Genomic DNA, 51,353 nt, shown 5'->3' with positions numbered 1-51,353 from the left:
TGGTCGCTTGCGCGCAAGCACGTTGAAAAATGGGGCGCAAGCCCAAGATCGGCTGCTGGCCGACTGTAGTCGGTCGCGCTGGCAGCGCGAAGTGGCCCAGTTCGGTCCTACGGTTCGGTTGATGGTGCTGCAGCATCCGTCTGCGTCAGCATTGCGAGATGCCGTGGGGCCTGCCGGCACGATGGCGCTTCCATATCACGCTGTCCGCAAGATAGTGGTGAAAGTTCAGGGTGAAGTGTGCAATGAGGACCGTCGGAAGCCCAAGCCAGAGGAGGCTTTCTCCGATGTGACTGGCGGCCACGAAGAGGGCTGCGCCGCAAATCGCGCATCCGATAAAGAAGGCCGCCGGCGGCCTCAGCTTCTTGAGCAGCGATTTGCCGTGTGCCGGAGCAGTGTCCGATGCCTCGCTGCTTACGCTGTCCGCCCCAACGCCGGGCTGCCGCTGGCGATAGACAAATACCAGGTACTGGATGTTGTGCCAGACGTTGACCACCAGCCAGCCCACGGTGATGTCGCTGATCCAGACATAACCAACCAGCGAGATCACCAGATGGGAAAGCACGAAGGTGTTGAAAGGCGCATCCGCCTGCGGCTCTCGCCTGGCGTAGCCCAGGCACACCAACCAGCACAGCGAACCGGCAATGGCCGCGATGCCTGCCGCAAGGGCCAGCTCCTGGGGCACGGGTGGCAGCCAGATGGGGTAGCCCAGGAAGCTGCGGGGTGCCTGCGCGCCGCGGTGCAGGTATCCCCACGCAGGAAGCAGATAGATCAGCAGATAGGGCAGGTTGCGGAATGGCACCTGGAGCCGACGGTCGTGGCGTCTCGCGATGCCATAGCTCTGGCGGGCGACATGAAAGGTCTGAAGCGCGAAATACAGGGCGAACAGTCCGGTCGCTTCATATGCGAGCGCAAGGACCGTCAATCCCGCCAGAACCAGGATGGGGGCGACGACGATCAAGGCCCATCGCAGGCGAGTGTGCGACGACATCGAGCCGATGCGCGTGTACGTCGCGACGATATGGGGATTGGCCAGCAGCCATATATCGACGTAAAGCACGGCCAGCATCATGGGGGTGGACCACGAGGCGAGTGCTCCAGCCGCGAGCGCCGCGAACAGGTTGCCGAAGATTAGCCAATGCTCTCTGCACACCCTGGCCATCGTGACGCTCCCTGACGCCGGCTCTGCGCGAGCTGTCATGTCACGACAGGCAGAGTGGGCGCGGGCGGAGGCGACCCCAGTGGGGCTCGTTTGGGCGGAACCGAGAACACGGAGCGAGGCCGCAGATGGCGCTCGAGCTCGGTCCGCATGTTGTCGTATGCGGCATTCCGCGCGGCCGTGAACCTCGATTCGAGAGTCGCGCGGCTCAGGACCCCGGACAAGCCCGACGGAGGAAGCGGCTGGTACGGGTCGTAGTTCTCGGTGACCTCGCACGGGTGGCATCGCCCGTCTTCGTCGTACTGGTTGTACAGCCTGATCTGGTAAACCACGCCGCCTTCCTTAGCTGGATCCACAGGGAAGCTGAAGGTCAGCGCGAGTTCGGATGCTCTTGACGAGACATCGTCCTCAACGGGTACAAAGCCGGCACTCCGATAGGCGCGGACGATGCTTTCCTTGAGGTCGGATACGCTGATCCCGACGAAGGAGTTGCCGAACAGGTTCTGCTCACCTTCCCACCGCCGCTTGTAGTTAAAGCCGAACGAAGGGGCGAGATGCTCGCGCCCGGCGGACTCGATCGTCGCGTACGCCTTGTCGATCGCCGGGACGAGTCGTGCGCTCAGGTCGTACTGGGCCATCCATGGCAGCGCCTTGATCTCCTGCCCATTGCTGACTTCGGCAAACCTCAGGAAACAGGGACTGCACTTCTTCCGGCCATCGAGCAATTCATCTGCGGACACGAGAAGCACCGCCGGCCGCGTCTTCGCATCGACATCGAGCTTGAACTTGAAGACCGTCGACTTATTTTTCTGCTCATCCACAGCGACGAACGAGAAGCCCGATTTCTGGAAAGCCTGACGCACCATCGACCTGAACTCCGGGGCACCGATGCCCTGATAGGCAGCGACGGGGAACGTGGGCCTTCCGACCTTGTCGCTCAAATCCAGAACGCTGCGTTGCGGCTGAGCCTGGAGCCGGACCTGTGGTTGCGCTGGGAGCTGGGGCTGTGGTTGAGCGAAGGCGCCCAGTCCCGCCAGCAGGAAGCCGCCGGCCGCGCAGGCCCTTCGAATGCCAGAAGTAATCGTCATCATGCGTGCTTCCTGTCAACGCGTCGGTGTTCGCGAAATTTCAACTTAAGAAGGGGGCCAGCTTGATCAGAGCCTGCGCGCTGAACTCGACGTATGCGTGATCCTCATCGCAACCGCCAGAGCTCAATTGCAACAGTGGCGCACCGGTCACAGAAAGCCGAAAGCGGGCCCTCGACATTTCAACGGGTCAACGCTCGATGGCAGTGTGGGTCAGTCAAGCGCGAAAACCCACAATTTTGAGTATTTTGAAGAGATGCTCACGACCAGCGCTGCCTTGAAGGACCCGATCGAATGAATGTACCCTGTGAGGCCCGACAGCGATCACGCCGGTGTTGTGAACTTCATCACGCAGAGGTCGCCTCGACCGAGGCAACACGTGCCAAGCGCCACGCGGGCCACGGCACCCAACTCGGCAACGGGTTCAAATGACCGCTTCTGGCCGACCGTAGCCCCACGCACGACCGGCACACAAGGCCCTGAGCGGTCATCGGACCAGCTCCGAAGCAGCCGTTCATCGGAACGAGCAAAGCGTGTGGCCGGACTTTGCCACACGCATGGAGATGCTCGGGCCACGTCGCGACTAAGCAGTGACCCAAGTTACCTCGAGAATGAAGGAATACAGGCCTGGCACTGGCCACCGCCTCCCCTCGAATTGGCGGCTGTGCTTCACCCACGACGGCGCGAGTGAAAACACTCCAGTCTGTGAGAAAGCCTTTTCACGGAGCGCCAACGCGGCGTCACAAATCTCGCGGTGAAGGGTGACAAACCTATCGTTCATCCCGGGGCGCATTGGATGGGTCTCAAGCGCCACTCGGCCTGCGTGGTAGTCCACGTCCCATGCATGAAAGATTGATTGGAATTCGACAACACGACGGAGCAGCGCATCATCAATGGGAACGATGTCGAAAAGCCCGCGACGGGCGTCCAGATCCTTGCGAAGCCAGAAGTAGTGCGGGACGCCCCTGAAGTCGGCGACCCCTTCCTCCGGCAGGTCCGTTTCGCCGTTGTAGTCGAAGTAGCTGTAGACCTGTTCGCTCATCCGTGCCTCACTGTTCGTTCGTTTGTACGGGCCACAGGCAAAGTATCGCCAGCGCAGACAAGTCTCAGCGCTGTACGCTCCCCGCAGCGAAATAATCAGGAGGCTGCAGGCTGGGGGCCATTCGCGGAGGGGGCACCCGGTGTCCTGCGCACACGCCCTGAACAGCAGCGCCCTGAACGACAACACCAAGCACAACCGCCCTCACCCAGACGAGCGCGCCAGCGTCGCCAATTTCTTCTTCGCACTCTGCAAGAACCCGCCCCTCTCGGCGGGCAATCGAGCCTTCGTATCCCCGAGCGAAATGATCTCGATGGCGTGGCCCTCCGCCAGCTTCGGCGCGAGCGGATCGCGCGGCGCGAGGCTGTTGAACCTGGCGTTCGAGATGACATGCATCTTCAGATGCCGATGGATGGTCTTCGACAGCTTCTGGCACGCCGCCGTCATGGCCGCTTCATCGGGCATCAACTGGCCGTGCACCACCAGCAGCTCCAGCGTGCCGTCCTTGTCCTCTTGCAGGATGAACGCGCGCACCACCGAATCCTTGAACTTGCTGCGCAGCATCGAGCGCACCGGTTCGGCGGCGGCGAACGACTTCAGCGCGATGCTGCGCAGTTCGTCGTGAAAGACGAACGCGCGGTCGACCGAGACGGTCTCGGCTTCGTCCGCCTTCGGCTTGTGCTGCTTCAGGATGCCGCTGCCGACCAGATGCGCCAACGTGCGCGCCACATCGTCAGGCTCCATTTTTGAGCGCTGGGCCAGCTCGCTGGAAGAAAACTGCTGGTCGGGCGCCGCGTAGGCGACCTTCAGGATCTTTTGCACCTCGGGCGCAAAAAGGAAATCGGCGGCACTCATGGGTTCCAGGCTCCGAACAAGGGGATCGCATTATCGGGACTCGCGGCGCCCTGGGTACGCCTTTGTCCGCGACGTTTTCGGGACGAATTCCGTAGCGGCGCATGGCGCAGGCCTACAGCGGTGCGCGACGCCCGTCGTTCAGATCGGCTCAACACGCACAAGGAGCTTCAGCCATGGGCCACGCACACACGATCGAACGACTCCGGCCAGCGCGGACCACCCCGCCCGATGCCGGCTCGAAGCGGTACTGGGCGCCTTGCCTGGCAGTGGCGCTGGTGGCGATGTCCCTGTTCTACGTGACCTTGAAAGACCTGGTGCACGAGAGCGCGGCGCGTGCATCGACCTTGACGCACGCGGCGACGCGCTCGTTCGTGGAACCGGCCCTGCCGACGCTCCATCAGGCGCCGCTGGCGAGTGCAGCCATCCAAAGCCCGGCTCGGGCCTCCGCGCAGCCGCCCGCCAAGGCCAGGCCCAGGTCCGACTCCAGCTTCGTCGAGGTGCACAAGTGCATCACGCCCGAGGGCGGCGCCGCCTATTCCGACGGGCCCTGCCCCGACGGCGCCAGCGCCAGCACGCTGCGGCTGCCGCGCGACCTGCACGCGACCGCGAGCCTGTGAGCGAGCGGCTCAGGCCGCCTTCAGGAACACGTCGTGGTCAGGCGCGAAGTTCGCGTGCAGCGGCAGCATCGCACCGCCCAGCGCGCAGGCCTGTGCCCCGACCCTGCCGCCGTGCAGTTGCGGCGGCCACAGGCCCTCCCAGTTGCACAGCGCCATCGCGGTGCGGGTCTGCTCGAGCAACGCCTGCAGCAGCGCGCGTGACATGGAGCCGTCCATCACCACGTCGGACAGGTCGAGCACGGCCGTGCTGCTCACGATGGCGTGCGCCAGCGCCAGCGACGCGCCATGCAGCCAGGCCTGCGTCGCGGCGGCAAACGGCGGCTGCAGCGCGCGGTCGTCATAAGCCGCGGTCGCGTCCAGCCCCTGGCTCTGCAGGCGCTGCTCCAGCTCCCACAGCGAGGCCTCGGCAACCACCTGCGGCGGCGCACCGTCACCTTGGCCGCCCTGCCCGCGCTGCCCGGCCTTCAGCGGCTGCGTCGGCAGCGAAGCCAGCGCACCCGCGTTGCCGTGCGCGCCGCGTGCAGGTGCGAGTTGATGACCAGCCCGCCGCCCACGAAGGTGTCGACGAAGATGTAGAGAAAGCTCTTGAGGTCGTGCCCCCGCCCGCCGACCAGCTCGGCCACGCAGGCGGCCACCGTGTCGCGCGCAAAGCTCACGGGCACGTCGGTGCGCGCGCGCACCTCGGCCAGCAGGTCCATCTGGTTCCAGCGATCGGCCTGTGCCTTCGACAACCCCAGCGTGCGATGCCAGCCGCCGAGCTGGAACGGCGCGGCCAGGCCGGCGCCCACGTTGCGCGCCGCGATCGGGCCCAGCCCGTCGCGCAGCCTGTGGATGTGCTTGGCAATGGCGGGCAGCAGCGCGTCGGCATCGGGGAAGTCGTAGCTGATCGCATGCCGCTCGCGCACCTGCGCGGTGAAGTCGATCAAGAGCCACTCGGCGCCGCGCCGCCCGACCTTGATGCCGATGGCAAAGGCCCCGTCGGGGTTCAGCGCCAGCGGCACCGACGGCTGCCCGATGCGCCCGCGCACGCGGCTCTGCTTGACGATGAGCCCGTCTTCCTCGAGCCGCGCGGTGATCAGGCCGATGGTCTGCGCGCTGAGCCCGGTCAGCCGCGCGAGGTCGGCCTTGGGCAGGCTGGTGTGAACGCGCAGCGCCTGCAGCACCGTGCGTTCGTTGAACTGGCGCATGCCGACCTGGTTGGAGCCGCGAGGCCGCAGCAGGTCGGGCGTGCGCGCGGCGGTGTCCGCATCAGGCATGCGCCTCCGCGGGCAACTGGTCGGCGGTCATGGCGCCGGTCATCACCGCGACCGTGTCGCTCATGCTGATCTTCTTCGGATCGAGCACGGCCGCGCGCCGACCCAGGCGCGCCACGTGGATGCGGTCGGCCACCTCGAACACGTGCGGCATGTTGTGGCTGATGAGCACCACGGGCAGGCCGCGGTCGCGCACGCGGCGGATCAGCTCCAGCACCATGTTGCCCTCCTTCACGCCGAGCGCGGCGGTGGGCTCGTCCATGATGACCACGTGCCGCGCGAAGGCCGCGCTGCGCGCCACGGCCACGCACTGGCGCTGGCCGCCCGAGAGCGTTTCGACGGCCTGCGTCATCGACTGGATGCCGACCTTCAGGTCGGCCATGCGCGCGGCGCTTTCGCTCAGCATCTTTTTCTTGTCGAGCATGCGCAGCACGTTGCCCAGGAAGCCGGGGCGGCGCAACTCGCGGCCGAGAAAAAGGTTTTCGTAGATGGTCATGGCCGGGGCCACCGCGAGGTCTTGATACACCGTCTCGATGCCCGCGCGGCGCGCGTCCAGCGGGTTGCGAAAGTGCACCGGCTTGCCGTCGAGCAGGATCTCGCCCTGGTCGGGCACCACAGCGCCCGACAGCGCCTTGATGAGCGACGACTTGCCCGCGCCGTTGTCGCCGATCACCGCGAGGATTTCTCCCTCGCGCAGCTCGAAGTCGACACCGTCGAGCGCCGTCACCTGGCCGTAGCGCTTGACCAGGCCCTTGGCTTGCATCACGATTTTTCCGGGGTTGGCAGCGGTGGTCATCAGCGAGCTCCCCGGCGCGAAAGTTGGTCGGCGGCCACGGCAAGAATCACGAGCACGCCCGTCACCAGCACCTGGTAGATCGACGACACGCCCATCAGCGTGAGCCCGTTGCGGAACACGCCCACGATGAGCACGCCGATCAGCGAACCCAGCACGATGCCGCGCCCGCCAAACAGGCTGGTGCCGCCGAGCACCACGGCCGTGATGGCGTCGAGGTTTTCGGTCTGCCCCGCATTCGGGTCCCCCACGCCGGTGCGCGCCACCGACAGCAGCGACGCAATGCCGTACAGCACGCCCGCCGCCACGTACACGCCCAGCAGCACGCGCTGCGTCGGAATGCCGACCAGCCGCGTGGCCTCGGCGTTGTTGCCCACCGCGTAGATGTGGCGCCCCGCGCCCGTCTCGCGCAGCACGAACCACGCCAGCCCGTAGAGCGCCACCATCAGCACCGAGCCCCACGCCACCTCGCGCTGCCGATGTTGAAGGTGGTGCCCAGGCCCGTGAGGCCGCCGGGCAGGTCGGTGATGGTCTGCGACGACGAATACAGCTGCGTGATCGCGAAGGCGATGTTCAGCGTGCCCAGCGTCACGATGAAAGGCGGCAGCTTGATGCGCGTGACCAGCAGCCCGTTGAGCAGCCCGAACAGCGTGGTCACGCCGATGCCGCACAAGATGGCCAGCGGCGCCGGCATGCCCAGCTCGGTGGCGAACTTGCTCATGATGATGCCGCCCAGCGCCATCACCATGCCGCACGACAGGTCGATGCCCGCCGTGAGAATGATCAGCGTCTGGCCGATGGCGATCACGCCGACCACCATCACCTGCTGAAGAATCAGCGAGAGGTTGCCGCCGGTCAGGAACCGGTCCGACTGGGTCGCAAAGAAGATGCACGCGCCAAGCAGGGCCAGCCACGGCCCCAGGGCGCCCCACGGGATGTGGTGCGTTGCGGATTTCGCCATCGAAGTACTCCCTGCTGTTTATCGAGGTATGTCCAGGGGCGGTTGGTTTACTTCTTGCCCCAGCACAGCTCGGCGCCGGTCTTGGTGTCCTTGCTGTCGACGCCCGCCACGCTCTTGCCGGCAATCAGCGTCACGCCGGTGTCGACATAGCCCGAGGCCTTCTTGCCGGTCTTGGCGAACTCCACGCCCGCGGCCACGCCCATGGCAGCCATCTTCAGCGGGTACTGCTGCGAGGTCGCGGCAATGATGCCGGCATTGGTGTCCTTGATGCCCTGGCAGCCGCCGTCGACCGACACGATCATCACGCCCTTCTCCTTGCCCGCGCGCTTGAGGGCGGTGTAGGCACCGGCCGCGGCGGGCTCGTTGATGGTGTAGACCAGGTTCACTTCGGGCGCCTTCTGCAGGCAGTTTTCCATCACGGTCTGCGCCTTGGCCTGGTCGCCGAAGCTGTCGGCCATGCACACGATTTCGGGCGCCTTCGACAACTCGTTCGACTTGGCGTCGTTGGCCGCAAGGCCGAAGCCCTTCATGAAGCCGTTGTGGCGCTGCGCGCCCACGGGGTGGCCCGGCAGCAGGTCGAGCGCGACGATCTTGGGCGTCTTGCCGGCCATCGCGGCCTTGGCGTATTCGCCGATCAGCACGCCGGCCGTGTAGTTGTTGGTGGCGAAGAGCGCGTCGGTCGCGTCCGGCGGATCGGCCGGGCTGTCGAGCGCGATCACCATCACGCCCTTGTCGCGCGCCTTCTTGATGGCCGGCACGATGGCCTTGGCATCGCTGGGCGTGATGAGGATGGTCTTGGCGCCGGCCGCGATCATGTTTTCCATGGCCGTGATCTGACCCGCGTTGTCGCCGTCGGCCTTGCCCGCGCCGGACAGCAGCTTGGCGCCGAGCTTCTTGGCCTCTTCCTGCGCGCCTTCCTTCATCTTGACGAAGAAGGGGTTGGTTTCGGTCTTGGTGACCAGGCCGATGACGGGCTGCGGGTCGGCGGCGAAGGCAGCCGATGCAGCCAGCGACATGGCGGCCAGGGCCAGGATGGAACGCGACGAACGGAACATGGATGTGTCTCCTAGGCAGGCGGGGGCGCCTGTGTCTTTGTTGAACCGGAAGCACACCCGAGGGATCGGGCCGGGCTCCGGACGCGACGCAACTATGTTTCAGCGAGCCGACTAAATCAAGTACCTTTAGTTATCGAAAACCCGGAGGTCCGGGGCGGCGGGCGCATCAGCGTGCGAAGAACTTGTCGAGGATCCGGCCGGTGGCTTTTTCAATTGCCAATGTGAATTCAGGAAGGTCCGGCGAGGCAGCTCTCAATCCTTTCGGCTTATTGATCGCAGTGATGGAAAAGTGGTAATTACCGGACTCTTCCGTCAAATGGATTTCGTATTTTTCAATGGCCGCGCCGGCGCTTTCCAGGTGCGCAAAGCAATTGGCCTGAAAAGTAGGCCAATGGTGCTCAGCCCCTCCACAAGCCACAACAGAAACCGTATTTTTTCACAATTGCTTGCCATTATTGATTTATCGTGAACGCGTAAATAACAAACAAACAAGAGGAACCCCCAGCGATGGATGGCTTGATCGGAATCCTGAGAACCCAACCCGAAATCGCGCTCTTCCTCGTGCTCTCCATCGGTTATGCCGTCGGCCAGATCCGCTTCGGCCCCATCCAGCTCGGCGGCATCTGCGGCACGCTGATCGCCGCGCTGGTCGTCGGCCAACTCGGCATCAAGCTCGACGACAGCGTGAAGAACGTGTTCTTCATGCTGTTCATCTTCGCGCTCGGCTATGCGGGCGGGCCGCAGTTCTTTGCCAACCTCGATGCCAAGGGCCTGCGGCTCGGGCTGCTGTGCCTCGTCGAGGTGGTCGTGGTGCTCGCGCTGGTGCTGGCGGCCACCCTTTTTCTCTCGCTCGACCAGGGCACCGCCGCGGGCCTGATGGCCGGCGCGGCCACCGAGTCGGCCGTGGTGGGCACGGCCACCGACGCGATCTCCAAGCTCGCCCTGCCCCTGGCGGACATCCAGCAGCTGCAGGCCAACGTGGTCACGGCCTACTCCATCACCTACGTGTTCGGGCTGATCGCGATCGTGGTCGCCACGAGCCAGATCTTTCCGCTGCTGCTGCGCGTTGACCTGCGCGCCGAAGCCGACAAGCTCTGGAAGACGATGGGCGGCGGCGGTGACGACACCGAGTCGGCCAGCGCCGTGCCCGAGATGGTCGGCCGCGTGTTCCTCGTCACGGTGGGCCGGGGCCGCAGCGTCGGCGAGCTCACGGCCATGTTCGGCGGACACGCCAGCATCGAGCGCGTGATGCGGCGCGGGCAGAGCCTGAAGGTGGAGCCCACCTTGCGGCTGCAGGCCTTCGACCAGGTGCTGGCCATCGGCAAGCGCAGCGTGCTGGTGAACGTGGCCGAGCTGCTGGGCCGCGAGTTCGCCAACACCACGGCCTTCGACGCCGTGGTCGAGACCACCGAAGTGGTGGTCAACCGGCGCGAATGGTTCGACCGCGAACTGCACGAGCTGGGCGCGCCGCTGCCGGCCGGCGTGCAGATCGTCGGCCTGGCGCGCGACGGCAACGCCATGCCGCTGCTGCACGACGTGAAGCTGCAACGCGGCGACGTGCTCAAGCTCTACGGGCCGGTGATCGATGTGTCGCGCGCGCTGCCGCTGATCGGCGACCGCGTCGTCGAATCGACGCACAGCAACATCAGCTACGCGGCCATGGGCATCCTGCTGGGCGTGTTCATCGGCGGCTTCAGCGCAAAGATCGGCGGCATTCCGTTCTCGCTCGGCACGGGCGGCGGCGCGCTGCTCACGGGGCTGGCCTTCGGCTGGTACCAGTCGAAGAACCCGCACCGGCTGAGCGTGCCGCCCGAAGCCTGGCGCTCATGAAGGACCTGGGCCTGGCCACCTTCATCGCGTGCGTCGGGCTGGCCTCGGGGCCGCAGGCGCTGGCGCTCATCCAGAAGTTCGGCATTGCGCTGCCGCTGGTGGGCGTGGCCATCGCGGTGGTGCCGGCCAGCATCTCGCTGTTCGTGGGCCACCGGCTGCTGAAGCTGGAGGCGCCCGTGCTGCTCGGCGCCATTGCCGGGCAGCAGTGCAGCACGCCCGCGCTCAGCGCGGTGCAGAACGCGGCGGGCAATGCCACGCCGCTGCTGGGCTACACGATCACTTATGCGATTTCGAACGTGGTGCTGCCCTTGATGGGCCCGCTCATCGTGGCCCTGGCCGGGCTGGTGGCGCACGCCGCGAAATGAATCTGGATTGCTTCGAGAAACCGAAAGGACGTTGACCCATGGAATGGCTACATGAACTCTTCAAGAAATCGCCCGAGATGGCGCTCTTTCTGTCGCTGGCGGTCGGCTACTGGATAGGCAAGATCAAGTTCGGCAAGTTCCAGCTGGGCGGCGTGGCCGGCTCACTGCTGGTGGCCGTGCTGGTCAGCCAGGTCGGCGTGCAGGTGGACGGCGGCGTGAAGGCCGTGCTGTTCGCGCTCTTCATCTACGCGGTGGGTTTCGAGAGCGGGCCGCAGTTCTTCAGCTCGCTGGGCAAGCAGTCGATCAAGGAGATCATCCTGGCCGCGGTGATGGCGGCCACCGGCCTTGCAACGGTGGTGGTCATGGCCAAGCTGTTCGGGCTCGACAAGGGGCTGGCGGCGGGCGTGGCGGCGGGCGGGCTCACGCAGTCGGCCATCATCGGCACGGCGGGCGATGCCATCGGCAAGCTCGGGCTCGCCGCGGCCGAGACGGCGCGGCTGCAGGGCAACGTGGCCATCGGCTATGCGGTGACTTATGTGTTCGGCTCGTTCGGCGCGATCATCGTGTGCGTCAACATCCTGCCCAAGCTCATGGGCCGCACGATTCGCGACGACGCCATCGCAGCCGAGACCGCCATGCAGGCCGGCGTGAAGGTGCTGGGCCCCGACCAGCAAGAAGCGGCGCCCTCGCTGGTCGGCCGCATCTACGAGCTGACGGGCGACCCCAAGCGCACGGTGGCCGACATCGAGAACGCCAACCCGGCGACCACCATCACCATCGAGCGCGTGAAGCGCGACGGCAAGTTCGTCGAGGTGAGCCCCGAGCTGGTGCTGCGCCAGGGCGACATCGTGCTGGCCGTCGGCCGGCGCGACGCGGTGGTGGCCAGCGCGCCGCTGCTGGGCAAGGAGGTCTACGCGGTCGACGGCATGGAGCTCACCATGCAAAAGCGCGAGATCGTGCTGACCAACAAGCAATTCGACGGCAAGACCGTCGACGAGATCCGCAAGGGCACCGCCGGCGGCGTGCGCCACGGCATCTTCGTGGTGCAGCTCAGCCGCATGGGCAAGGTGCTGCCGATGCGGCCCGACACCGTGGTGCAGGCCGGCGACCTGGTGTCGATCTTCGGCGCCGAGCAAGACGTCAAGCGCGTGGCCGCCATCGTCGGCGACGTGATCGTGCCGAGCGCGAAGACCGACTTCGTGTACCTGGGCGCGGGCCTCGTGGTGGGGCTGCTGGTGGGCCTGCTGAGCGTGAAGGTCGGCAACATCCCGCTGACGCTGGGTGCCGGCGGCGGCGCGCTGCTGTCGGGCCTGCTGTTCGGCTGGTACCGCGCCAAGCGCCAGACCTTCGGCGCGCTGCCGCCGAGCGCGGTGCAGCTGCTGAAAGACCTGGGCCTGGCCGGCTTCGTGGTGGTGGTGGGCCTGTCTTCGGGCCTGCAGGCGGTGGAGACGATCAAGCAACTGGGCCTGACGATCTTCGGCGTGGGCGTGGTCGTGACCATCGTGCCGATGCTGCTCACCATGCTGTTCGGCCGCTACGTGCTGCGCTACGACAACACGGCCGTCTTCGCCGGTGCGCTGAGCGGTTCGCGCAGCGCCAACCCCGCGTTCGGCGAAGTGCTCGACAAGGCCGAGAACTCGATTCCCACCGTGCCCTTCGCCATCACCTACGCGCTGGCCAACGTGTTCCTCACGCTGCTCGGGCCGCTGATCGTGGCGCTCGTGTGAGCGCGGCGATTTTTCTCTTTTCTTCTTTTTTCAGATTCATCTCAACCAGGAGCACCTCATGGATTTCAGCGACGTCAAAAAACTCGGTGGCTTGAGCCCCTTTGAACTGAAGGATGCCCTCATCCAGGTGGCCCGCCAGAGCGACCGCCTGATGCTCAACGCCGGCCGCGGCAACCCGAACTTCCTGGCGACCACGCCGCGCCACGGTTTCTTCCAGTTCGGCCTGTTCGCCATGACCGAGAGCGAGCGCTCCTACATCTACATGGAAGGCGTGGGCGGCTTCCCGCAGCGCGAGGGCATCGAGGCGCGCTTCGAGATCTTTGCCAAGTCGCATGCGGGCGAGCCCGGCGTGCGCTTCATCGAGGCGGCCGTGTCTTATGTGCGCGACCAGCTGGGCCTGTCGGCCGGCGACTTCATCTACGAGATGTGCGAGGCGATTCTCGGCTGCAACTACCCGGTGCCCGACCGCATGCTGCGCCTGAGCGAGATCATCGTGGGCCAGTACATCCACAAGGAAATGATCGGCACGCACCCCTTCGTGGGCAAGTTCGACATGTACGCGGTCGAGGGCGGCACGGCCGCCATGACCTACCTGTTCAACAGCCTGCGCGAGAACCACCTGCTGCAGCCCGGCGACACCATTGCGCTGGGCATGCCGATCTTCACGCCGTACATCGAGATCCCGCACCTCAACGACTACCAGCTGATCGAGGCGCTGATCGATGCGCCGCCCGAGAACGACTGGCAGTTCACCAGGAAAGAGCTGCAGAAGCTGCTCGACCCGAAGGTCAAGGCCTTCTTCCTGTGCAACCCGAGCAACCCGCCGTCGGTGAAGATCAGCGACGAGGTGCTGGGCTACATCGCCGATATCGTGAAGCAGCGGCCCGACCTCATCATCCTCACGGACGACGTGTACGGCACTTTCGCGGACAACTTCCAGTCGCTGTTCGCGATCTGCCCGCAGAACACCATCCTGGTGTACTCGTTCTCCAAGTACTTCGGCGCCACCGGCTGGCGCATGGGCGTGGTGGCCACGCACGAGGACAACATCCTCGACCGCAAGATCGCCGCCCTGCCCGAAGCCAAGCGCAAGGAACTCGACGCGCGCTACAGCTCCATCACCACCGAGCCGCGCAAGCTGAAGTTCATCGACCGCCTCGTGGCCGACAGCCGCACCGTGGCGCTGAACCACACGGCGGGCCTGTCGACGCCGGTGCAGGCGCAGATGGTGATGTTCTCGCTGTTCTGCCTGATGGACGAGCCCGACGCGTACAAGAAGTCGATGAAGCACATCGTCAAGCGCCGCAAGGAAGCGCTGTACCGCGAACTCGGCCTGCCGCTGAAGGACGACCCGAACTCGGTGAGCTACTACCACCTGCTCGACCTGCAGGACATTGCCACGCAGATGCACGGCGAGCGCTTCGGCAAATGGATCGTGACCAAGCTGCAGCCCAACGAGGCGCTGTTCCGCATCGCCGAGGAGACCAGCATCGTGCTGCTGCCGGGCCGCGGATTCGGCGGCAAGCACGCGTCGGGGCGCGTGTCGCTGGCGAACCTCAATGAATACGACTACGCGAACATCGGGCGGTCGTTGCGGAAGCTGGCTTCGGAGTACTTTGCGGCGTTCGAGAAAGAGAACGGCAAGGGCGCCAAGCCTGCAAAGGCCGGGAAGAAGAAGTAAGAGCCAGACGGCGTCCCACGCCAACAGCGCGGGACGCAGAAAAACTCAGGTTGGCTTGCGCGACCTGGCCGACTTCGTCGGCCGCAACCCGTGGATCACATGCTGCGCGAAGGTCGTTGCAATCGCTTCGCCGCGCACCGCGCCCTCTTCCGTGAACCAGCGGTTGATGTTGTTGATGGCGCCCATGAAGAAGAACACCGCGAGCTTCGGGTCGCAGGGCTCGATGGCGCCTTCGTCGATGCACCGCACGACGAGCGCGCGCAGTTGCGTGTCGACCACGCGCCGGCGCTGCTGGATCAGCACGCTGTGCTGCTCTGTCATCGAGTAGTACTCGGTCAGCACCACGCACGTGCCGAGTTCGCTCGTCATCTGGCGGATGTACGACTCGACAAAAAGCCGCAGCACGTCGAGCGCGTTGTCGGCTTCCGACTCGGCGCCGGCCAGGGCCTCCTCGGCCATGCCGATGGCGAGCTTGTGGCACTCATAAAGGATTTCGTGCTTGTTCTTGACGTAGCGGTACAGCGCGGGCTTGGTCACGCCCAGCGCGCTGGCCACGTCGTCGAGCGTGGTGTTGTGAAAGCCCTTGACGCCGAAGGTCCGGCCCGCCGCGGCGATGAGTGCGCGCTTGCGCAGCTCGCGCGGATCGGGCGTGCTCGCCAGCGCGTTGTTCCAGCGCGCCTGCTTCGAAGGAGGAGGTGGAGGTGGAGGTGGAGGTGGAGGTGGAGGTGGAGATTTGAGCTTGGTGTCCATGGATGGAGTCGGATTGTCGAATACCTGGCGGATCGGGTCAGCCCCTTGACGGGTTCGGGCATCGCCAATATATTCACCGTCAGTTACTCTACAGTAACTTCAAGTGAATATAAAATTCCGCCGTCTTGCGCACCCTGTGCGCGCGTCGGCGCACAACGGAGACAAGCATGAAATTCCTTCGCGCCCTGGGCGCGTCGGCGGTGTGGGCCGCCTGCGCGTTCACCGCTTCCGCGCAATCACAATCCCCCGCGCAGCCGCCGATCCGCATCGCGCACATCGACACCTTCTCCGGCCCGACGGCCTCCACCGGCGTGACGGTCTCCAAGACGCTGCTCTACGCGGCCGACCTGATCAACCAGCGCGGCGGCGTGCTGGGCCGCAAGCTCGAGGTCGTGCAGCTGGACAACGCCGGCGACCCGGCCAAGGCGGTGTCGATGCTCAACGGCGCGATCGACCAGAAGATCAACTTCGTGGTGCAGGCGGGCAACTCCGGCATTGCCGCCGCCCTGCTCGGCGCAGTCGACAAGCACAACGAGCGCAACCCCAGTTCGCGCGTGCTCTACCTGAACTACGGCTCGGCGCTGCCCGAGCTCACGGGCGAGAAGTGCAGCTTCTGGATGTTCCGCTTCGAGGCGCACCAGCTCATGAAGATGCACGCGATTGCCGACTACGTGAAGAAGAACCCGCAGATCAAGAAGATCTACCTGATCAACCAGGACTACGCGTTCGGTCGCGAGGTCAGCGCCGATGCGCGCGAGATCATCGGCAAGGCGCGGCCCGACGTGCAGTTTGTCGGCGACGACTTCCACCCCTTCGGCAAGGTCAAGGACTTCTCGCCCTACATCCTGAAGATCAAGCAGTCGGGCGCCGACACGGTGCTCACCGGCAACTGGGGCAACGACCTGTCGCTGCTGGTGCGCGCGAGCAAGGAAGCGGGCCTGCCCGCGCGCTACATCACCTACTACGGCGGCCTGTTCGGCGTGCCGACCTCCATCGGCCCGGCCGGTGAGAACACGGTGTTCCAGATTTCGTCGTGGCACCCCAACGTGCCGGTCGAAGACAAGCAGCCCGAGCTCGAGAAGTACCAGCGCGACTTCAAGGCCAAGTTCGGCGAAGACCTCTACTACACCTCCATCGTGGTGCAGACCGAGATGCTGGCGCGCGCCATCCAGAAGGTCGGCAACACCAGCGACCTCGTGAAGATCGCGCTGGCGCTCGAAGGCATGGAATACGACTCGCCGTTCGGCAAGATCCAGATGCGCAAGGACGACCACCAGGCCACGCACCCGCTGTACATCAACCAGCTCGTCAAGGGCGTGAAGTACGACGCCGAAGGCTGGGCATGGGCTGGAAGACGGTGGCCAAGGTGCCCGGTCCCGTGACCGAATTGCCCGTCAGCTGCAAGATGCGCCGGCCCGACTGAGACCTCGCCCATGAAGACTGTGGAAAGTACCGTCGAAGGCAAGGTCGCGGTGGTCAGCGGCGGTGCGTCGGGCCTGGGCGCGGCGACCGCGCAAGCGCTGCACGCGGCCGGCGCGAAGGTCGTGCTGCTCGACCGCGATGCGGCGGCGCTCGACGCGGCTGCGACGGCAATGGGCGTGGCCGGTTTCGCGGTCGATATCGCGGATGCGGCGAGTGTGGAAGCCACCTTCGCGCGGATCGAATCCGAAATCGGGCGCACCGCCATCCTGGTGAACTGCGCGGGCATCGCCGATCCGGGCAGCGTGGTGCGCCGGGGCAAGGCCATGCCGCTGGACGAGTTCCGGCGCGTCATCGAAATCAACCTGCTCGGCACCATCAACTGCATCCGCTGCGCGGTGCCGCAGATGATCGAGGGCCGAAGCGGCGACGGCGAAGAAGCAGGCGTGATCGTCAACACCGCATCGATCGCGGCCTTCGACGGGCAGATGGGGCAAGCGGCCTATGCCGCGTCCAAGGGCGGCGTGGCGGGCATGGTGCTGCCGCTGGCGCGCGAACTGGGCGAGCACGGCATTCGCATCATGGGCATCGCGCCCGGCGTGTTCGAAACGCCGATGACGCTGAACCTTGCGCCCAAGTCGCGCGACGTGGTGTTCGCCGCGGTGCCGCCCTTTCCGCAGCGGCCGGGCAAGCCCGAGGAATTCGCGGCGCTGGTGATGGCGATCTTTGCCAACCCGATGCTCAACGGCGAGGTGATCCGCCTGGACGGCGGGCTGCGCATGCCGGCGCGCCTCTGAACGAAAAGAAAAAGGAAGAAGCGATGCAGATCGAAGGAACGGTCGCCGTCGTCACCGGCGCGGCCTCGGGCCTGGGGCGGGCCACGCTGCTGCGGCTGGCCGCACAAGGCGCGCGCGTGGTGGCGATCGACCTGCCGGGTGCGGCGCTCGACGAACTCGCCGCCGACGCGAAGGCGCTGGCCATCGGCGGCGACGTGTGCTCGGCGGCCGACATGGAGGCGGCATTCACGCGAATCACGGCCACGCTCGGCACGCCGCGCGTCCTCGTGAACTGCGCCGGCATATTGGGGCCGGCGCGCGTGTTCCGCGTGGACAAGGCCAGCGGCAAGGTCACCCCGCGCGGCATCGATGCGTTCCGGCGCGTGATCGAGGTCAACCTCGTCGGCACCTTCAACGCCATCCGCCTGTTCGCCGAAGGCCTGAGCGGCGAAACCGCCGCCGATGGGCAGGACCGCGGCGTGATCGTCAACACGGCTTCCGTTGCAGCCTACGAAGCACTCTCGGCACAGACCGCCTACGGATCGTCCAAGGCGGCCGTGGCCAGCATGACCTTGCCGCTCGCGCGCGAGCTGGCGCGCTTCGGCATCCGGGTGATGGCGATCGCGCCGGGCACTTTCGAGACCGGCATGTACGAGGTCGTGCCTTCGCACACGCGCCGCACGCTGATCGACGACGTGCCGTTTCCGCCCCGCCCCGGGCACCCCGATGAATTCGCGCACATGGTGCAGGCGCTGATCGAGAACGCGATGATGAACGGCTCGGTCGTGCGTATCGACGGCGCGGTCCGCATGCGCGAGCCTTCCCGCAGCCCCACGCCATGAACGACATCTCGCACCCCACCGGCGTTGACCCGGTTCGCATCGAGGCGCTCTACGGCGATCGCCTCGTGCCCTGCTACGCGCAGCGCCCGCGCAACCTCGATGCGATGCTGCGCGCCGTGGTTGCGCAACGCGGCGACGCACCCGCCATCGAGGACGGCCCCCGCACGCTGAGCTACGACGCCTTCGACCATGAAGTCGACTGCGCCGCGCGCGGGCTGGCGCTGCAGGGCCTGCGGCGCGGTGATCGCGTGGCGCTGTTCGTCGGCAACCGCGCGGAGTTCGTCGTGCTGCTGTTCGGCATCTGGCGGCTCGGCGCGATAGCGGTGCCCGTCGGCATCCGGCAGAGCGCGGCGGAACTGCGCTACATGCTCGGCCAGTGCGGCGCATCGGCTTTGGTGTTCGACGCCTCGCTGGCCGACAGGCTGCCTGCGCGCGACGAGATCGCGGGCGTGCATTGCCTGGTCTGCATCGAGGAAGACGCACGCAGCGCCGACGCGGTGTGTCGCGGCGCACTGGGCTACCTCGCGCTGCAAGACGCCGGTTCGCGCGCACCACGGATCGAGAGCGTGGCGCGCGCCGAGGACTTCGACGACCAGCAGCCCGCCTGCATCATGTACACCTCGGGCACCACCGGCCACCCGAAGGGCGCGGTGCTCTCGCACCTGGGCTTCTTCCACACGGCGCGCCACTACCAGCGCCGCTTCGGCTACACGGCCGAAGACCGCATGCTGCTGGTGATTCCCGCCTCGCACATCTCGGGCCTGCTGGCCGTGGTCGTCGTGACGCTGCAGGTCGGCGGCTGCCTGGTCTGCATGCGCCAGTTCCAGGCCGGCGAGGCACTGGCCACGATCGCGGCGCGACGTGTCACGGCGGCGGTGATGGTGCCCGCGATGTACAACCTCTGCGTGCTGCACCCCGACCTGGCGGCGCGCGACCTCTCCTGCTGGCGCGTCGGGCATTTCGGCGGCGCGGCCATGCCGGAGATCACCATCCAGCGGCTGGCCGAAGCACTGCCCGGCCTTGCGCTCTACAACGGCTTCGGCTCGACGGAAACGACATCGGCCGTTGCGCTCACCGAGTTCGGCGATGCGGCCCGCGTGCCGGATTCGGTCGGCACGCGGGTCCCGTGCGTGGACATTCGCGTGCTCGACGCGCAGGGACATGAAGTGCCCGTGGGCGAGCCGGGCGAGCTGTGGATCCGCAGCCCCGGCAATGCCATCGGCTACTGGGCCAACGAAGCGGCAACGCGCGCGGCCTTCGTGGCCGGCTACTGGCGCTCGGGCGACATCGGCAGCGTCGACGCGCAAGGCTTCGTGCGCGTGTTCGACCGCATCAAGGACATGATCAATCGCGGCGGGTTCAAGGTCTACTGCGTCGAACTCGAGAACGTGATCCAGCGCTACCCGGGCGTGATCGAGGTGGCCGCCGTGGCGAGCCCCTGCCCCGTGCTCGGCGAACGCGTGCATGTGTTCCTGCATGCGACGGACCCCATCGAGCCGCAGGCCGTCAAGGCCTTCTGCCGCGCGGCACTGGCCGACTACAAGACGCCCGACTTCATCACCGTCAGCCCGACGCCGCTGCCGCGCAACCTCAACGGCAAGCTGGTCAAGGCGCCGTTGCGCGAGCAGGCGCTGCTGGCGGCGCGGCAACGCAGCACAACCCTTTCTGAAAGCACCTCATGAGCACCTCTTCTCCTGTCTACATCCTCGGCGGCCACCAGACGGATTTCGCGCGCAACGCGGCGCGCGAGGGCCATGGCCTGTTCGAGCTGATGCGCGAGGCCGTGCTCGGCGCGCTGGCCGATGCCGACCTGGCGGCGAGCGACATCGAGTCGGGCCATGTCGGCAATTTCGTGGGCGAGCTGTTCACGGGCCAGGGGCAACTGGGGGGCATGCTGGCGGCCATCGACCCGGCCTTTCACGGCATGCCGGCCGGGCGCCACGAGGCCGCCTGCGCGTCGGGCAGCATCGCGATGCTGGCGGCCACGGCCGAGATCGAGTGCGGGCGCTACGACTGCGTGCTCGTCACCGGCGTGGAGCTGGAGCGCAATGTGCCCGGCGCGCTCGCGGCGCAGCACCTGGGCGCGGCCACCTGGGTGGGCGAGGAAGGCCAGGACGCGAAGTACGTGTGGCCGCACATGTTTCACCTCGTCGGCAAGGAATACGAAAAGCGCTACGGCCTGAAGTACGAACACCTGGCGCGCATCGCGCAGATCAACATCGCCAACGCGCGCCGCAACCCGCTCGCGCAGACCCGCGGCTGGAACTACACCGACGCGAGCTTCACGGCCGACGACGAGGCCAACCCGGTGATCGAAGGCATGATCCGCCGGCAGGACTGCGGCCAGGTGACCGACGGCGCCGCCGCCGTGGTGCTCGCCTCCCCGCGCTTCGCGCAGGCCTGGGCAAAGCGCCGCGCGCTGGCGCTGCCGGCCGTGCCGCGCATTGCCGGCTGGGGGCATCGCACGGCGCAGCTCAAGCTCGCGCCCAAGCTGCAGGCCAGCGCGGGCCAGCCCTATGTGTTCCCGCATGTGCGCGAGGCCATCCAGGGCGCGTTCCGCCGCGCGGGCGTGGCCGATGTGTCGCAGATCGACGGCATCGAGACGCACGACTGCTTCACGACCACCGAGTACATGGCGATCGACCACTTCGGCATCACCGCGCCAGGCGAAAGCTGGAAGGCGATCGAGGAAGGCGTGATCGCGGCGGACGGGCGCTTGCCGATCAACCCCAGCGGCGGCCTGATCGGCCTGGGCCACCCCGTGGGCGCGACGGGCGTGCGCATGGTGCTCGATGCTGCGCGCCAGGTGAGCGGCCGCGCCGGCGATTGCCAGGTTGAAGGCGCCCACCGCTTCGCCACGCTCAACATCGGCGGCAGCGCGACGACGGTGGTGAGCTTCGTGGTCGAGAACGAAAAAGGCTGAGCGCCTCAGCGCGCCGCCGCTTCCAGCCGCATCACGCGCCACGCGCACAAGGTGCCCGCCACCGCGAGCAGCGCCGCCAGCGCGAACATCGTGCGGTAGCCGAAGGCCTGCGCCACGGCCCCGCCGAGCAGCACGCCCAGCACGCCGCCGAAGCCGTAGCCGATCACCGTGAACAGCGCCTGCCCGCGCCCGCGCAACTGGCCCGGAAAGCGGCGCGACACCACGGCAATGCAGGTCGTGTGATGCGCCGCAAAGCTCAGCGCGTGAAGCCACTGCGCGACGATCAGTGCCACCACCCAGCCGCCCAGCCCGGCCGTGAGCCCCAGCCGCGCGACGGCGGCAACGCCGCACACCAGCATCCAGCGCGGCATCGGCAGCAGGCCGATGAGCCGGCCCTGCAGAAAGAACCAGACGATTTCAGCCACCACCGACAACGCCCACAGCAGGCCGATGGTGCTCTTGCTGTAGCCGATGGAGTCCAGGTACAGCGAGAAGAACGCGTACACCGAGAAGTGCGACATCACCTGGAAGAACAGCGCCGCGAAGAACCACCGCACCGCCGGGTTGCGCAGCACCGGACCGATGGGCGCCTTGACGGCGTCGTGCGCGGCGGGCGGCTCGCGCAGGTCGGGCAGCTTCATGGTCGCGATCAGCACGATGGCCAGCGTGCCGGCCGCCCATGCCGGAAAGTGCTTCATGCCGAAGCGCTCGAACCACTCGCCCGCGACGAACACCGTGAGCAGGAAACCCGCCGAGCCGCACAGCCGGATGCGCCCGTAGCGACCCCAGTCGCCCGCCACCAGCTGTGCCATCGCGGCCTCGGTGAGCGACATCATCGAGCTGGTGTGGGTGAACATCACGAGCAGCACCAGCGCCAGCCACCACGCGCCGCCGTGCCACCACAGCCCGAAGGAGCTGGCCAGCGCCACCGCCGCGCTGAAGCGCAGCAGCTTGACGCGCTGGCCCGTGTGGTCGCTCAGCGCGCCCCAGGCATAGGGCGCGAAGACCCGCGTGATCGACTGCACCGACGCCAGCAGGCTGATGGTGAAGATCGGCAGCCCCAGGTCCTTGAGCCACAGCGGCAGGTAGGGGTTGAAGAACCCGATGTGCGCGAAATAGCTGGCCGACAGGCCAGCGAAAGCCAGCAGATGGCCGCGCCCCGCGGCCACGGATGCCGGCGGGGGCACTAGAGGAAGGACGCCTGGGGCGACGTGGCTTCGGTCTTCTCGCCCGGGTTCTGCTGGACGTCGCCGCACTGCGCGCGGTTGCGCAGCACGTGCTCCATCACCACCAGCGCCAGCAGCGACTCGGCGATGGGCGTCGCGCGAATGCCGACGCAGGGGTCGTGGCGGCCCTTGGTGACCACCTCGACCGGATTGTTGTGGATGTCGATGGACTGGCGCGGGCTGATGATCGAGCTGGTCGGCTTGATCGCGATGCTCACCTCGAGGTCTTGCCCCGAGCTGATGCCGCCCAGGATGCCGCCCGCGTTGTTGCTCAGGAAACCGGTGGGCGTGATGGAGTCGCCGTGCGTGGTGCCACGCTGCGTGACGCTGTCCCAGCCCGCACCGATCTCGACCGCCTTCACCGCGTTCAGGCCCATCATGGCGTAGGCGATTTCGGCGTCGAGCTTGTCGTACAGCGGCTCGCCCAGGCCCACGGGCACCTTGGTGGCGGTGACGCGGATGCGCGCGCCGCACGAATCGCCGGCCTTGCGCAGGCGGTCCATGTAGTCTTCCAGCGCGCTCACGTCGGCGACGGGGGCGAAGAAGGGGTTGTTGGGCACGTGGTCCCAGCTCTCGAACGGAATGGCGATTTCGCCGATCTGCGTCATGCAGCCGCGAAACACCATGCCGTATTTTTCGGCCAGCCACTTCTTGGCGACCGCGCCGGCCGCCACCGTGGGCGCCGTGAGCCGGGCCGACGAGCGCCCGCCGCCGCGCGGGTCGCGAATGCCGTACTTCTTCCAGTAGGTGAAGTCGGCGTGGCCGGGGCGGAACTGCTGGGCGATCTGCCCGTAGTCCTTGCTGCGCTGGTCGGTGTTCTGGATCAGCAGCGCAATGGGCGTGCCGGTGGTCTTGCCCTCGTACACGCCCGACAGGATCTGCACCGCGTCGGGCTCGGCGCGCTGGGTGACGTGGCGGCTGGTGCCGGGGCGCCGGCGGTCCAGGTCGGCCTGGATGTCGGCCTCGCTGAGTTCCATGCCGGGGGGGCAGCCGTCGATGACGCAGCCGATGGCCGGGCCATGCGACTCGCCGAAATTGGTGACCGCGAAAAGTGTTCCGAAGGTGTTGCCGCTCATGACGGGGATTATCCCTACAAAGCGGCCGCCCCTCAGCCGGCCGTGCTTTCGGGCGCGTTTTCCAGGCGCTTGGTGAGCGTGCCCAGCTGCAGCTCGATGGAGAAGAGCCGCTCGTTCAGCACGGCGTCTGCAGCCGGATCGCCTCGATGATGGCCTTGGTCTGCGGGTCGGGGGCGTTCTCGCAGAGTTCGGCCAGGTCATGCAGCTTCTTGCGCAGTTCGTTGCTCATGGAAGGCTCCGGTGATCGGGTTGCGTCGTGGGAGCCCCAGTATGGGGTTTCGTCAGCGGCCGGGCAAATTACTTTCGCGCCGAAGTACTTTCGGACCGAACGGTCCACATCACAACATCGTCCTTCTTCAAGACAAGTCGGGCGACTTGTCTTGTCGCACTCTTGCTGGAAGAACTTGCCCCCGATTTCTCCACGACCATCTGAGCGCCGATTCGAGAGCGGATGGTCACATCTCGAAGGATGCCGACGGACTCCGATGACGAGATCACGCAACGCAAATCACTCGAGGAAGTCATTGGCAAGGAGCGACACACGTCGGCCTTGACCAACAGGTCCACATTCTTCATTTCCCCGAAACCAAGTACGCGAATGGTGCTTACCGGGATCTCAAAGAAATTTCCTGTAAGCAGCGTCAAGACCAAGAGCATCACCGAAGAGGAAATCGGAGCGAAGAGCCATGCCTGCTTAATGGACAAATGGGCCGTTGCAACATTCAGTCCGATCAGTAGAAGAAACCAAGCCGAAACCACAACAAGAATCAGCCACGATGGATGATCGCTACCTGCGGAAAAGCGCAGTGCTATTTGGAGGGCCGTGAACATGCCAACGATCCATGCAAATGCACTAAAACTAAGTAGGAAGATGCTCTCGAGCCCAGCACCTCCCTCAACTTTGGCTTCAGCAAGATGCGCCGATTTTTCACGGGCTTTGCTTAGGCTGAAAACCCGCCAGACAACCGCGACCACTGGCACGGCAAAAAATATCGGGATTAAGTAATTGGTAAACGATGCGAACCTCCCTTCATACACCCAGGCACCAATGACGATCACGATCGGGAACAGCACTCCCGCAGCAGCAATGGTTGCGAGAGTCCCTTTGTCCGGAGGCAACCTCGACGCACGTAGCGCGTACTGAGTGACAACGCCTGGCAGCACTGCAATGAGCACGAAAGCGGTGATGGTTCCAAGACCGACCAGCGCAACAGCAGATAGCAGCGCCGTCGAACTGGCCAAGTCCACATCCGGCATGAATCCGATGCGAACGAAAAAAGCCAAGACAATCAACCCGCCGATCGTCAACACAGAAGTCGCAAAAGTCTTGATCGGATTCGCAAAAACGAAATCCCGAAACGGCTTTATCTCGGTTGTCATTGGTCAATGAGCATGCAGTTCTTTGCCCGACGATACCTGCTTGAGCACCCAGGTCTGCCAGTCATTTCATTTCGAGCAACTCACACCGCCCAGCACTGGAGATTCAGACACAGGCTCGGATACCCCGCGCAACCGCACCGCCACCAGCGCCCCCACCAGCAGCAGCACCGCCGCGCAGATGCCGGCCGTCAGCCGCAGGCCGTGCAGCAAGGCGCCGCGACCCGCGTCGAGCAACGCGCGCCGGCGCTGCCGCCCACCTGCCCGGCCAGGGCAACCGCCCCGCCCAACGTGCTGCGCGCGGCCTCCACCTCGACGGGGCCCGCCAGCCCTGACGGAACCGCATCGCCCATGGTGCCGCGATAAATCGCCGCGCCCACGCTGCCCAGGATCGCGATGCCCAGCGCACCGCCGAATTCCGAGCTGGTCTCCGAAACGGCAGAGGCCACGCCCGCGCGCTCCGGCGGCGCGCTGCCCACCACGAGGTCGGTCGCCAGCGTGAACACCGGCGCCAGCCCGAGCGACGAGATGACGGCGCTGCTCACCATCCACGCCAGCCCGTCCTGCGCGGGCAGCACCACCAGCATGCCGAAACCCAGCGCCGCCACCGCCAGCCCGCCGCCCATGACGAAGGCCGGCCGCATGCGCCGCGCCAGCGCCGGCACGACCATCGAGCCGACGATGAAGGCGCCCGCGCTGGGCATGCTCCACAGCCCCGCGTGGAGCGGCGACAGGCCGAGCACCAGCTGCAGGTACTGGGCGTTGTAGAGAAACATGCCGAACATCACGAAGCAAGCCAGCATGTACGCCGCGAGCGACACGCTGAAGGCCGGCAGGCTGAACAGGGCCAGGTCGATCATCGGGTTGGCCAGCCGCTTCTGCCGGCGCACGAACACCGCGCCGAGCACCAGCCCCACCGCGATCGACAGCACGGGCAGCACGCCCGGCGCGTGCTCGGCGATCTGCTTGACGCCGTAGATCACCGCCAGCACCGCGCCCAGCGACAGCGCCACGCTGGGCAGGTCGAGCCGGGCCGCGTCGGGGTCGCGGTACTCGGGCAGCAGCAGCGGGCCGAGCACCAGCAGCAGCACCATCACCGGCACGCCGATGAGGAACACCGAGCCCCACGCGAAGTACTGCAGCAGCACGCCGCCCAGCACGGGGCCGATGACGGCGCCGGCCGAGTAGCTCGAGATCCACACGCCGATGGCCACGGTGCGCTGCGCCGGGTCGAGGAACATGTTGCGGATCAGCGAGAGCGTCGACGGCGCCAGGGTCGCGCCCGCCACGCCGAGCAGCGCGCGGGTGGCGATGAGCATGTTGGCGCTGGTGGAGAACGCGGCCAGCACCGAGGCGATGCCGAACGCGACGGCACCGATCAGCAGCAACCGCCGCCGGCCGATGCGGTCGCCCAGCGTGCCCATGGTGACGAGCAGGCCGGCCACGAAGAAGCCGTAGATGTCGACGATCCACAGCAGTTGCGAGGCGGTGGGCTTGAGGTCTTCGCTGATCGACGGGATCGCGAGGTTCAGGACCGTGAGGTCCATGGAATAGAGCATGCACGGCAGCGCGATGACGGCCAGGCCGGTCCATTCGCGTGCGGTGGCGCGGGCGGGAGTGAGGGTGTTGGGGGTGTCGCTCATCGACCTCGTTCGTTGGGAATGGCTGGCACGCCGCTTCTCGTTCGTGCAGGGCGCAGAAGGTATCTCATGCGGCATTCCCCTCCGGGTTTTCCATGATTTCTGCTGAGGCCGCTTGGTTCGGGGCGGGTGCACAGGACACCGCCGGCGGGAGCGCGCCCTGAACGCCCCTGAATGACCCCTTCAGGCCGTCAAACTCAACCAGCCATCCAGCTTGACGAGCGCTCCGCTCCAGCCATGGTGATGCGCGTCGCGCGCGGCCTCGTCGAAGAACTGCTCGTGCTGCAGCACCAGCTCGCAACCCTGGGCGTCGGGTTCGATGCGCACGGTGACGCGCGACGCGCGCTCCGGCGTGCTGCGCCAGGCCCAGCTGAAGACCAGCTTGCGGTTGGGAACGACCTCGAGGTACGTGCCGCTCACGTCGTGCGTTTCACCGTCGCTGGCCAGCATCGCCACGCGAAAGCGTCCGCCCACGCGCAGGTCGACTTCGGCGATCGGCACCGAGACGATTTCCTCGGGGCCGAACCAGAGCTTCAGCGCTTGCGGGTCGGTCCACGCGCGCCAGACTTTTTCGGGGCTGACGCGGTAGTGCCGGCGGAGGGTGAGCGAGGGGCGCTCGGCGGTGTCTCGGGGGGAAGGGTTCGCCATTCGGTTTCCTCTTGATGGTAGAGAAAGCGCGCCAATGCATCGAGGCGCCCGGTCCAGAATTTCTCGTAGCGCGACAACCACACAGCGGCCTCCTGCATGGGCCGGGGCGACAGCTCGCAACGCACGACGCGGCCCTCTTTCGTGCGCGAGATCAGGCCGGCGTGTTCGAGCACGCGCAGGTGCTTCATGAAACCGGTCAGCGACATGCCGTGCGGCTCGGCCAACTCGGTCACGCTGAGGCTGCGCTCGCCCAGCGTCTCCAGGACCGTGCGGCGCGTGGAATCGGAGAGCGCGGCAAAGATCGCGTCGAGGGAACCGGCGTCCGGATGAGCGGTTGAGTGAACCATGCGGTTGAGTATCTGGAACGCCCGCGCCTTCGTCAAGCGCGTTGCGCCAGGTCGATCTGCGCATGGATCTCGCGGATCACGGCCTCTTTTTCGCGGTTGTAGATCTCGGGGTTGGCCGCGTCGATGGTGTGCGCGCGGTCCTTGGCTTCCTCGTACCTTTGGCGCAGGTCCGGCCGCTGCTCGAGGATGTCCATGAACGCCAGCGAGTCCTTGTGGACCGGATCGCCGCGATGGCAGATGTGGATGTTGACGTTGAACACACGCCCACCGTGCCGCACGCTGCCGCAGACATAAGGCTTCTCGTCCTTGTCGACCCACACGGGGCGCCGGTGAAACCCGAGCTTTTCGAATGGGTCGATGTTCATCGTGGCGCCTCCGCCGGTGACTTTAGCCGCTGGCAACGCACCGGGCGATATGCTCGACCGCGACACGTCGACACCCACTGAAGGAGAACCATCGATGCCCGAGCTGCGCCAGTTGTATCCCCCGATCGAACCCTATGAAAGCGGCATGCTCGATGTCGGTGACGGCCATCGCATCCGCTATGAGCGCGTGGGCACGCCCGGCGCCAAGCCGGCGGTGTTCCTGCATGGCGGGCCTGGCGGCGGCATCTCGCCCGCGCATCGGCAGCTGTTCGATCCGGCGCGCTACGACCTGATGCTGTTCGACCAGCGCGGCTGCGGCCAGTCGCTGCCGCATGCCGGTCTCGAGGCCAACACGACCTGGCACCTGGTGTCCGACATCGAGCGCCTGCGCGCGCTGGCCGGCGTCGACCGGTGGCTGGTGTTCGGCGGCTCGTGGGGCTCCACGCTCGCGCTGGCCTACGCGCAGAAGCACCCCGAGCGCGTGAGCGAGCTGGTGCTGCGCGGCATCTACACCGTGACCCGCGCGGAGCTGCAGTGGTACTACCAATTCGGCGTGTCCGAGATGTTCCCCGACAAGTGGGAGAAGTTCCAGGCGCCGATTCCCGAAGCCGAGCGCGGCGACATGGTTGCGGCCTACCGCAAGCGACTCACCGGCGACGACCCGGTGGCGCGCATCGAGGCCGCGCGCGCCTGGAGCGTGTGGGAGGGCGAGACCATCACCCTGCTGCCGAGCCCCGCGCTCTCCGACGCGCATGCCGACGACCATTTCGCGCTGGCCTTCGCGCGGCTGGAGAACCACTACTTCGTGCACGGCGCCTGGCTCGAAGAAGGCCAGCTGCTGCGCGACGCGCACCGGCTGCGCGACATTCCCGGCGTGATCGTGCACGGCCGCTACGACATGCCCTGCCCCGCGCGCTACGCCTGGGCACTGCACAAGGCGTGGCCCCAGGCCGAGTTCCACCTGATCGAAGGCGCGGGGCACGCCTACTCGGAGCCCGGCATCCTCGACCGGCTGGTGCGCGCGACCGACGGCTTCGCCCAGCGCTGACTGAGCGCGGCACCTTCGCGGGAACGCTTTATGCGTGCTGCAACGCAGCACCCATCACCACCACCGCGAAGGAGCACCCCATGCTGGACCGTACCGCCACCCAGTTCTCCCATGTCAAACCCGGTGACACGGAGTTCGTCTCGGGTGGTTTGCGTGACTTCTTTCTCTACCGCGACCTGGGCATTGCCGAGGCCACCAACGGCAAGGTGATCGCGCATCTGGTCAAGGCCAACATGGCACCGGAAACGGGCACCGGCTGGCACCGCCACGAGGCGGACTTCCAGATCGTGATCATGGTCAAGGGCTGGGCCCGCTTCATGTACGAAGACAAGGAAACGCTGGTCGAGGCCGGCGACGTGGTGCACCAGCGCCCGGGCATCCGGCACTTCCTGTTCGACTACTCGCCGGACATGGAGTACCTGGAGATCGTCTCGCCGGCGGACTTCAAGAGCGTGGATGTGGAGCCGGTGTGCGAGATTCCGCCGCCTACGCCCTGGAAGTAAGCCGCCGGGCGGCGAGGCCACTGCCGGTTCGGAAGAAAGCTGTCTACCACCTGACCTGTCAGGTAAAGATGACCGTTTGTCTCGCCCACCAAACACCGCTCATCATTCACTACAAATAAGATTCATTCGCGGTCAGAATTTCCGTCGGTGGTGCTTTTGTTTGCACCACGCCGGCCCGGGCACCCTCGCCCGCGCACCCTTCGGAAAACCAGCCATGACCCGCCTCTCGCCCTCGACACGCCGCCGCACGCCTGTTGCCCTCGCCCTGATCGGCCTTGTTTCCTCGCTGCCCGCCGCGTTCGCGCAGCAAGCTGCGCAACCGGCCGTGCCCAGCACCCCGAGCGCCGCCAGTTCGCCCGCCGCCGGCACGTCGGTGCCGACCACGCTGCGCGAAGTGCAAGTGCAGGGCGCGCAGGACAAGACCGGCTTCGGCGCCAACCCTTCCAGCATCAGCCGCCTGCCGGCCGACCTGCGCGACGCGCCGCAGTCCGTCACCGTCATCAACCAGGCCGTGATGCAGTCGCAAGGCGCGACCTCGCTGGCGAGCGCGCTGCGCAACGTGCCGGGCCTGACCATCGGCGGCGCCGAAGGCGGACAGATCGGCACCAACATCAACCTCAACGGCTTCTCGGCCCGCACCGACATCTACCTGGACGGCGCGCGCGACCGCGCCCAGTACTACCGCGACACCTTCGCGCTCGAGTCGGTCGAGGTGCTCATGGGCCCGGCGTCGATGCTGTTCGGCCGTGGCTCCACCGGCGGCGTGATCAACCAGGTGACCAAGAAGCCGTCGCTCACGCCCGCGGGCGAGGTCTCGCTGGCAGCCAGCACCACGGGCCTCGTACGCTCGACCATCGACATCAACCGCCCGCTGTCCGACACCTCGGCATTCCGCATCTCGGCCATGGGCCAGCAGGGCGACGCCACCACGCGCGACCAGAGCAAGCTGAAGGACTTCGGCCTCGATGCCTCGGTGAAGTTCGGCATCAACACGCCCACGCAGGTCACGCTGTCGGCGCTGGTGCAGCACAACCGCGACCAGCCCGACTACGGCGTGCCGCCGCTCAACGGCCACCCGGCCAAGGTCGACAAGAACCTGGCCTACGGCTTCAGCGACGACCGCACCATCTCCGACATCCAGGCCTTCAGCGCCCTGGTACAGCACAAGCTCACGCCCAACACGACGATCCGCAACCAGACGCAGTACAACGACGTGACCACCGACGCGCGCGAGACCGCGCCGCAGGCCATCGGCACGCTGTCGTCCAAGAACGTGTTCACGCCCTTCTCCACCGGCACCACGGCCGTGCCGACGGCCGCGTTCTCGTCGCTGCCGCTGGACACGCTGTGGGTGCGCCAGCAGAGCCATGACCGCGTGATCCACGACAAGTCGCTGTTCAACCTGACCGAGCTCAGCACCAAGTTCGACACCGGCGCCATCAAGCACTCGCTGCTCGTGGGCTTGGAACTGGGCCACGACACCTACGACAACCAGGCCTACTACCGCAACGGCACCTGCAACGGCGTGGCACTGAACCCGGCCGGCGGCACCAGCGGCTATGCCACCTGCTCGCCGCTGCTCGCGCCCTACCAGGGCAACTCGCCGAGCACCGCGCCCAGCCTGCCCGGCAACCTGGCCACCGCCAGCGCCACCACGGTGGCCGGCTACGTGAACGACACGATCGAGCTCAGCCCGCAGTGGAAGCTGGTGGCCGGCGTGCGGCAGGACCACTACCGCGCCAGCATCTTCAACAGCATTCCCACCGCCACCACGCTCGCCAGCGAAAGCCAGACCGTCGACTTCACCAGCGTGCGCGCCGGCGCCATCTGGCAGCCGACGCCCGTGCAGTCGTACTACGTGTCGTACAGCACCTCGTTCAACCCCTCGCTCGAGCAACTGGTGGCCACCACCGGCAGCACGCAGCCGCTGCCGCCGCAGAAGAACAAGGCCTACGAACTCGGCGGCAAGTGGGACCTGAACGAAGGCAACCTGTCGCTCACGGCCGCCGCCTTCCAGATCACGCAGACCAACGCCCGCTCGCAGAACAGCGACGGCACCTACAGCGCCACCGGCACGGTGCGCGTGAACGGCGCGCGCGCCGGCGTGGCTGGCCGCGTGACCGACAAGCTGCAGCTGTTCGGCGCCTACACGCACCTGGACGCGACCATCGTCGACGGCATCGCGCCCGGCACGCTGGGCAAGGTACCGGCCAACACGCCGAAGGACGCGGCCAGCCTGTGGGCCACCTACGCCGTCACGCCCGAATGGGAAATCGGCGGCGGCACCACCTACAGCGCCAAGCGCTACGCCAACAACACCGACCTCGTGCAGGTTGGCGGCTATGCGCGGCTGGACGCGATGGTGGCTTACCATCAGCCCAAGTACGACATCCGCCTGAACGTGTTCAACCTGGCCAACCGCCACTACTACGACGCGCTGATCCCCTCGGACGGCGGCCGTGCGGTACCGGGCTCGGGACGCGCCGCCACGCTGACGCTCACCTACCGCCTCTGAGCCTTCGCCACCTGAAGAAAGACGACTCGCCATGCTGGTCTGCATCCCCGGCGTTCTCGACCGCGAAGCCCTTGCCGCGGTGCGCGCGCGCCTCGATGCGGCCGCGACGCCTGGGTCGATGGCCGCGTGACGGCCGGCCACCAGGGCGCGCCGGTCAAGTTCAACCAGCAGATCGACGAGGGCTCGGCGGTGGCGCACGAGTGCCAGTCGATCATTGCGAGCGCGCTCGAGCGCCACCCGACCTTCATCAGCGCGGCGCTGCCCAACCTGCTGTATCCGCCGATGTTCAACCGCTACAGCGAGGGCATGCGCTTCGGCCTGCACGTGGACGGCGGCGTGCGCATCGACCCGCGCACCGGGCGCAAGCTGCGCACCGACCTGTCGGCCACGCTGTTCCTGTCGGACGCCGACAGCTACGACGGGGGCGAGTTGCAGATGGAAGACACGCACGGCATGCAGACCGTGAAGCTCGCGGCCGGCGACATGGTGCTGTACCCCGCCACCAGCCTGCACCAGGTCACGCCCATCACGCGCGGCGTGCGCGTGGCCTGCTTCTTCTGGGTGCAGAGCCTGGTGCGCGACGCGGGCGACCGCGCGCTGCTGTTCGACATGGACAACGCGATCCAGCGCCTGAACCAGAGCGGCGCCGACGAATCGGCGCGCCGCACGCTGGTGGGGACATATCACAACCTGCTTCGCAAGTGGAGCGACACCTGAGGCAGTGCAGCGACACCTGAGGTTTTAGACTCTCCCGACTCGCAAAATCGATAACAACCGAGGAGAGAGAACTTGCGTATTCAAACTGCCCGCCTGACGGCCGGCTTGCTGCTCGCGTGCGCCGCCCTGGCGACCCAAACCAGCAACGCCGCGTCCCCGTCGACCTCCGAAGCGCCCGCCGCTTCCGCCTCATCCACGGCGTCCACCGCCGACGCACTCGAAGCCGAGCAGCAGGCCGCCTTCAAGGCCGCGAAGGCCGTGCAGAAAGCCGGCCCCGCCGACATCACGCTGCGCGACCAGGCCCACCTGCACCTGCCCGAAGGCTACGTCTGGGTGCCCACGCCCGCCGCCGCGCAGCTGATGCGCAGCATGGGCAACCGCACCGACGACACCTTCATCGGCGTCGTGTTCCCCTCGGACGATGCCGACTGGATGGCGGTCGTGAAGTTCGTCAAAGAGGGCTACATCAAGGACGACGACGCCAAGGACTGGAACGCCGACGACCTGCTCAAGAGCCTGAAGGAAGGCACCGAGGCCGCCAATGAAGAACGCGCCAAGCGCGGCATTCCCGGCATCGAGGTGACCGGCTGGGCGCAGAAGCCCGAGTACGAAGCCGGCACCCACCGCCTCGTGTGGTCGGCGCTGTCCAGGCGCAAGGGCAGCACCGACGGCAACCAGGGCGTCAACTACAACACCTACGCGCTGGGCCGCGACGCTACCTGAGCCTGAACCTCATCACCAACGCGAACGACCTCCCCAAGTACAAGCCCGACGCCGCCAAGCTGCTCTCGGCGATCCAGTACGACGACGGCAAGAAGTACGCGGACTTCAACTCCTCGACCGACAAGGTCGCCGCCTACGGCCTGGCCGCGCTGGTGGCCGGCGTGGCGGTGAAGAAGCTGGGGCTGTTCGCGCTGGCGCTGGCCTTCCTGGCCAAGTTCGCCAAGATCGCCGTGGTGGCGGGTGGCGCGGCGCTGTGGGGCATCGCCAAGGTCTTCAAGAAGAAGGAGCCCGTGGTGGCCGAGGCACCCGCGCCTGCGCCCATCAACAACAGCAACAACAATAACGGCTTCGACGAACCGCCCAAGCCGCCCACGGCCTGATGCACCGGAGCACCCGCGCGCCATGGTGAAACTGCTGCTGTTGCTGCTGAGCGCCGGCAAGCTCGGCAAGCTGCTGCTGTCGGGCGGCACGATGCTGGTCTCGGTGCTGGCCTATGCCTTCGTCTTCGGCTGGCGCTACGCGGTGGGCTTCGTGGTGCTCATCTTCATCCACGAGATGGGCCACTACCTCGCGGCGCGCCAGCGCGGCCTCGACGTGGGCCTGCCCACCTTCATTCCGTTCGTGGGCGCGTGGATCGACCTGAAGCAGCAGCCGCACGACGTCGAGACCGAAGCCTGGGTCGGCCTGGGCGGCCCCCTGCTCGGCAGCCTCGCCGCGCTGGCCTGCTACTTCGCGGCGCGCGAGACCGACAGCCGCCTGCTGCTGGCGCTTGCGTATGCAGGCTTCTTCATCAACCTGTTCAACCTGATTCCGCTGTCGCCCTTCGACGGCGGCCGCATCACCGCCGTGCTCACGCCGCGCGTGTGGCTGCTGGGCGTGCCGGTGCTGGTGGCCTTGTTCTTCTGGCGGCCGAGCCCGATGCTGATCCTGGTCGCGGTGCTCGCCGCGCCGCAAGTGATGCGCGCCTGGAAGTACGACCCCAAGGACCCGGCCAACCAGCAGTACTACGCGGTGTCGACCGAAACGCGCGTGACCTACAGCCTGTACTACATCGGCCTGCTGGCATTCCTGGCCGTGATGTCGCACGACACGCACGAGATGCTCGGCAGCGCGCGCGTGCTCGGCGCCTGAAGCCGCAAGAAAATACCCGGAGGAGACGGGGCGTGCGCCTGTTGCCCGGCCGTTTCATGGTCATCGAGCAGGCCATGGGCGTGCCGAAGGGCCGTCTCGCGGCGCAGGCGTGGCTCAGCGGCTTCATCGAGGAAATGAAGGCCTCGGGTTTCGTGGCGGAGGCCTTGAAGCGGCACGGCATCGAAGGCGCCGCAGTGGCGCCGCGTCTCAGCGCCCGGTAAAGCGCGGCGCGCGCTTGGCGACGAAGGCGGCCACGCCTTCACGCGCATCGGCGCTGCCGGCGCGCTCGCGCAGCAGCCGCCGCTCCATCGCAAGATGTTCCTCGAAGGGCCGGCCCGGCACGCCGGCGCACAGCGCCTTGATGCCACCGAACGACGCGCTCGCGCCCTGGGCCAATCGCGCCACGAGCGCTTCGCTGGCGGCGGCGAGTTCGCCGTCGGGATAGAGCGCATCGACGGCGCCCCACGCAAGGCAGCGCTGGCTGTCGACGGCATCGCTCAGCATCAGCAGTTGCTGCGCGCGCACGGGACCGACGCGACGCGAAAGAAAATACGAGGCACCGGCATCCGGCGACAGCCCGATGGCCGCATAGCCCGTGCGCAGCTTCATCGATTCAGCAGCGAGCACGAAGTCGCCGCACAAGGCGAGCCCCACGCCCGCGCCGCCGATCGGCCCGTTCACGGCCACGACGAGCGGCGCCGGGCTCGTCGACAGCCGCAACAGCGCGGGGTGCAACCGGTCGAGGATGTCGTCGACCAACGCGGGCAACGCATCGCCGGCCGCGACGAATTCCTCGATGTCACCGCCCGCGCAGAACACCCGGCCCTCACCGCTCAGCAAGATGGCGCGTGGCTTGTGCGCCAACACATCGTCGATGGCTCGCGCCAGTACGCGGCTGCTTGCCCGGCCTATCGCGTTGGCACGTTCGGGGCGCTTCAGCACGATGCGGCCGATGTCGTCTTCCACTGTCCATGCGATGCCTTCTTCGGTGTTCATCTCGTCTTTTCCGTTTCGGGGTGTGTGCCTCAGATCCCGGTCAGCCCGCCCGTACACATCAACGTCTGCCCACTCACGTAGTCCGACTCCGGCGCGCACAGCAGGTACACCGCACCGGCCGCTTCTTCGGGTGTGCCGCCGCGCCCCAGCGGAATCGACTGCTCCATCATCGACAGCAGCCCCGGGTTGATGCCGACCTTGATCTCGCGCCCCTCGATGTTCGCGGTGGTGGCCTCGGCGGTGCTTGCGGTCAACCGGGTCTGGATGAAACCGAAGGCCACGCAATTGACCGTGACGTTCATGCGGCCCCACTCTTTGGCCAGCGTCTGCGTCATGCCGACGATCCCGGCCTTGGCCGTTGAATAGTTGGCCTGCCCCGCGTTGCCGAACAGCCCCGCCACCGACGAGATGTTGACCACCTTGCGCACCACGCGCCGACCCGCTTCCGTCTCGGCTTTCGACAGCGCGCGGATCACCGGCTGCGCCGCGCGCAGGATGCGAAACGGCGCGGTGAGGTGCACGTCGATCATGGCGTACCACTGCTCGTCGGTCATCTTCTGCACCACGCTGTCCCATGTGTAGCCGGCGTTGTTGACGATGATGTCGAGGCCCTTGTATTCGTTCACCGCGGTGCCGACGAAACGCTCCGCGAAGTCGGGCGCCGACACGCTGCCGACGCAGGCCACGGCCTGGCCGCCGGACTGGCGGATGGCCTGCACCGTTTCTTCGGCCGGTTCGGCGTCGAGGTCGTTGACGACGATGCGCGCGCCTTCCGACGCGAGCTTGAGTGCGATCGCGCGGCCGATGCCTCGGCCCGATCCGGTGATGAGGGCGACCTTGCGTTCGAGCTTGGGTGTCATGTCTCTTTGCTTTCGTTCTGAGTGTGTGTTGTCGTCAGCGCAGCGCCACCAGCGCTTCGCCGGCGATGCGCGTCTGCCCGTACTGGTTGGCGCTGAGCACCTCGACGCGCACGCAGCGCTCGCCGTTGTGCTCGAGCTTTTCGACCACGCGGCCGCTGCAGCGCACCGCGTGGCCCAGGTGCGTGATGCCCTGGAAGCGCACGTCGAAGCGGCGCAGTTGCGACTGCGGCGCCCACTGCGTGAGCAGCCGGGCCAGCCAGGCCATGCCCAGCATGCCCTGCGCGAACACATCGGGCATGCCGGCCTTGCGCGCGAAGTCGGTGTCGATGTGGATCGGGTTGTGGTCGCCCGACGCGCCCGCGAACAGCGCGAGCGTGCTGCGGTTCACGGGCGGCAGCTGCAGCGCAGGCAGTTCGTCGCCGATGTTCACGGCGTCATAGGTGAGAGAGGTCAATGCGCGGCTCCTTCAGTGGCGGCAGACGATGACCGCGCGCAGCTCGGCGACCAGTTCGCCGCGCTGGTTGGTGGCGCGCGAGGTCTTGACGACGAACTCGAGCGCGCCGTTCTTCTTGTCGTAGATGTCGGTGATGACCGAGCGCACGGTGACGGTGTCGCCCACGCAGGCCGGCCGGTGGTAGCTGAAGCTCTGCTCGCCGTGCAGCAGCTTCGACAGCGGAATCTGCAGGTCGCTCAGCAGCCTGTCGGACGCGCCCGAGTCGAGCTCGGCCGCGAACAGAAAGGTCGGCGGCGCGGGCAGGTCGGGGTAGCCGGCATTGCGCGCGGCGGCCTCGTCGGTGTACACGGGGTTGGTCTCGCCGATGGCCTTGGCGAAGAAGCGCAGGCGGGTGCGCTCAATGGGCAGCACGGAGGGCGGCAGCTCGTGGCCGATCCATTTCCTGTCGATCATCGCGCAGCCTTCACACGCGTTCGTAGAGCGTGACCACGCACGCGCCGCCCAGGCCGAGGTTGTGCTGCAGCGCGAGCCGCGCGCCCTCCACTTGCCGCTTGTCCGCCGTGCCGCGCAGTTGCTGGACCAGCTCGGTGCATTGCGCCAGCCCGGTGGCGCCCAGCGGGTGCCCCTTCGACAGCAGCCCGCCCGACGGGTTGGTGACGACCTTGCCGCCGTAGGTGTTGTCGCCGTCGACCACGAACTTCTCGGCGCCGCCCACCGGGCACAGGCCCAGCGCTTCGTAGCTGATGAGCTCGTTGTGCGCGAAGCAGTCGTGCAGCTCGACCACGTCGATGTCCTGCGGGCCGACGCCGGCCGCGTCGTACACCTTCTGCGCGGCCTCCTGCGCCATGCTGAAGCCGACCACCTCGCGCATGTCGCGGCTCTCGAAGGTGATGGGCCGGTCGGTGGTCATGGCCTGCGCCTTGATGCGCACGCCACGGTCAGCCCGTGGCGTTCGGCAAATCGCGCCGAGCACACGATGGCCGCCGCCGCGCCGCAGGTGGGCGGGCAGGCCATGAGGCGGGTCATCACGCCGGGCCACATGACGGGGGCGGCCATCACCTCGTCTTCGGTGACGACAGTACGAAACAGCGCCACCGGGTTGTTCGACGCATGGCGGCTGGCCTTGGCGCGGATCTTCGCGAAGGTCGACATCTGCGTGCCGTACTGCTGCATGTGCGCCAGGCCCGCGCCGCCGAAGTAGCGCAGCGCGAGCGGCACCTGCTCGTTGCCGACCAGCTCGTCGGTGATGCGCTCGAAGTGGTCGAAGGGGCTGGGCCGGTCGTTGAACACCGCGCCGAGCGCGCCGGGGCTCATGTGCTCGAAGCCCAGCGCCAGCACGCAGTCAGCGGCGCCGCTGGCCACGGCCTGGCGCGCGAGGAACAGCGCGGTCGAGCCGGTCGAGCAGTTGTTGTTGACGTTGACCACCGGAATGCCCGTCATGCCCACTTCGTACAGCGCGCGCTGGCCGGCGGTGGAGTCGCCGTACACATAGCCCACGTAGGCCTGCTGCACCAGCTCGTAGCCGATGCCCGCGTCTTTCAGCGCGGCGTTGGTGGCGTGCGCGGCCATCTGGGGGTACGGCTGGTTCGCGCCGGGCTTGGTGAAGGGGATCATGCCGACCCCGACCACGTGGACGTCTTGACTCATGAAGTGCTCCTGGAAATGGATGGAAAGAAGAGGAAAAAAGAAGGCTCAGGCCACGCTGCGCTGCCGACCCTGCCAGAAGGGTTCGCGCAGCCTGGTCTTGAGCACCTTGCCGGCGCCCGACAGCGGCAGCGCGTCGAGCACGGCCACGCTGCGCGGGCACTTGTAGCCGGCGATCAATGTCTTGCAATGGGCAATCAGTTCTTCGGGGCGAATGCCCTGCCCCGGCTTCAGCACCAGCGCCGCATGCACGGCCTCGCCCCACTCGTCGCTCGGAATGCCGATGACCGCGCAGGCCGCCACGGCGGGGTGCTGGTTGATGGCGTTCTCGACCTCGGCCGAATAGATGTTCTCGCCGCCGCTGATGATCATGTCCTTCAGGCGGTCGACCACGAAGATGTAGCCGTCGTCGTCCATGTAGGCGCCGTCGCCGGTGTGCATCCAGCCGTCGCGCACGGCGGCGGCCGTCTGCTCGGGCTTGTTCCAGTAGCCCTGCATCACGTTGGGGCCGCGCACGGCCACTTCGCCCACGGTGCCGCGCGGCACCTCGGTGCCGTCGGCATCGACGATGCGCACTTCCATGCAGTAGCTCGCGCGCCCGGCCGAGCGCAGCTTGCCGCGCTTGCGCCCTTCGGCCGTGTGGTTGCACGGCGGGTTGATGGTGGCAATGGGCGACAGCTCGGTCATGCCGTAGGCCTGCGCGAACTCGACGCCCGGGAACGCCGCCATCGCGCGGTTGAGCACCGCCTCGGAAATCGGCGACGCGCCGTAGGTGATGCACCGCAGGCTGCTCAGGTCGCGCGGCTCGCGCATGGCGGGGTGGTCGACCAGCATCTGGATCATGGTGGGCACCAGCAGCGCGTGCGTCACGCGGTCGTTGGCGATGGCGTTGAGCACGGCCTCGGGGCTGAACGCGGGCACGATCGCGTGGGTGCTGCCCTGGAACCAGTGCGGCGTGGCCAGCCCCATGTCGGCCAGGTGGAACATGGGCGCGGCGTGCAGGTAGCAGCTGCCGGGCGGCGCCAGGCCCTCGCCGAGCGCCGCGAAGCCCGAGCTGCACATGTTGGTGTGGCTCAGCATCACGCCCTTGGGAAACCCGGTGGTGCCGCCGGTGTAGAAGATGCCGGCCAGGTCTTCGTCGCGGCGCGCGGCGTCGGGCACCGGCGCGGCGGCGTCGAGCAGCGCCTCGTAGCCGAGCATGCCGGCGGGCAGCGCGTCGTCGCCGCAGTAGATCACCTCGCGCAGCGTGGTGGCCTGGCCGCGCATCTGCTCGACCAGGGCCCGAAAGGTCTCGTCGACCAGCAGGATGGTGGAGCCCGAGTCTTCCAGCGAATACAGGATTTCCGCGGCCGACCAGCGGATGTTGCAGGGGTTGAGCACGCCGCCGCCCCAGGGCACGGCCATCTGGTATTCAAGGTAGCGGTCTGAGTTGAGCGACAGCATGGCCACCCGGTCGCCCGCCTGCATGCCGAGCCTTTGCAGCGCGCCCGCCAGGCGGGCCACCCGCCCGGTGTAGTCGCGAAAGCTGCGGGTGCGGCCGGCAAAGCGCACGGCCACCTTGTCGGGGTGCTGCTGCACGGCGCGGTGCAGGGCCTGGGTCAGGTACATGGCGAGTGTCTCCGTCTCTTTCTTGTGTTGCCGCATCGTAGGAAGCCGGTTGCGCCCCGGAAATGGCGCTTTGCGTCGATCGCATGGCAGAAAACGTCAATCGACACGGTGGCATGCTTGGGGTCTGATCGCCTTGCCATGCTGCAGCCACCCGTCACCATTCCGATCGCCTTCGTCCAGGGCATGCTCTCGGGCATCCGTGCCCGGGGCGCGGACGCGCGGGTCGATGTCGGCGCGGCGCTGGAAGATGCCGGCATTGCGCCCGCGCTGCTCGACGCGCCGGGCGCGCGCGTCACGGCCGAGCAGTACGTGGCGCTGTTCGCGCTGCTGATGGAGCGGCTCGACGACGAGGCGCTGAGCTTCCTGTCGCGCCGCCTGAAGCGCGGCAGCTTCGCGCTGATGACGCGCGCCACGCTGGGCGCGCCCACCTTCGAGGTGGCGCTGCGCCGCGTGGCCCACACCTTCAGCCTGCTGCAGGACGACCTGACGCTGGTGCTGCTGCGCGAAGGCCCGCTGGCGGGCTTCGGGCTGCAATTGAGCGACACCGCCGCGGCGCGCCAGAACTTTCTGCACGAGCTGATGCTGCGCGTGTACTGGCGGCTGTTCGCGTGGCTGCACGGCGGCCGGCTGGCGGCGCGGCGCTTCGATTTCGGGTTCGAGCTGCCGCCCTACGCGGACGCTACGCCAAGGTGTTCCCAGGGCCGCTGCAGTTCGGCCAGCCCTGCTCGGCCGTGTGGTTCGACGCCAGCGCGCTCGCCACGCCGATGCTGCGCGACATGCAGGAAATGAACACCTTCCTGGCGGCCTCGCCGGCCAATGTGATCCTGCCGCGCCTCGCGGAACAGGCCATGAGCGCGCGCGTGCGCTCGGTGCTGCAGCAGAACCGGCCGGCATGGGCCGACCTCGCGACCACCGCGAGCGGCCTGCACATGTCGGTCAGCACGCTGCAGCGGCACCTGGCGACGGAGGGCACGTCGTTCCAGTCGCTGAAAGACCAGCTGCGGCGCGACCTGGCGATCGTGCGGCTCAACACGAGCGCGGTGCCGCTCGCGGCGCTGGCCGAAGAGCTGGGGTTTGCCGACAGCGCCGCGTTCCAGCGCGCGTTCAAGGCCTGGACGGGCGGCGCGCCGGGCTCCTACCGCCGGCGCCGCGAAACGGGCACCGACGAGTAGGCCCGGCCTGGGGCGGCTACCACTTCACGCGCACGCCGAGCGAGCCGTTGATGCCGCTCTTGACCTTGGCGTCGCCGCCCGACGACCACAGCTTGCCGATTTCGCCGTAGAGGCTGGTCGACTGGCTCAGGGCCAGCGTGAAGCCGCCCGCGAGTTCGGTGCTCGTGCTGCCGGTGGGGGCCGCGATGTCGGTGGTCGTTGCGCCGTTCACGAAGCGCGCGATGTCCGCGCCGCTCGAGGTCTTGTAGACGTTGAAGCGGCCGTACGGCTGCAGCGTGCCCATGCCGGTGTCGACTTGTCCCTTGACTCGCACGCCCGCGCGCGCGATCCAACCGCTGTCGGCCTGCGGCTGCGCGATGGCGCCGACGATGGCCGAGTTGCTCAGGTCCATGTGCTGGTGGATCAGCTGCAGCTGCGGCTCGATGGTCCAGCCGCTGCCGCCCAGCGGGAAGGCCTGGCCGACTTCGATCGAGCCCAGCAGGCTGTTGCCCTTGCCCGCGACGCCGGCGCTCAGGTTCGGCTCGACCGTGTAGCGGTGGCGGCCCGACTGCACCACGGCATCGGCGTAGAAGCCGCTGTCGTTGGTGTAGGTGCCGTACACGCCCACGTACTGGCTGCGCAAGTCGTTGCGGCCCACGCCGAGGTTCTGGATACCGCTGGCAAAACCGTTCACGCGCGCGTCGCCGTCGAGCTGGCCGACGTAGATGCCGGCGCGCCAGTTCGGCGTGGCCAGCAGGTCGGTGCCGGCCTGGAAGCCGGTCAGCCGGCCCTTGCTCTTCGGCGATACCGCACCGCCCTGCTGGATGTCGATGTCGGTGGAGAGCACGCGCGCCCAGGCACGGCGGTCGGAGCCGGTCGGCGTGGTGGCGGCGCCCTTCACATCGTCGTCGCCCACGCGCTTGCGCACATCGCCCAGCATCGCGAGGTTGCCCTGGCGCAGTTGGCTCGGCAGCGCCGCATAGAGCGAGGCTTCCGGGCGGTAGGTGATCACCGGAACACCGGCAGGGTTGCCCGGCGTGACCGCGTTGATGCTGGAGCGCAAATACCAGTTCTCGCCCGCGCCGCCGGCGTCGGCGGCGTACAGCCGGTACTCGTAGGCGCCGGCATCCACGTGGCCGCCCGCGAGCGAGAACGCGTCCTTGGTCGTCTGCGCCGTGGTCTTCGCGCCGTTCTGCGCGGTGACGACCTCGATGCCGTTGCCGCTTGTCAGCGCACCCAGGCCGCCGACGTTGGCGATCTGCACGCTGGTCTTGCCGCTGGCAGTGCCGCCGTTGATCACCAGCCGGTCTGATGGCCCCGCGCCGTTGAGCGCGGTGCCCAGCTTGAGCACGCCATTGTTGCCCACGTAGTTGCCGTTCACGGTCAGCGTGGTGCCGGCCGCTTGGCTCAGCAGCGAAACGGTGCCGCTGTTGGCCAGCGAGGCGACCGCCTGGTTGAAGCCGGCCAGGTCGAGCGTTGCGCCAGCCGCCACGCTGTGCGCCGAAGCGGCGCTGAAGGTGTTGACCGCGCCGGCCTTCAAGGTGCCCTGCGCCACGCTCGTCGCGCCCGTGTAGGTGTTGGCGCCCGACAGCGTCAGCGTGCCGGTGCCCTGCTTGGTGATGAAGCCGCCGCCGGTGATCGCGCCGCTCAGCGTGCCCGAGAACGCGCCCGTGTCGATGACCGGATCGAGCTGGCCGGTCAGCTTGATCGCGTTGGCGATGGTCAGGCCGTCCGCGCTGAAGCCCAGCGTGGTGTCGTCGTCCATCGACAGCGCGCCAGTGCCCAGTGCCTGGTTGTGGCCCACGTTCAGGCGCCCCTGGCGCAGCGCGGTGCCGCCCGTGTAGGTATTGGCGCCCGAGAGCGTCAACGCGCCGGTGCCGACCTTCACCAGCGAGCCGCCCACGCCGGAGATGACGCCGGAGACTTCCGTGCTGGTGTTCAGCCCGCCCGTGGTCAGCGCCTTCGCGCCGAGGAGCACCTTGCCTGCGCCTTCGAGCGAACCGATCGCCGTGCCGTCCGCCAGCAGCCTGCTGATGTGGACCTCGCCCCCCGCCTTGTTCACGATGGTGGCCTGATCGGCCGTGGAGCGGTAGTTCATGTCGATCTTGCCGCCGGCCTCGTTGGTGATGATGGCGTGGCCGGCCGAGGCGAAGTCCCACAGGTAGACCGCGCCGTCCGCGAAGTTGGTGATGCGCGCATTGCCGGCCGTGGAATTGAACACGAACGTGGTGTCGCCACCGCGGTTCTCGAAGACGGCGTTGCCCGCGGTCGAGTCGTGATTGAACATCACGCTGGAATAGGTGTTCGCGACGAAGGTGGCGTTGCCCGCCGAACTCCTGGTATTGAACTCGACGTTGCTGATGGCGACCGGAGGACCGACGGGCGCGGCCAGGGTGATGTGCAGGTTGCCCGCGTCGGCGGTACCGTTGAAGCGCAGGGTGCCGCCCGCGCTCACGGCCACGGCGCCGGTGCCCAGCGCACCGCTGACCGCGGCGTTCACGGTGCCGTCGTTGATCGACGTGCCGCCCGTGTAGGTGTTGACGCCCGAGAGCGTCAGCGTGCCGGTGCCGACCTTGACGATCGAGCCGCCCGCGCCAGAGATGACGCCGGAGATTTCCGTGCTGGTGTTGAGGCCGCCGGTCGTCAGCGCCTTGTTGCCGAGGATCACGTTGCCAGCGCCTTCGAGCGAACCGATGGAGATGCCCGGCGTGGTCATCTTGCTGATGCGCACAAGGCCCCCCGCCTTGTTCACCACCGTGGCCTGGTCGGCGGTGGCACGGTCGAAGAACTCGACGAGCCCGCCCGTCTCGTTGATCAACCTGGCCTGGGCCGCTGCGCCGTCGTCCAGGAAGTTCGTCTGGCCGCCTGCGAAGTTGGTGATCGTTGCCTTGCCAGCATTGGCGTTGAACCAGATGGTGGTTTCGCCACCACGGTTCTCGATGACGGCGTTGCTGGCCGTGGCGTTGCCCCGGAAATCGATGGAGCCCTGCTTTTGCGTGGTCAGCGTGGCGCTGCCGGCGGAGCTGTTGTCCGCGAACTGGATGAACCCGCCGTTGACGCCTGTGCTGCCCGCGGCGGCGGAGATGCTCAGGCTGCCGGCATCCGCGTTGCCGGTGAACAGCAGCCCTGCACTGGCCGCCACCGACACCGCACCGGTGCCCAGCGCGCCGCTGACCGCGGCGTTCAGGGTGCCACCGTTGATCGACGTGCCGCCGGTGTAGGTGTTGCTGGCGCCAAGGGTCAGCCTGCCGCTGCCGTCCATGCTGAGGGCGCCGGCGCCGGAGATGACGCCGTTCATCGTCAGCTCCGCCGACGGGGACATCTTGCCGCCCACGTCGATGGCGAGGTTGCCCGCGGGCACGAACGCGCCCGACAGGGTCCATTTGGCGCCGCTCGCCACATTGATGGCGGAGAAGCCCCGAAAGTCGTCGTCCTCGGTGTTCGTGCCCTGCAGGTTCAGCGTATTGCCGCTGCCTTGCGCGACCGCGCTGCCATTGAGCACCGAGCCTGCCCCGAGCGTGACCGTGTTGCCGCCGCCGGCCAGGTCGAGCGAATGGGCCCGCGTGATGCCGTCGCCCGCCAGCCCGCCGGAGATGGTGCCGGTGTTGATGATGGTGAGGCCGCCGCCGACGATGCCGGCACCGCCTTGAGCGGGAACGCCGAGTGCGGTGCCACCGAGGGCCCCGCCTTCGCCGTTGCCGCCCATGCCGCCAAGAGGAGCCATATTCGTGACTGTCACGCCGGTTCCGCCGTTGCCGCCGGCAATGGTGCCGCCGTTGGTGATCGTCACCGCGACGCCGACCGGCACCAGCACACCGCGCCGCCGCCGCCGCCCGCACCGCTGCCCTGGACGGGGCCGGCATTGCCGCCGTTGCCACCGGTGCCGCCGGTCAACGAACCGCCGGCATCGACGGAAAAGCTGGCGTTGGCGATCACGGCACCACCGCCCGCGCCGCCGCCGCCGCCGCCGGCTCCCATCACGCGCCGCCACCGCTGCCACCATTGCCAGCCTTGATCGCCGTACTCACCGAAGCACCGCTCACGAACGCCGAACCGCCCCCGCCGCCACCGCTGCCGTCTATCGGATTGTTCGAAAAACCGTTCGCCCCGTCGCGCCGACGCGCCGCCCGCACCGCCCGGACCGGAAGAGGGCCCCCGACCACCGTCTCCCCCCACGCCGATCACGCTGTTGCCGACGGTGTGACCCGCGCCGTACCCGGGCACGAAAAGTCCGCCGCCGCCGCCGCCGTCGCCGCCCGCCCATGAAGCACCGGCCATGCCCAGCAGCGACGCCGCCCCCACCGCCAACGCCACCGTCCTGTGGCTCTTCTTGCCGCGTGCGCGGGCGTCTCCGAAACGGCGACCCAGGCGCCAAGCGCTGGATTCCACAAACTGCGATGGGTTTTATTCATTCCGGAAGCCTTGAGAGTTACAACTTTGCGCACCACAAACGTGCACATGGTCAGGTAATGTTCATTTTTGTTAACTATTTGTATCTTAGCCATCACCTGAATTGGTTATTCCGCGCCAAAGCCGAATCACGTATTCGCTGCGGAGTTTTCGGAAACTTCTGGAACTACAACAACGCCCGCGCGACAATCCGCCGCATGGCCACCTCTTCAGACCTCCCGCCCCTCAACCGCCAGTTCGTCGCCCACTTCGGCGAAATGGGCAGCAAATGGGGCATCAACCGCACCGTCGGGCAGATCTACGCGCTGATATTTCTGTCGGAGCGCGCGCTCAATGCCGACGAGATCGCCGAGCTGCTCGAGTTCTCGCGCTCCAACGTCAGCATGGGCCTGAAGGAACTGCAGGCCTGGCGGCTGGTGCACCTGCGGCACCACGCGGGCGACCGGCGCGAATACTTCGAGGCGCCCTCGGACGTGTGGGAGATTTTTCGGGTGCTGGCCGAAGAGCGGCGCCGCCGCGAGATCGAGCCCACGCTCTCGATGCTGCGCAACGCCCTGCTCGAATCACCCACGAGCGACGCCGAGCGTCACGCGCAGGAGCGAATGCGCGAAATGCACGACCTGATCGACCGGCTCATGAAATGGTTCGACGACGTGCAGCGTCTCGCGCCCGAGACCGCCATGAAGCTCATGGGGATGGGCGCGACCGTGACGAAAGTGCTGACGCTCAAGGACCGCATCACCGGCGGCGGAGCGTCGAAGAAAAAGGCCTGAGGCCTGAGCGCACGGGCCCTGCCCCGGGGCCCCGCGCTCCAAGCCCAAGGCTCAGAGCCCAAGGCTCAGAGCCGCTCCTGCCCTCCCGCGGGCTCGGGCGTTTCGAGCTTGGCCTTGCGCACGGCGTCGTCGTCCATCAGCTCGTACCACATGGCATTGAGCACGGCAAAGGCGGCGGCCAGCGGCAGGCCGAGGATCCAGGCGAAGTACCACATCTTTTTTTCCTCCGTTCGGTTCAGTACGCGTGTCCGCTCTCGTCGCGGATCGCTTGTTCGTCGACCTTGCCCCACAGCACGTGGTAGACCCAGCTGGTGTAGGCCACGATGATGGGAATGAAGAAGGCCGTGACCACCAGCATGATGAACAGCGTGAGGTGGCTCGACGACGAGTCCCACACCGTGAGGCTGGCGCGCGGGTCGATCGACGACGGCAGGATGAACGGGAACATCGACGCCCCCACGCTCAGGATGATGCCGGCAATGCCCAGCGCCGCCGTCAGCAGCGCCAGCACCGGCTTGCGCAACGCGAGCCCGAGCAACGCGCCCAGCGCGCCGACGAAGCCGGCAACCGGCGCGGCCAGCGTCCACGAGTGCGCGGCGTAGTTGGCCGTCCATGCGCCCGCGTGCAGCTCGACCGTCTTGAGCATCGGGTTCGACGGTCCCACCGCATCGACCACGCTGCTGATGCGATAGCCGCCGATGCTGGTGGCCAGCAGCACGCCGGCCAGCGCATACAGCGCGATGGTCAGCACCGCGGCGACCATGCCATAGGTGCGCGCGCGTTCGGCAACTGGGCCCGCCGTCTTCAGCAGCAGCCAGGCCGCGCCGTGCATCACCAGCATGGCCACCGACACCAGCCCGCACAGAATGGCGAACGGATTCAGCAGGCCGAAGAAGCCGCCGTCGTAGAAGATGTGCATGTCGGCGTTGAAGCGGAACGGCACGCCCTGCAGCACGTTGCCCACGGCCACGCCGCAGATCAGCGCGGGCACGAAGCCGCTGAAGAACAGCACCCAGTCCCAGCGCGCGCGCCACTGCGGCGACTCGCGCTTGCTGCGGAACTTGAAGGCCACGGGCCGCAGGATCAGCGCCGTGAGAATCACGAACATCGCCAGGTAGAAGCCCGAGAACGACACCGCGTACAGCTGCGGCCACGCCGCGAAGATCGCGCCGCCGCCAAGGATCAGCCACACCTGGTTGCCTTCCCACACCGGGCCCACGCTGTTGATGACCACGCGGCGCTCGATGTCGTTGCGCGCCGCGAAAGGCAGCAGCATGCCGCTGCCCAGGTCGAAGCCGTCGGTCACGGCGAAGCCCACCAGCAGCACGCCGATCAGCAGCCACCAGATGAAGCGCAAGGTGTCGTAGTCGAGGAGTGTGTGGAGGATCATGCGGCGCTCCCGGTGGTTGCAACAGTGGCGCTCGCGTGCGCCGGCGGAACGTGCGAGAGCGTGTCGCCCTCATCGGGCGCATGCTCCGCCTGCGGCCCCTTGCGGATGGCCTTGAGCATCAGCTTCATCTCGATGACGAGCAGCGCGGTGTAGATCGCGATGAAGCCCGCGAGCGTGAGCAGCAGCGTCTTCACGCCCAGGTTCGACACGGCCACCGCGGTGGGCAGCACGCCTTCGATCACCCACGGCTGGCGGCCGAACTCCGCCACCAGCCAGCCCGACTCGATGGCGATCCACGGCAGCGGGATCGCGAACACCGCGACCTTCAGCAGCCAGCGGTAGCTGTCCAGCTTGCGGCGCGCCGACAGCACGAAGAAGGTGCCGGTCAGCACGATCAGCAGCATGCCGATGCCCACCATCACGCGAAACAGCCAGAACAGCGGCGCCACCTGCGGCACGGTGTCCCATGCGGCCTTGCTGATCTGCTCGTCGGTGGCGGTGCGCGGGTCGTCCACGTAGCGCTTGAGCAGCAGCGCATAGCCCATGTTGATGCCGTTGTCCTCGAAGTCTCCGCGCACCCCCTGCGTGACCTTGCCGGTGCCGCCGGCCTCGCGGATCTTCTGCAGCGCGTCGTAGGCCTTCAGGCCTTCGCGGATGCGGGCCTCGGCGCGCTTGACGAGTTCGTCGATGCCGGGCATCACGGTGTTGAGCGAGCGCGTGCCGATCAGCCCCATCACCGCCGGAATGTGGATGGCGTAGTGCGTCTCGCGCGCCTGCTGGTCGGGGAAGCCGACGACGGTGAAGGCGGCGGGCGCGGGCTGCGTCTCCCACATGGCCTCGATGGCGGCCAGCTTCATCTTCTGGTGTTCGCCCGAGAGGTAGCCGCTCTCGTCGCCGAGCACCGCCACCGACAACGCGGCGGCCAGGCCGAACGAGGCCGCGACGGTCATCGAGCGCTTGGCCAGTTCCAGGTGACGGCCCTTGAGCAGGTACCACGCGGACACGCCCAGCACGAACACGGCCGCGCACACATACCCCGCCGACACGGTGTGCACGAACTTGGCCTGCGCCACCGGGTTGGTCAGCACCGCGGCGAAGTCGGTCACTTCCATGCGCATGGTCTGCGGGTTGAAGGCCGCTCCCACTGGGTTCTGCATCCAGCCGTTGGCAATGAGAATCCACAGCGCCGAGAAGTTGGAGCCGATGGCCACCGCCCACGTGGCGGTCAGGTGGCCCACCTTCGAGAGCTTGTCCCAGCCGAAGAAGAACAGCCCGACGAAGGTCGCCTCCATGAAGAAGGCCATGAGCCCCTCGATGGCCAGCGGCGCGCCGAAGATGTCGCCCACGTAGTGGCTGTAGTAGCTCCAGTTCATGCCGAACTGGAACTCCATCACGATGCCGGTAGCCACGCCCATCGCGAAGTTGATGCCGAACAGCACGCCCCAGAATTTCGTCATGTCGCGCCAGATCACGCGGCCGGTCATCACGTAGACCGTCTCCATGATGGCGATGATGATCGAGAGCCCGAGCGTGAGCGGCACGAACAGGAAGTGATACAGCGCCGTGACGGCGAACTGCAGGCGCGATAGCGCAACGATGTCGAGGTCCATGGGGTTCTTCCTTTGTGTTCCCTGTTTCTTTTCCTGGTATCAATCCGGGCGCAGGCCGCGCAGCGCGGCGTCGAAGGCATCGGTTCCGCGCCGTACGTCGGCAACGATGCGGCCGTGCCGCATGCACACGAGGCGGTCGGCCAGCGCGGCTTCGCGGCGCAGGTGCGTGGCAATCAGCAAGGTGCGCGGGCCGGCGTGTTGCGCAAGGCGCTGCAGCACGTCGTGCGCGACGGCCGCATCGAGCGCTTCGGTGGGTTCATCGAGCAGCCAGAGCGGCACGGGGCGCAGCAGCAGGCGGGCCAGTGCGAGCCGGCGCGACTGGCCGCCCGAGAGGCCGAGCCCGCCTTCGCCGAGGCGGGTGTCCAGGCCGGTGGACAGCGCGCGCACGTCGGCGTCCAGGCCCGCGGCTTGCAGCACGGACCACAGGCGCGCGTCGGTGGCGGCGGGGTCGGCCAGGCGGAGGTTGTCGCGCAGGGTGTCCTGGAAGAGTTCGGTGCGTTGGGTCAGCAGGCAGGCGGGCTGTGCGCTGATGCGGCCGGCTAGCGGCGTGATTTCGGCGGCGACGGCGGCAAGCAACGTGGACTTGCCTGCGCCGCTCGCGCCGACCAGCGCGACGCGTTCGCCGGTGCGCAGGGTCAGCGACACATCGCTCAGGACTTGTGCATGACTGCCGGGGTGCGTGACCGTGATGTTCTTCAATTGCAGCGCGAGAGATGCATCGTCTTCTGCCTTCGCGACGGTCATGCTTTCGTCCGATGCCATGCGCGGCGCGAGACGGCGGACCGCCAGCCACGTGCGCCCCGCATCGAGCGCGCCACGGCGCACCGCAGCGAAAGGCTCGGTGGCCGTGAGCGCCACCAACAGGGCCAGTGCGGCCGCCGGCGCGCCGATCGCGCCCTCGCCGACCAACGCGCCGACTGCGAGCAGCACGCCCACGAGCGTCAACGTGCCCGCGCTGCCATAGGCGAAACCGGAGGCGGCTTCGAGCCGATTCAACGCGAGGTCGGCCTTGGCGAGTTGCGCGTCGGTGGCCATGAGCGCATCGCGCTGCGCGTCGATGCGCCCCGCCATCACCAAGTCGGTCTGCCCTGCCACCAGGTCGACGGCGCGCGCCCTCAATGCCTCGATGGCATGCGCGCGTTGCACGGCCGGCCGGCGCGCACGCCGTGCCACGACGAACGCGATGCCCCAGCCGACGACCACGAGCCACGACATCAACGCCACGCCCATGCCGATGTGCATGAAGCCGAGCACCACGCCCGCCAGCAGCGCCGCGCCCAACGCGGCGGCAGCGGGCACCAGCAGGCGCAGGTAGAGCGACTCCAGCGCGTCGATGTCGGACGTGAGGCGGAACAGCAACCGCGCCGGGCGCATCAGCAGCGCACGCGCCGCCTCGGGCCGGGCCCAGCCGCGGAACAGCCGCACGCGCAGCGCCGCGAGCACGGCAAAGGTCGCGTCGTGCGTGACGAGCCGTTCGCCATAGCGCGACGCCGTGCGGCCCAGCGCCAGCAGGCGGATGCCGGCCGAGGGCATGAACACATCGAAGGTGAAAGCCGTGGCCGCGTGCAGCCCGGCCAGCGCGGTCGCGGTGATGAACCAGCCCGAGAGGCCGAGCAGCGCCATGCCCGCGAGCACGGTGACGGCGGCGAGCAGCCCGCCGAGCAGCAGCGCGCGCGGTTGCTCCGCGAAGAAGGGGCGCAGCACGAGGCGCAGTTCGTGCCATTGCGGGGTGCGGTTCATGCGGCCTTCTCCATCGCTTCGCCGCCGAGGCTCACGACACGGCCCATGCGCGCCGCGAGCACGGGGTCGTGCGTGGCGACGATCAGCGTCTTGCCGCGCGCCAGTTCGACCAGCGCGTCGATCACGCGCGTGGCCGTTTCGGAATCGAGGTGGGCAGTCGGCTCGTCGACCAGCAGCAGGTCGGCATGCGGATGCACCGCGACGCGGGCCAGCGCGAGCCGCACGGCCTCGCCGCCGGAGAGGCCACGGCCGCCCTCGCCCAGCGCCGTGCCGG

General features: G+C 67.4%; 45 protein-coding genes and 8 pseudogenes. 22 read left to right on the top strand and 31 right to left on the bottom strand.

Features of this window, described 5'->3' with window-relative positions; translation table 11 throughout:
* Positions 1-145: 145 nt before the first annotated feature.
* Both BMG07_RS16620 and BMG07_RS16615 read right to left on the bottom strand, forming a co-directional pair.
* Complete coding sequence (locus BMG07_RS16620) at positions 146-1,159, bottom strand: hypothetical protein (RefSeq protein WP_269759060.1); 1,014 nt, start codon at positions 1,157-1,159, stop codon at positions 146-148.
* 35 nt (positions 1,160-1,194) lie between these two features.
* On the bottom strand, positions 1,195-2,247 hold the full coding sequence (locus BMG07_RS16615) for a hypothetical protein (protein ID WP_269759059.1): 1,053 nt from the start codon (positions 2,245-2,247) through the stop codon (positions 1,195-1,197).
* Between the two features lie 94 nt (positions 2,248-2,341).
* Between BMG07_RS16615 and BMG07_RS16610 the strand changes: the two genes are divergently transcribed.
* Complete coding sequence (locus tag BMG07_RS16610; protein ID WP_198085501.1) at positions 2,342-2,539, top strand: hypothetical protein; 198 nt, start codon at positions 2,342-2,344, stop codon at positions 2,537-2,539.
* Between the two features lie 285 nt (positions 2,540-2,824).
* Here the strand turns inward: BMG07_RS16610 and BMG07_RS16605 are convergent, their stop codons facing one another.
* Both BMG07_RS16605 and BMG07_RS16600 read right to left on the bottom strand, forming a co-directional pair.
* On the bottom strand, positions 2,825-3,283 hold the full coding sequence (locus BMG07_RS16605) for a hypothetical protein (RefSeq protein ID WP_198085500.1): 459 nt from the start codon (positions 3,281-3,283) through the stop codon (positions 2,825-2,827).
* 201 nt (positions 3,284-3,484) lie between these two features.
* The gene (locus BMG07_RS16600; RefSeq protein WP_198085499.1) at positions 3,485-4,135 is read right to left on the bottom strand and encodes a hypothetical protein; all 651 of its coding nucleotides are present in this window, start codon (positions 4,133-4,135) and stop codon (positions 3,485-3,487) included.
* A gap of 173 nt (positions 4,136-4,308) precedes the next feature.
* Here BMG07_RS16600 and BMG07_RS16595 point away from each other — a divergent pair, with 173 nt between their 5' ends.
* Positions 4,309-4,752 carry a hypothetical protein gene (locus BMG07_RS16595; RefSeq protein WP_198085498.1) on the top strand — a complete coding sequence of 148 codons (444 nt, stop codon included), beginning with the start codon at positions 4,309-4,311 and terminating at the stop codon, positions 4,750-4,752.
* A 9-nt stretch (positions 4,753-4,761) separates the two neighbouring features.
* On the opposite strand, the pseudogene BMG07_RS16590 reads toward BMG07_RS16595, so the two are convergent.
* The 5 genes and pseudogenes from BMG07_RS16590 to BMG07_RS16570 form a co-directional block, all read right to left on the bottom strand.
* Positions 4,762-6,008: pseudogene (locus BMG07_RS16590) on the bottom strand (ROK family protein).
* A complete protein-coding gene (locus tag BMG07_RS16585; RefSeq protein ID WP_198085497.1) occupies positions 6,001-6,801 on the bottom strand; it encodes an ATP-binding cassette domain-containing protein in 801 nt (266 codons plus the stop codon). The pseudogene BMG07_RS16590 and the gene BMG07_RS16585 overlap by 8 nt, the downstream one beginning before the upstream one ends.
* Positions 6,801-7,759 (bottom strand): annotated as a pseudogene (locus BMG07_RS16580) (ABC transporter permease). Before BMG07_RS16580 ends, BMG07_RS16585 begins: the two are co-directional and overlap by 1 nt.
* 47 nt (positions 7,760-7,806) lie before the next feature.
* Positions 7,807-8,814, bottom strand: coding sequence for a sugar ABC transporter substrate-binding protein (locus tag BMG07_RS16575; RefSeq protein ID WP_198085496.1), 1,008 nt, complete (start codon positions 8,812-8,814; stop codon positions 7,807-7,809).
* A gap of 166 nt (positions 8,815-8,980) precedes the next feature.
* Entirely contained in the window at positions 8,981-9,130 is a 150-nt protein-coding gene (locus BMG07_RS16570; RefSeq protein ID WP_198085495.1) for a hypothetical protein, read from the bottom strand.
* Between BMG07_RS16570 and BMG07_RS16565 the strand changes: the two genes are divergently transcribed.
* Genes BMG07_RS16565 through BMG07_RS16550 form a run of 5 tightly spaced genes read left to right on the top strand, consistent with a single transcriptional unit; the run spans position 9,131 to position 14,417 of the window.
* A complete protein-coding gene (locus tag BMG07_RS16565) occupies positions 9,131-9,283 on the top strand; it encodes a hypothetical protein (RefSeq protein WP_198085494.1) in 153 nt (50 codons plus the stop codon). It abuts the gene before it with no gap.
* A 38-nt stretch (positions 9,284-9,321) separates the two neighbouring features.
* Positions 9,322-10,644 carry an aspartate-alanine antiporter gene (locus BMG07_RS16560; protein ID WP_307866990.1) on the top strand — a complete coding sequence of 441 codons (1,323 nt, stop codon included), beginning with the start codon at positions 9,322-9,324 and terminating at the stop codon, positions 10,642-10,644.
* Positions 10,641-11,009: a hypothetical protein gene (locus BMG07_RS44125; RefSeq protein ID WP_307866989.1), complete on the top strand. Its 369-nt coding sequence runs from the start codon at positions 10,641-10,643 to the stop codon at positions 11,007-11,009. The genes BMG07_RS16560 and BMG07_RS44125 overlap by 4 nt, the downstream gene beginning before the upstream one ends.
* A gap of 38 nt (positions 11,010-11,047) precedes the next feature.
* On the top strand, positions 11,048-12,736 hold the full coding sequence (gene aspT / locus BMG07_RS16555; protein ID WP_198085493.1) for an aspartate-alanine antiporter: 1,689 nt from the start codon (positions 11,048-11,050) through the stop codon (positions 12,734-12,736).
* A gap of 58 nt (positions 12,737-12,794) precedes the next feature.
* Positions 12,795-14,417, top strand: a complete 1,623-nt coding sequence (locus BMG07_RS16550) for a bifunctional aspartate transaminase/aspartate 4-decarboxylase (protein WP_198085492.1) — start codon at positions 12,795-12,797, stop codon at positions 14,415-14,417.
* A gap of 45 nt (positions 14,418-14,462) precedes the next feature.
* Here BMG07_RS16550 and BMG07_RS16545 read toward each other — a convergent pair whose 3' ends face one another.
* Positions 14,463-15,167: a TetR/AcrR family transcriptional regulator gene (locus tag BMG07_RS16545; protein ID WP_198085491.1), complete on the bottom strand. Its 705-nt coding sequence runs from the start codon at positions 15,165-15,167 to the stop codon at positions 14,463-14,465.
* A 167-nt stretch (positions 15,168-15,334) separates the two neighbouring features.
* Here BMG07_RS16545 and BMG07_RS16540 point away from each other — a divergent pair, with 167 nt between their 5' ends.
* The 5 genes from BMG07_RS16540 to BMG07_RS16520 are packed head-to-tail and all read left to right on the top strand — an operon-like array spanning position 15,335 to position 21,127.
* Positions 15,335-16,549: a branched-chain amino acid ABC transporter substrate-binding protein gene (locus BMG07_RS16540; protein ID WP_198085490.1), complete on the top strand. Its 1,215-nt coding sequence runs from the start codon at positions 15,335-15,337 to the stop codon at positions 16,547-16,549.
* Between the two features lie 51 nt (positions 16,550-16,600).
* On the top strand, positions 16,601-17,383 hold the full coding sequence (locus BMG07_RS16535) for an SDR family NAD(P)-dependent oxidoreductase (RefSeq protein WP_198085489.1): 783 nt from the start codon (positions 16,601-16,603) through the stop codon (positions 17,381-17,383).
* A gap of 23 nt (positions 17,384-17,406) precedes the next feature.
* A complete protein-coding gene (locus BMG07_RS16530; RefSeq protein ID WP_198085488.1) occupies positions 17,407-18,204 on the top strand; it encodes an SDR family NAD(P)-dependent oxidoreductase in 798 nt (265 codons plus the stop codon).
* Positions 18,201-19,886, top strand: coding sequence for a class I adenylate-forming enzyme family protein (locus tag BMG07_RS16525; RefSeq protein WP_198085487.1), 1,686 nt, complete (start codon positions 18,201-18,203; stop codon positions 19,884-19,886). The genes BMG07_RS16530 and BMG07_RS16525 overlap by 4 nt, the downstream gene beginning before the upstream one ends.
* A complete protein-coding gene (locus BMG07_RS16520) occupies positions 19,883-21,127 on the top strand; it encodes an acetyl-CoA acetyltransferase (RefSeq protein ID WP_198085486.1) in 1,245 nt (414 codons plus the stop codon). Before BMG07_RS16525 ends, BMG07_RS16520 begins: the two co-directional genes overlap by 4 nt.
* Positions 21,128-21,132: 5 nt before the next feature.
* Here the strand turns inward: BMG07_RS16520 and BMG07_RS16515 are convergent, their stop codons facing one another.
* The 7 genes and pseudogenes from BMG07_RS16515 to BMG07_RS16480 all read right to left on the bottom strand — a co-directional run bounded on the left by BMG07_RS16515 (position 21,133) and on the right by BMG07_RS16480 (position 27,806).
* Positions 21,133-22,296 carry an MFS transporter gene (locus BMG07_RS16515; RefSeq protein WP_198085485.1) on the bottom strand — a complete coding sequence of 388 codons (1,164 nt, stop codon included), beginning with the start codon at positions 22,294-22,296 and terminating at the stop codon, positions 21,133-21,135.
* Between the two features lie 17 nt (positions 22,297-22,313).
* Positions 22,314-23,429, bottom strand: coding sequence for a chorismate synthase (gene aroC, locus BMG07_RS16510; protein ID WP_198085484.1), 1,116 nt, complete (start codon positions 23,427-23,429; stop codon positions 22,314-22,316).
* A gap of 297 nt (positions 23,430-23,726) precedes the next feature.
* Complete coding sequence (locus BMG07_RS16500; RefSeq protein ID WP_198085483.1) at positions 23,727-24,809, bottom strand: hypothetical protein; 1,083 nt, start codon at positions 24,807-24,809, stop codon at positions 23,727-23,729.
* A 66-nt stretch (positions 24,810-24,875) separates the two neighbouring features.
* Positions 24,876-26,449 (bottom strand): annotated as a pseudogene (locus tag BMG07_RS16495) (MFS transporter).
* Between the two features lie 180 nt (positions 26,450-26,629).
* Entirely contained in the window at positions 26,630-27,094 is a 465-nt protein-coding gene (locus BMG07_RS16490; protein WP_198085482.1) for an SRPBCC domain-containing protein, read from the bottom strand.
* Positions 26,980-27,441: a helix-turn-helix transcriptional regulator gene (locus BMG07_RS16485; protein WP_198085504.1), complete on the bottom strand. Its 462-nt coding sequence runs from the start codon at positions 27,439-27,441 to the stop codon at positions 26,980-26,982. The genes BMG07_RS16490 and BMG07_RS16485 overlap by 115 nt, the downstream gene beginning before the upstream one ends.
* Before the next feature lie 32 nt (positions 27,442-27,473).
* Positions 27,474-27,806 (bottom strand): GrpB family protein, encoded by a 333-nt coding sequence (locus BMG07_RS16480; protein ID WP_198085481.1) that lies wholly within the window; start codon positions 27,804-27,806, stop codon positions 27,474-27,476.
* 94 nt (positions 27,807-27,900) lie between these two features.
* On the opposite strand from BMG07_RS16480, the gene pip reads away from it, so the two are divergent.
* From pip to BMG07_RS16445, 7 genes and pseudogenes are all read left to right on the top strand, one after another.
* A complete protein-coding gene (pip, locus tag BMG07_RS16475) occupies positions 27,901-28,854 on the top strand; it encodes a prolyl aminopeptidase (RefSeq protein WP_198085480.1) in 954 nt (317 codons plus the stop codon).
* Positions 28,855-28,934: 80 nt separating this feature from the next.
* Positions 28,935-29,357, top strand: a complete 423-nt coding sequence (locus BMG07_RS16470) for a cupin domain-containing protein (RefSeq protein WP_198085479.1) — start codon at positions 28,935-28,937, stop codon at positions 29,355-29,357.
* Between the two features lie 214 nt (positions 29,358-29,571).
* Positions 29,572-31,872 carry a TonB-dependent siderophore receptor gene (locus BMG07_RS16465; protein WP_198085478.1) on the top strand — a complete coding sequence of 767 codons (2,301 nt, stop codon included), beginning with the start codon at positions 29,572-29,574 and terminating at the stop codon, positions 31,870-31,872.
* Positions 31,873-31,903: 31 nt separating this feature from the next.
* Positions 31,904-32,589: pseudogene (locus BMG07_RS16460) on the top strand (Fe2+-dependent dioxygenase).
* A 126-nt stretch (positions 32,590-32,715) separates the two neighbouring features.
* A pseudogene (locus BMG07_RS16455) lies at positions 32,716-33,692 on the top strand (DUF2167 domain-containing protein).
* 22 nt (positions 33,693-33,714) lie between these two features.
* Positions 33,715-34,443, top strand: coding sequence for a site-2 protease family protein (locus BMG07_RS16450; protein ID WP_198085477.1), 729 nt, complete (start codon positions 33,715-33,717; stop codon positions 34,441-34,443).
* A gap of 17 nt (positions 34,444-34,460) precedes the next feature.
* Positions 34,461-34,664, top strand: a pseudogene (locus BMG07_RS16445) (ABC transporter substrate-binding protein); the annotation flags it as partial.
* Here the strand turns inward: BMG07_RS16445 and BMG07_RS16440 are convergent.
* The 6 genes and pseudogenes from BMG07_RS16440 to BMG07_RS16415 form a co-directional block, all read right to left on the bottom strand.
* The gene (locus BMG07_RS16440; RefSeq protein ID WP_198085476.1) at positions 34,651-35,439 is read right to left on the bottom strand and encodes an enoyl-CoA hydratase/isomerase family protein; all 789 of its coding nucleotides are present in this window, start codon (positions 35,437-35,439) and stop codon (positions 34,651-34,653) included. The pseudogene BMG07_RS16445 and the gene BMG07_RS16440 sit on opposite strands and share 14 nt — an antisense overlap.
* 29 nt (positions 35,440-35,468) lie before the next feature.
* Positions 35,469-36,299, bottom strand: coding sequence for an SDR family NAD(P)-dependent oxidoreductase (locus BMG07_RS16435; protein WP_198085475.1), 831 nt, complete (start codon positions 36,297-36,299; stop codon positions 35,469-35,471).
* A 34-nt stretch (positions 36,300-36,333) separates the two neighbouring features.
* Positions 36,334-36,753: a MaoC family dehydratase gene (locus BMG07_RS16430; protein WP_198085474.1), complete on the bottom strand. Its 420-nt coding sequence runs from the start codon at positions 36,751-36,753 to the stop codon at positions 36,334-36,336.
* A 12-nt stretch (positions 36,754-36,765) separates the two neighbouring features.
* Positions 36,766-37,206, bottom strand: a complete 441-nt coding sequence (locus BMG07_RS16425; protein ID WP_198085473.1) for a MaoC family dehydratase N-terminal domain-containing protein — start codon at positions 37,204-37,206, stop codon at positions 36,766-36,768.
* 10 nt (positions 37,207-37,216) lie between these two features.
* Positions 37,217-38,400, bottom strand: a pseudogene (locus BMG07_RS16420) (lipid-transfer protein).
* Positions 38,401-38,445: 45 nt separating this feature from the next.
* Positions 38,446-40,005, bottom strand: coding sequence for a long-chain-fatty-acid--CoA ligase (locus tag BMG07_RS16415; RefSeq protein WP_198085472.1), 1,560 nt, complete (start codon positions 40,003-40,005; stop codon positions 38,446-38,448).
* Positions 40,006-40,143: 138 nt separating this feature from the next.
* On the opposite strand from BMG07_RS16415, the gene BMG07_RS44120 reads away from it, so the two are divergent.
* A complete protein-coding gene (locus tag BMG07_RS44120) occupies positions 40,144-40,794 on the top strand; it encodes an AraC family transcriptional regulator ligand-binding domain-containing protein (protein ID WP_307866988.1) in 651 nt (216 codons plus the stop codon).
* Positions 40,695-41,177 (top strand): helix-turn-helix domain-containing protein, encoded by a 483-nt coding sequence (locus tag BMG07_RS44115; protein WP_374221289.1) that lies wholly within the window; start codon positions 40,695-40,697, stop codon positions 41,175-41,177. Before BMG07_RS44120 ends, BMG07_RS44115 begins: the two co-directional genes overlap by 100 nt.
* Positions 41,178-41,193: 16 nt before the next feature.
* Here the strand turns inward: BMG07_RS44115 and BMG07_RS16405 are convergent, their stop codons facing one another.
* From BMG07_RS16405 to BMG07_RS44920, 3 genes and pseudogenes are all read right to left on the bottom strand, one after another.
* Positions 41,194-44,970 (bottom strand): autotransporter outer membrane beta-barrel domain-containing protein, encoded by a 3,777-nt coding sequence (locus BMG07_RS16405; RefSeq protein WP_307866986.1) that lies wholly within the window; start codon positions 44,968-44,970, stop codon positions 41,194-41,196.
* On the bottom strand, positions 44,943-45,470 hold the full coding sequence (locus BMG07_RS42270; protein ID WP_269759052.1) for a hypothetical protein: 528 nt from the start codon (positions 45,468-45,470) through the stop codon (positions 44,943-44,945). Before BMG07_RS42270 ends, BMG07_RS16405 begins: the two co-directional genes overlap by 28 nt.
* Positions 45,471-45,514: 44 nt before the next feature.
* Positions 45,515-45,568, bottom strand: a pseudogene (locus BMG07_RS44920) (ESPR-type extended signal peptide-containing protein); the annotation flags it as partial.
* A 195-nt stretch (positions 45,569-45,763) separates the two neighbouring features.
* Between BMG07_RS44920 and BMG07_RS16390 the strand changes: the two are divergent.
* Positions 45,764-46,339 (top strand): GbsR/MarR family transcriptional regulator, encoded by a 576-nt coding sequence (locus BMG07_RS16390; protein ID WP_198085469.1) that lies wholly within the window; start codon positions 45,764-45,766, stop codon positions 46,337-46,339.
* Between the two features lie 65 nt (positions 46,340-46,404).
* Here the strand turns inward: BMG07_RS16390 and cydX are convergent, their stop codons facing one another.
* The 5 genes from cydX to BMG07_RS16365 all read right to left on the bottom strand — a co-directional run.
* Positions 46,405-46,554, bottom strand: coding sequence for a cytochrome bd-I oxidase subunit CydX (gene cydX / locus BMG07_RS16385; RefSeq protein WP_116909794.1), 150 nt, complete (start codon positions 46,552-46,554; stop codon positions 46,405-46,407).
* Positions 46,555-46,574: 20 nt separating this feature from the next.
* Positions 46,575-47,729 carry a cytochrome d ubiquinol oxidase subunit II gene (cydB, locus tag BMG07_RS16380; RefSeq protein WP_198085468.1) on the bottom strand — a complete coding sequence of 385 codons (1,155 nt, stop codon included), beginning with the start codon at positions 47,727-47,729 and terminating at the stop codon, positions 46,575-46,577.
* On the bottom strand, positions 47,726-49,339 hold the full coding sequence (locus BMG07_RS16375) for a cytochrome ubiquinol oxidase subunit I (protein WP_198085467.1): 1,614 nt from the start codon (positions 49,337-49,339) through the stop codon (positions 47,726-47,728). Before BMG07_RS16375 ends, cydB begins: the two co-directional genes overlap by 4 nt.
* Before the next feature lie 39 nt (positions 49,340-49,378).
* Positions 49,379-51,079 (bottom strand): amino acid ABC transporter ATP-binding/permease protein, encoded by a 1,701-nt coding sequence (locus tag BMG07_RS16370; protein WP_198085466.1) that lies wholly within the window; start codon positions 51,077-51,079, stop codon positions 49,379-49,381.
* Positions 51,076-51,353, bottom strand: a 278-nt coding sequence (locus BMG07_RS16365) for an AAA family ATPase (protein WP_198085465.1), incomplete at its 5' end; no start/stop codon positions are given. The genes BMG07_RS16370 and BMG07_RS16365, both read right to left, overlap by 4 nt.

Origin of the sequence: Variovorax sp. E3, from assembly GCF_016082275.1 — a bacterium.
GTDB lineage: Bacteria > Pseudomonadota > Gammaproteobacteria > Burkholderiales > Burkholderiaceae_C > Variovorax.
The sequence above is the reverse complement of the archived record's forward strand: the minus strand, read 5'-3'. Positions and strand labels throughout refer to the sequence as shown.

Excerpts from the sequence above, each read along its gene's own strand:
- BMG07_RS16620 (WP_269759060.1), bottom strand. The coding sequence starts at position 1,159 with ATGGCCAGGGTGTGCAGAGAGCATTGGCTAATCTTCGGCAACCTGTTC.
- BMG07_RS16615 (WP_269759059.1), bottom strand. The coding sequence starts at position 2,247 with ATGATGACGATTACTTCTGGCATTCGAAGGGCCTGCGCGGCCGGCGGC.
- BMG07_RS16605 (WP_198085500.1), bottom strand. The coding sequence starts at position 3,283 with ATGAGCGAACAGGTCTACAGCTACTTCGACTACAACGGCGAAACGGAC.
- BMG07_RS16600 (WP_198085499.1), bottom strand. The coding sequence starts at position 4,135 with ATGAGTGCCGCCGATTTCCTTTTTGCGCCCGAGGTGCAAAAGATCCTG.
- BMG07_RS16595 (WP_198085498.1), top strand. The coding sequence starts at position 4,309 with ATGGGCCACGCACACACGATCGAACGACTCCGGCCAGCGCGGACCACC.
- BMG07_RS16585 (WP_198085497.1), bottom strand. The coding sequence starts at position 6,801 with ATGACCACCGCTGCCAACCCCGGAAAAATCGTGATGCAAGCCAAGGGC.
- BMG07_RS16575 (WP_198085496.1), bottom strand. The coding sequence starts at position 8,814 with ATGTTCCGTTCGTCGCGTTCCATCCTGGCCCTGGCCGCCATGTCGCTG.
- BMG07_RS16565 (WP_198085494.1), top strand. The coding sequence starts at position 9,131 with ATGGATTTCGTATTTTTCAATGGCCGCGCCGGCGCTTTCCAGGTGCGC.
- BMG07_RS16560 (WP_307866990.1), top strand. The coding sequence starts at position 9,322 with ATGGATGGCTTGATCGGAATCCTGAGAACCCAACCCGAAATCGCGCTC.
- BMG07_RS44125 (WP_307866989.1), top strand. The coding sequence starts at position 10,641 with ATGAAGGACCTGGGCCTGGCCACCTTCATCGCGTGCGTCGGGCTGGCC.
- aspT (WP_198085493.1), top strand. The coding sequence starts at position 11,048 with ATGGAATGGCTACATGAACTCTTCAAGAAATCGCCCGAGATGGCGCTC.
- BMG07_RS16550 (WP_198085492.1), top strand. The coding sequence starts at position 12,795 with ATGGATTTCAGCGACGTCAAAAAACTCGGTGGCTTGAGCCCCTTTGAA.
- BMG07_RS16545 (WP_198085491.1), bottom strand. The coding sequence starts at position 15,167 with ATGGACACCAAGCTCAAATCTCCACCTCCACCTCCACCTCCACCTCCA.
- BMG07_RS16540 (WP_198085490.1), top strand. The coding sequence starts at position 15,335 with ATGAAATTCCTTCGCGCCCTGGGCGCGTCGGCGGTGTGGGCCGCCTGC.
- BMG07_RS16535 (WP_198085489.1), top strand. The coding sequence starts at position 16,601 with ATGAAGACTGTGGAAAGTACCGTCGAAGGCAAGGTCGCGGTGGTCAGC.
- BMG07_RS16530 (WP_198085488.1), top strand. The coding sequence starts at position 17,407 with ATGCAGATCGAAGGAACGGTCGCCGTCGTCACCGGCGCGGCCTCGGGC.
- BMG07_RS16525 (WP_198085487.1), top strand. The coding sequence starts at position 18,201 with ATGAACGACATCTCGCACCCCACCGGCGTTGACCCGGTTCGCATCGAG.
- BMG07_RS16520 (WP_198085486.1), top strand. The coding sequence starts at position 19,883 with ATGAGCACCTCTTCTCCTGTCTACATCCTCGGCGGCCACCAGACGGAT.
- aroC (WP_198085484.1), bottom strand. The coding sequence starts at position 23,429 with ATGAGCGGCAACACCTTCGGAACACTTTTCGCGGTCACCAATTTCGGC.
- BMG07_RS16500 (WP_198085483.1), bottom strand. The coding sequence starts at position 24,809 with ATGACAACCGAGATAAAGCCGTTTCGGGATTTCGTTTTTGCGAATCCG.
- BMG07_RS16490 (WP_198085482.1), bottom strand. The coding sequence starts at position 27,094 with ATGGCGAACCCTTCCCCCCGAGACACCGCCGAGCGCCCCTCGCTCACC.
- BMG07_RS16485 (WP_198085504.1), bottom strand. The coding sequence starts at position 27,441 with ATGGTTCACTCAACCGCTCATCCGGACGCCGGTTCCCTCGACGCGATC.
- BMG07_RS16480 (WP_198085481.1), bottom strand. The coding sequence starts at position 27,806 with ATGAACATCGACCCATTCGAAAAGCTCGGGTTTCACCGGCGCCCCGTG.
- pip (WP_198085480.1), top strand. The coding sequence starts at position 27,901 with ATGCCCGAGCTGCGCCAGTTGTATCCCCCGATCGAACCCTATGAAAGC.
- BMG07_RS16470 (WP_198085479.1), top strand. The coding sequence starts at position 28,935 with ATGCTGGACCGTACCGCCACCCAGTTCTCCCATGTCAAACCCGGTGAC.
- BMG07_RS16465 (WP_198085478.1), top strand. The coding sequence starts at position 29,572 with ATGACCCGCCTCTCGCCCTCGACACGCCGCCGCACGCCTGTTGCCCTC.
- BMG07_RS16450 (WP_198085477.1), top strand. The coding sequence starts at position 33,715 with ATGGTGAAACTGCTGCTGTTGCTGCTGAGCGCCGGCAAGCTCGGCAAG.
- BMG07_RS16440 (WP_198085476.1), bottom strand. The coding sequence starts at position 35,439 with ATGAACACCGAAGAAGGCATCGCATGGACAGTGGAAGACGACATCGGC.
- BMG07_RS16435 (WP_198085475.1), bottom strand. The coding sequence starts at position 36,299 with ATGACACCCAAGCTCGAACGCAAGGTCGCCCTCATCACCGGATCGGGC.
- BMG07_RS16425 (WP_198085473.1), bottom strand. The coding sequence starts at position 37,206 with ATGATCGACAGGAAATGGATCGGCCACGAGCTGCCGCCCTCCGTGCTG.
- BMG07_RS16415 (WP_198085472.1), bottom strand. The coding sequence starts at position 40,005 with ATGTACCTGACCCAGGCCCTGCACCGCGCCGTGCAGCAGCACCCCGAC.
- BMG07_RS44120 (WP_307866988.1), top strand. The coding sequence starts at position 40,144 with ATGCTGCAGCCACCCGTCACCATTCCGATCGCCTTCGTCCAGGGCATG.
- BMG07_RS16390 (WP_198085469.1), top strand. The coding sequence starts at position 45,764 with ATGGCCACCTCTTCAGACCTCCCGCCCCTCAACCGCCAGTTCGTCGCC.
- cydX (WP_116909794.1), bottom strand. The coding sequence starts at position 46,554 with ATGTGGTACTTCGCCTGGATCCTCGGCCTGCCGCTGGCCGCCGCCTTT.
- cydB (WP_198085468.1), bottom strand. The coding sequence starts at position 47,729 with ATGATCCTCCACACACTCCTCGACTACGACACCTTGCGCTTCATCTGG.
- BMG07_RS16375 (WP_198085467.1), bottom strand. The coding sequence starts at position 49,339 with ATGGACCTCGACATCGTTGCGCTATCGCGCCTGCAGTTCGCCGTCACG.
- BMG07_RS16370 (WP_198085466.1), bottom strand. The coding sequence starts at position 51,079 with ATGAACCGCACCCCGCAATGGCACGAACTGCGCCTCGTGCTGCGCCCC.